Origin of the sequence: Candidatus Chlorobium masyuteum (assembly GCF_011601315.1) — a bacterium.
Taxonomy (GTDB): Bacteria; Bacteroidota; Chlorobiia; order Chlorobiales; family Chlorobiaceae; genus Chlorobium; species Chlorobium masyuteum.
The window spans coordinates 229856-287526 of the sequence record NZ_JAAORA010000001.1 but is presented as its reverse complement, the minus strand read 5'-3'; the positions used below and the strand labels follow the sequence as shown (position 1 = coordinate 287526).

Sequence of the window (57671 nt, the reverse complement as noted above, 5' to 3'; positions counted from 1 at the left end):
TGCCTGATGCACGGCTATACATAGTAAATCGTGGTGGTCATGCTTTTATTCACGAGCGCCTTCAGGCAATGGGCATTGCTCCTGATTTAGTAAGAATTGAAGCTGCAGATCCCGGAGGGGTAGCCCTTGCAATGCAGGAGATGGATGCGGGTATATTTATTATCAAACCGGTTTATTCTAAAATTGCATCTGCCCCGACGAAACTTGGAGAGTTTCTTGGCTGTGGTGTTCCATGTCTTGGCAACACCGGAGTGGGGGATATGGCAGCAATTCTTGAAAATGAACAGGTCGGGGTGGCATTAAATTCTTTTGATGATGCGTCAATGTCTCAGGCCATTACCCGCCTGCTGGAATTAACAAAAAAAGAGGATATCAAAACACGCTGCCGGAGTGTCGCTTTGCGTTACTATTCGCTTGATGAAGGGGTTCGCCGATATGCATCTATCTATAAAAGATTAGAGTGAGGGTTTTAGCTTTATCCCGCTATACCCGTATGGGTGCAAGTAGCCGGTTGCGTTTGATGCAGTATCATCCCTGGCTGGAGTCAGCAGGAATTGAAGTTGTGGTATCGCCGCTGTTTTCAGATGAGTATGTTTCAGGTCTGCAGCACAATCGGCGCCATATAGGAGATGTTGCCATGGCATATGTCACGAGGCTGAAAACATTACTTCACGGCGGGAAATTTGATCTGATCTGGATAGAGAAAGAGGTTTTGCCCTGGCTGCCGGCCTGGATAGAGCTTATGTTGCTGTCGAAGGGTGTTCCCTATGTTCTTGATTATGACGATGCTTTTTTTCACTTCTATGATCTGCATTCTCAACCTGTTGTAAGATGGCTGCTTTCCGGAAAGCATCCGACCTTGATGCGTAAATCGGCGCTTGTTATTGCAGGCAATAACTATCTTGCCGATTTTGCCCGGAATGCAGGTGCAGAGAGAGTGGAGATAATTCCTACAGTAGTTGATCTCGACCGCTATGACATGCGCAGGCTTGCAAGGTCGGATCATTCGTCCGGGATGCCCTGTATCGGATGGATAGGCCAGCGTGCATCTGCATTGAATCTTATGAAGTACAAAGAGATTTTTTATCGTTTGTCTGATGATGGACGGGCTTGTTTTTCTGCAATAGGCATTGATGCTCAATCATTAGGCCTGCCCATGAAATCCGTTGCATGGACTGAGGAGACCGAGGTTGCGAACATAGCTGATTTAGATATCGGTATCATGCCTCTTGTTGATGCTCCGTTTGAACGGGGAAAGTGCGGTTACAAGCTTATTCAGTATATGGCATGCGGATTACCGGTTGTAGCTTCCCCTGTTGGAGTGAATAGTGACATTGTTGAGCATGGAGTAAACGGGTTTCTTGCTGACACAGCCGAAGAGTGGGTGCGTTCGCTCAGTTTGCTGCTGGAAGATAAAGAGTTGCGACGCAGGATGGGGCATGCCGGACGGCTGAAGGTAGAGAAGGAATTTTGCATTCAAGTTACAGGACCTCGACTGGCAGGATTATGCAAGGAAATTGCTACGATCAACAATATTGAAAAATAATTGATGTGTGGATTTGCAGGTTTTTTAAATGATTATGATGACAGTGCGGGAAATTGGATGGAAGATATTGTTTCCCGTATGGCGATGGCCATTCAACATCGTGGTCCGGACGATGCAGGTGTCTGGGCTGACCGGCAATCTGGTATTGCGTTAGGACACAGGCGTCTTTCGGTAATAGATCTCTCTTCAGCCGGGCATCAGCCGATGCACTCGTCTTCCGGACGTTTTGTAATAGCTTTTAATGGTGAGATATACAATCATAATACGCTCCGCACCGAGCTGGCAAAGATCGGATCGGCTCCGGAATGGCGTGGCCATTCGGATACAGAAACACTGTTGGCCGGATTTGAAGCATGGGGTATAAAAGCTACACTGCAGCGTGCTGTGGGCATGTTTGCTTTTGCCCTCTGGGACAAGGTAGACGGGACCCTTAAGTTAGCTCGTGATCGCTTCGGGGAAAAGCCGCTCTATTACGGCTGGACAGGGAAAGGAGCTCGGCGAGCTTTTGTTTTTGGTTCAGAGCTGAAAGCTCTTCGTGCATATCCCGGTTTCGATAACCCGGTAAACAGGAGTGCTCTTCAGCTATATTTTCAGTTTTGTACGGTACCGGCTCCATACTCGATTTACGAGGATATCCACAAATTAATGCCGGGCGCCCTACTTACCTTACGATCAGAAAAAGATTGCGTCACAAGGAAAGCTGAAACCGAAACCTACTGGAGCCTGACTGATGCTGTTCGTATCGGGCTTTCCAATAAAATACTTGATGAGAAAGAGGCGCTTTCCCTGCTTGAATCAACGCTACGCGAGGCAGTCGCATCGCAGACAATTGCTGATGTACCGCTGGGCGCATTTCTTTCCGGGGGTGTTGATTCTTCTGCTATTGTTGCCCTGATGCAAACACAGTCAAGTCGTCCGGTTCAGACCTTTACGATAGGCTTTGATGAGGCTGGCTTTGATGAGTCGCCTTATGCCTCGGCAGTTGCAAGGCATCTCGGTACCGAGCATCATGAAATTCGTGTTTCGTCGGACGATACCCGATCAGTCATTCCTCTCTTGCCAAAATTATATGATGAGCCCTTTGCCGACAGTTCCCAGATTCCCAGCTATCTTGTCTGCAAGGCAGCGCGAAGCAGCGTTACGGTAGCACTTTCAGGGGATGCCGGTGATGAACTGTTTGGCGGCTATAACCGCTACTTGTGGGGCAGGCAGATATGGAATCGTATTTCGTTTCTCCCCCCCTCCTTACGCCAGTTATTGGGTGCCGGAATTCAGGCGTTTCCAGTCGATACCTGGGATTGGTTGGGGCAGAAGCTGCCGGATGCTTTTGGCACTTCACGGTTAGGTGACAAGGCATATAAATTGGCGAACCGTATGAAAACTGTGAAGAGTATTGATGATCTCTATCGTAGTCTTGTTACTGAGTGGCCTCAGGATATAAATCCAGTCAAATGTTCATCTCTGTTGCCTTCTCAACTGGATAATTCTTCACTTATTGCAGGCTTGTCTGATACTGAGCATCAGATGATGCTATTGGATAGCATAACCTATCTGCCTGATGATATTTTAACAAAAGTTGACCGGGCAGCTATGGGCGTGAGTCTGGAAACGCGAGTTCCATTTCTTGATCATCGTGTGGCGGAGCTTGCCTGGCGGTTGCCGCTGAACATGAAGATAAGGGCCGGAGTCGGCAAGTGGGCTTTACGGCAGGTACTCTATAACTATGTGCCTCGAGAGCTGATTGAACGACCGAAAGCCGGATTTGCAATACCCGTTGGTCAGTGGTTGCGTGGCCCTCTTCGTAACTGGGCTGAATCATTGCTTGAAAAAGAGCGTCTGGAAAAAGAGGGTTACCTGAATCCGTTTCCAATTCTTAAGATATGGCGAGAGCACTTGACCGGTCGTTATGATTGGACAAATCGACTGTGGGTAGTATTGATGTTTCAGGCATGGCTGGAGGAAAACCAATGACAACATACTGGCTTATGTTTCTTGTTCCGATGCTTGCAGGGTTAAGTCCCTGGAAAGCAAAAGGAGCTCTGCCAAATGTTCAGTGGTTTTTATATGGTTTTCTCCTGATTTTCATATTAGGACTGCGACATGAAGTGGGAGGAGACTGGAGCAACTATATAGATAATTTTACCTGGCTTAAAGAGTATAAATTTTTAGAAGTTATTTCCTTTTCGAATTTATCTCTTGATCTTGGATATTTAATTGTTTATTGGTTTTCGCTGCATTATCTCAATGGCATCTATGCTACAAATATAATTTGTGCGGCTATTTTTGTTTCAGGTTTGTTAAGAGTGTGCCGTGAAATGCCTATTCAGTGGCTCGCATTGTGTGTCGCCATACCGTATTTAGTGATTGTCGTAGCAATGGGATACACTCGTCAGGCTGCTGCGATTGGTTTTATTATGTGGGGGTTGATCGATCTGATAAAGGGCCGGCAGATTCGGTTCTATATCATGGTCTTACTGGGATCGCTCTTTCATAAAACGGCTTTTTTAATGCTGCCTGTCGGCTTTTTATATACGAATTCACTTCGAAACCTGAAAGATTTAATCATATTTATCATCCTGTTTGGTATAGCATTTCTTGCTTTTCTTGCCGATCGCATTGCTAATCTTGTGCATTTCTATATAACCGATACCGGAGGAATGGAATCATCAGGTGCCTTTATACGGGTCATGATGAATGTTATTTCAGCATCAGTCTTTATCTATTTCAGAAAAGCCTGGGCTGAACGGTATGATGATGGCAAATTATGGCTTATTTTCAGCGTAGTAAGTATAGTTATGCTTCCGCTTACCATTGTTATTTCTACAACCATTGATCGAATGGCTCTTTACTTTCTTCCCATGCAACTTGTTATCTTATCAAGAACACCCTCATTGATAAAAAGCACCTATGTAAGAACACTGTTTATATTGAGTGTCTTGTTTCTCTATATCGGGGCGTTGTTCGTCTGGCTTAATTTCGGTACACATTCAAGTAACTGGCTACCCTATCAAAATCTCTTTTTTTTGTGAGCGTAGTCAGTTGATTGCTGTTCATTACCGGGCTATTCAATCCCATTTCCTTTATTGACTTTTATTTGAACTTCAGGCAAAAGCTTTCTGCCTCGTCACGAATCATTTACATGTTATCAAACCGCTTGCCATCATAGGCATCGCTTCAGCCCCTTTTCGGACAGCACTCACAATTCGGGAGTACACTCGTTTCCGCCAGATGAGTGCATAATTATTGATCTTCTCATGCTTGTAATACCTCTTATGTAAGTGTCAGTGAAACAGGCACATCGATGAATGAATGTATGATTATCTCCTATGAATAGCGATACAATAAAAAGAATCCTTGTAACAGGTGCAGATGGCTTTATTGGCTCACATCTCACTGAGGCTCTTGTCCGTCAAGGCTACAATGTTCGAGCATTTGTTTACTACAACTCTTTTAATTCATGGGGCTGGCTGGATCATTGTGCACCTGAAGTTAATGGACAATTTGAGATATTTGCCGGAGATATTAGAGATCCGCACGGCATCAGAAAAGCGATGACCGGATGTGATGTAGTATTGCATCTCGCTGCTCTTATCGCGATCCCATTCTCGTACCACTCTCCGGACACCTATGTGGATACAAACATCAAGGGTTCGCTCAATGTCCTTCAGGCAGCAAGGGAGCTTGGGGTCCAGAGAATAGTGCATACCTCGACCAGTGAAGTCTACGGTACTGCGCGCTTTGTGCCTATTTCCGAAGAGCATCCTCTTCAGGGGCAGTCGCCATATTCAGCTACCAAGATAGCTGCGGACCAGATGGCGTACTCATTTTACAGCTCATTCGGTCTTCCGGTAGTTATAGTTCGTCCCTTCAATACCTATGGTCCCCGTCAGTCTGCCCGTGCTGTAATTCCAACCATCATTACCCAGATAGCCAATGGAAAGAGGCAGATAAAGCTGGGAGCAGTATCGCCAACTCGAGATTTCAGTTTTGTACAAGACACGGTTTCCGGATTTATTGCGGTCATGAATTCAGAGAACGGTCTGGGAGAAGCTGTCAATTTCGGCAGTAACTTTGAAATTTCCATAGGAAATACTGCAGAGCTGATAGCAGAAGTTATGAACACAGAGATTGAAATCATTACAGAAGAGAGTCGTCTTCGTCCCAAAAACTCCGAGGTAGAACGTCTTTGGGCTGATAACTCAAAAGCTGACCGCCTTTTCGGCTGGAAGCCCGATTATGGAGGCCTCGATGGTTTCAGAAGAGGCATTGCTGAAACTGCTGAATGGTTCATGAATCCGGCCAATCTGGCCAGTTACAAATCAGAGATCTTCAATCTGTGAATGCATTGTATCCACCATCCTCCTTTATTGATAAAGTCATAGCAGCGATTCGAACCGTTATCGGTTCTGCTCCTGCGGTTCTCCATGAACCTGCCTTTGCTGGTAACGAATGGCTATACCTCAAAGAGTGTCTTGACTCAACATTTGTTTCATCGGTCGGCAAATTCGTCGATCGTTTTGAAGCTGACTTGGCAGCATTTACCGGAGCCAGACATGCGATTGCTGTTGTTAACGGTACAGCGGCGCTGCATATTGCACTCATGCTTGCAGGTGTTAAAAGAGGTGATGAAGTGCTGATTCCTGCACTCACCTTTGTTGCAACAGCAAATGCCGTAAGCTATTGTGGAGCAACACCTCATTTTGTTGACAGCGAAGAGCGCACTTTTGGTGTTGATGCGCAGAAACTGCGAGACTATCTTGATAGATGCACTGAGCAGCGGGCCGGCTTTTGTATTAACCGCTCAACAGGAAGGGTTATCCGCGCACTGGTGCCGATGCATACATTCGGTCATCCTGCCGCTATTGATGGTATAATGGCTGTGGCCCGTGATTTCAATATAGCGCTGCTCGAAGATGCGGCGGAGTCTCTCGGAAGCTACTACCATGGCAGGCACACAGGAACCTTTGGCTTGATGGGCACCATAAGTTTTAATGGCAACAAGACTATTACAACCGGAGGCGGGGGTGCAATATTGACTGATGATGCCGAACTTGCGCGTCATGCCAGGCATCTGACGACAACGGCAAAACTGCCGCATGCATGGGAGTACCGGCACGATGAAATCGGGTACAACTACCGTATGCCGAATATTAATGCTGCATTGGGTTGTGCACAGTTGGAGCAATTGCCGGCAATTCTTGCGGCAAAACAGGTGTTGTATGAAAGATACCAGACTGCATTTGCCTCTGTTTCTGGCGTCAGATTGATGAAAGCGCCGGAACACTGCCAAAGCAACTACTGGCTGCAAACTCTTCTGCTTGACACAAAATATGTTGATCAACGTGATATTCTGCTTCAGTCAACCAATGGTGCCGGCATTATGACTCGTCCTGCATGGGTTTTGATGCACGAGTTGATGCCATTCAGGGAGTGCCCGCGTATGGATTTGGCCGGTGCAGAGTTGCTTGTGCCACGTCTGATAAATATTCCGAGTAGCTCAGGATTGATATGATAAAACTAAAGATTGGCTATTTTGCAGATGGCCTTTGGTCTCACAAAGCTTTGACCATGTTACTGTTAGACGAAACGATACAATTACGTTTTATTTGTGCCCGTTTTGATCTCCCTGATCCAGTATTACGCGCTATGGCCCTGGAAAATGGAATCGATTTTTTAACGAATCCGAAAATTAATTCAGCAGAGTTTATTGAACGTATGGTTGGATACAACTGTGACTTGTTTGTGTCAATGTCATTTAATCAAATATTTCGCAAAGAGTTAATGAACATCCCACCACTAAAGACTATTAATTGTCATGCAGGCAAGCTTCCGTTTTACCGTGGTCGTAATATTTTGAACTGGGTGCTTATCAATGATGAAAAAGAGTTTGGAATAACGGTTCATTATGTAGATGAAGGTATAGATACCGGAAATATTATTCAACAATCCTGTTACCCGATAACAGATGCTGATGATTATGCGACATTGCTGGAACGAGCTTATGATGGATGTGCAGTAAATCTTTATGATGCTATAAAATCCATACAGGCAAACAGAGCACGGTCAATAGTCCAAAAAGATATTCATCCTTTTGGATTTTACTGTACAACCAGAAAAGCAGGAGATGAGCATTTGGTTTGGAATCAAAGATCCCGCGAAGTTTTTAATTTTGTAAGAGCTCTTTGCAGACCTGGGCCGGAAGCAAGAACGTTTTGTAATGATCAGGAGATAAAAATCAACAAAGTTATCTTTTTGCCAGATGCCCCTGATTATAAGGGAATTCCTGGTGCGGTTGTGGCAGTTGAATCCAATGCTTTTTTTGTCAAGACCGCCGATAGTTACATAAAGGTTATCGACTGGTCGGGATCTGTTCGGCCGCGAATGGGGGATCGTCTGACATGAAAACTATGGTCATTGCCGAAGCCGGTGTCAATCATAACGGCGATATTGAGCTGGCCAAACGTCTGATTGATGTAGCTGCCGAAGCGAAAGCTGACCTGGTTAAATTTCAGACGTTTAGTTCCGATCGACTTGTTACAAAAACCGCAAAAAAGGCTTTCTATCAGCTTCAGACAACTGATGTTATGGAATCTCAACACGGGATGCTTCGCCGATTAGAGCTTAGTGTTGATATGCATAAAGAGCTTATTGCGCACTGTAACAAGCGCAATATTGGTTTTTTTTCTACGGGCTTTGATATAGAGAGTGTCGATCTGCTGGTGAGTCTCGGTCAAAATCAGTTTAAAATTCCATCCGGAGAAATTACCAATCTTCCTTACTTGCGCCATATTGGCCGACGGGGTCAGCCTGTAATACTTTCCACTGGCATGGCAACGTTGGGCGAAATAGAAGCAGCAATAGAGGCGCTTGAGCAAGCAGGGACACCTCGTGCCAATTTGACCGTACTGCATTGCACCACAGAATACCCGACACCCATGGTAGAGGTGAATCTTCGATCCATGCTGAGCATACATAATGCGTTTGGTGTAGATGTAGGTTATTCCGACCACACACAGGGTACCGAAGTTGCCATTGCTGCTGTTGCCCTGGGTGCAACGGTAATTGAAAAACACTTTACCCTTGATCGCAATTTACCGGGCCCTGATCACAAGGCAAGTCTTGAACCTGCGGAACTCCAAGCTATGGTGTCAGCTATTCGGAATATTGAAGTTGCACTTGGTGACGGTATCAAGCGCCTCACCCTGAGCGAAGCACGCAACAAGTCTGTTGTACGTAAATCACTGGTTGCAAGTCATCCGATTAAAGCTGGTGAATTATTCAGTATACAGAACGTCACCACAAAACGTCCCGGGACTGGAATTTCACCGATGGGCTGGGATGCAGTCATTGGCCGCAAGGCGGTCCGTGATTTTACTGTTGATGAATTGATTGAACTATGAGTCGCAGGATTTGTGTCATAACCGGAACTCGTGCCGAATATGGTTTGCTTCGGTGGGTGATGCAAGGCATCAGGGATGCTTCTGATCTTACCCTGCAGGTTGTGGCAACCGGAATGCATTTGTCACCTGAATTCGGGATGACCTATCAAGAGATCGAACGGGACGGATTCACTATTGACCGTAAGGTTGAAATGCTGATGAGTTCTGATTCGGCTGTAGGTATTGCCAAATCAATGGGTCTCGGTCTGATTGGTTTTGCTGATGCACTGAGTGAATTGAAGCCTGATCTCATTCTGGTGTTGGGCGACCGGTTTGAGATCTTTTCAGCGGTATCTGCCGCTTTGGTTGCTCGTATACCGGTAGCACACCTGCATGGAGGTGAGGCAACGGAAGGTCTCATAGATGAGGCTTTTCGTCATTCGATTACCAAGATGTCACATCTCCATTTTGTTGCCGCCGAAGAGTACCGGCAGCGTGTTATTCAACTTGGAGAACAGCCTCATCAGGTTTTTCTTGTGGGCGGGTTGGGGCTTGACAGTATCAATCGTATGAAACTTCTCGATCGGAATGAATTAGAAACAGCCTTGAACTTTCAGTTTGGGCCCAAAAATCTACTCATAACCTTTCATCCGGTTACTCTTGAGATTGCAACTGCTGCGGAGCAGATGAATGAACTGCTTGCCTCTTTGGCTGAATTACAGGATACACATTTAATCTTCACCATGCCGAATGCCGACACTGATGGTAGGGTGCTGATTGATATGGTGGAAAAGTTTGCCGCGCATCACTCTCATGCTTGTGCTTTCACATCTCTTGGACAGTTGCGATATCTTTCGGCGATCGCACAGGTGGATGGTGTGGTAGGGAATTCATCAAGCGGTCTTGCAGAGGTGCCAAGTTTTAAAAAAGGGACTATCAATATAGGTGATCGTCAGCGGGGAAGGCTTTTGGCAAAGAGTATCATTTCCTGTAAACCTGAACGCTCAGAGATCAGGGCGGCTATAAAGCGGCTCTATACGCAGGAATTTCAGGAACTTCTTCTTTCAGTTGTTAATCCCTACGGAGAAGGTGGGGCAAGTAAAAAAATCATCGAGGTTATCCGTTCTGTTGATCTTGGCGGGCTTCTGAAAAAAGCATTTTATGATATTTCTGTGTAATGCGAATTGTTTTTATCGGTACAGTTGAGTTTTCACGGCAGGCGCTTGAAAAGTTGTTCTCAATCGGCGCTGAAATTGTTGGTGTTTGTACATTGTCCGAATCCGGATTTAATTCGGATCATGTTGACCTTGCTCCTTTATGTAAAAAAAAAGGCATTCCATGTTATAATGCTCTGGATATCAACTCATTGGAGGTTTTAAACTGGATCAGTTCGAAAACTCCTGATATTTTGTTTTGTTTTGGCTGGTCAAGGCTGCTTAAAACTGCATTGTTGCAGTTAGCTCCCCTGGGTGTAATTGGTTTTCACCCTGCAGCATTGCCTAAGAACCGGGGGCGTCACCCGCTGATTTGGGCTCTCGTATTAGGCCTTGATAAGACAGCCTCAACTTTTTTCTTTATGGATGAGGGTGCAGATACAGGGGATATTCTTTCACAACGGGAAGTTTGCATTGATCCTTTTGATGATGCAGCCAGTTTGTATGCGAAAGTGACCAAAACAGCTTTGGTGCAAATTGAGGAATTTCTGCCTCAACTTTCCGCAGGCAGCTTTGTTCGTTCAAAACAGACAGGCGGTCAGGCCAACACATGGCGTAAGCGTAGCTATGCTGATGGCAGGATTGACTGGCGTATGACAGCACTCTCTATATACAACCTCGTACGCGGATTAACCCGTCCGTATCCGGGAGCGCACCTTGTTGTTGACGGGCAAGAGATAAAAGTATGGAAAACTGCTGTTGTCAAGGATGACGGGCAAAATATAGAGCCAGGTAAAATAATTGCATACAGCGGTGTGAGTCCGGTAGTAAAATGCGGGCAGGATGCGATTTGCCTGCTGAGTACAGAGCCATCATTTCAACCAATAGTCGGGAGCTATCTTTGAAAACTATAGTTGTGGCGCCTCATCCTGACGACGAAGTACTTGGCGTTGGCGGGACGATACTGCGTCGGAAAGAGGAAGGCGTAAAAGTTGCCTGGCTCATAGTTACGAATGTTTCCGTAGAAACGGGCTGGAGCAAGGAAAAAGTCAGAGAAAGGTCTGAAGAAATAAACCGGATTACAAAGCTTTTTGGTTTTGATGAGGTGTTTATGCTTAACTTTCCCGCGACTCAGCTTGACCGTGTGCCGATGAGCGACCTGGTTTCTGCAATTTCTGAAGTATTCAGTTCATTTCAACCGACGGAAGTCTTTGTCCCTCACCAATCAGATGTTCATACTGATCACGGAATGGTTTTTAAAGCAGTTGCAAGTTGCACAAAATGGTTTCGCTATCCTTTTATCAAGCGTGTTCTTGCTTACGAAACCCTTTCAGAAACAGATTTTAATTTGGATCCAAAACAATGCTTTTATCCAAATGTGTTCATAAATATCAGTCCATTTATAACCGAGAAATTGCGGGCAATGGGTATTTACTCTTCAGAAATTGGAGAATTTCCATTTCCTCGCAGCTATGAAGCTGTTCGTGCTTTAGCCGCGTTACGCGGTGCAGCATCCGGTTGTGATGCTGCTGAAGCATTCATGCTTTTAAGGGAGATCGAATGATCTATGCAGCAAATCGTAGCGTTGAAGTTATGCTATATACTCTTAATGCCACAGGATAGAAATCGTGAACGTTATTGAAAAGATATATTGTCAGGCTATTCTGCCTCTCGATTCCACGATTCAGGATGTAATAAGTAACCTTGACAAGGTTGCTATCAAAATAGTGTTGATAGTTAATGAATCAGGTGTGCTTGAGGGAACAATATCGGACGGAGATATCCGGCGAGGTTTACTTAGAGGTTTAGGACTCAAAAGCCATATTGATAGCATAATTCATCGTAATCCCATTGTTGTGCCTCCTGAAATGGCTCGTGAGACGGTTATGAAGCTTATGGTTGCTAATAAAATTCAGCAGATACCTGTTGTTAATGAACAGAATCATGTTGTTGGCCTGCATCTTTGGGATGAGATTACCATACCGGCAGTTCGTCACAATCTCATGGTCATTATGGCTGGAGGGATGGGTACCAGGCTTCGCCCTCATACCGAAAACTGTCCTAAACCCATGCTCCCGGTAGCCGGTAAGCCTATGCTGGAGCATATCATCGAACGAGCTAAATCTGAAGGGTTTAGCTCGTTCGTATTGGCTATTCATTACCTTGGTCAGATGATTGAAGATTACTTTGGAAACGGTGAACAAATGGGTGTGCGGATTGATTACCTTCGGGAGCAATTCCCTCTGGGCACTGCCGGAGCTCTTGGACTGCTCAACTTAAGACCAAAGACTCCTTTTTTAGTAACGAACGGGGATGTATTGACCGACATCCGGTATGGTGAGTTGCTTGATTTTCATATACGCAATAGCGCTGCAGCCACAATGGCTGTAAGAGCACATGAATGGCAGCATCCCTTTGGAGTTGTGCAAACCAAGGGGATTGACATAGTCGGTTTTCAGGAAAAACCGGTGCACCGCAGCCATATCAATGCCGGGGTTTATGCTCTTAATCCGGAGGCTTTGAGTTTACTGGAGTCAAATGAACATTGCGACATGCCGGCCTTGTTTGAACGATTGCAGGCGCAAACCAAACGTATAGCAGCGTATCCGATACACGAACCATGGCTTGATGTGGGTCGACCTGATGACTTAAAGCAAGCTTCAACTGCAGTAGAGAATAATTGAAACATTGGGAAGTACTCATGAAAAGAGATTTAGTTAAACTATATAACCTGCCTGTTAAGGTCGAATTCTGCAAAAAATGCACTATATCCAATCAACGTCCGCGAATTACCTTTGATGAGCACGGTATTTGTTCAGCATGTAATTTTGCTGAATACAAAAGAACCAAGATTGACTGGAAGGAGCGTGAAGCCGAACTTGTCGCACTCTGTAACAAACATCGAAAGGATAATGGAGAATACGATGTTATTGTGCCGTGTAGTGGTGGTAAGGATGGAGGATTTGTTGCACATCAATTGAAATACAAATATGGAATGAATCCTCTTGCGGCGACATGGGCGCCGTTAAAAGCTTCAGCTATTGGTCGCCGGAATCTTGATGCATTCATTGCTTCAGGTTTTAATCATGTACTGGGTACACCAAATCCACAGGTCACAAAAAAGCTTACATATTTGTCCTTCAAGCATCTTGGTGATCCATTTCAGCCGTTCATCTATGGTCAAGCAAACTTTCCGCTACACATGGCAGTCAAGTATAACGTGCAACTGATTATGTATGGTGAAAATGGCGAGGTCGAATACGGTGGTGATATGAAGAATGCATTTCGACCAACACGTGATATAGAGGATCATGACAAACATTATTTTTCAGGACTACCGCCCGAGTTTTGGGTTGAACATGGTGTTTCTTTAGCAGACCTCCATCCATTTATGGCGCCGAAATATGAAGATATAAAGCGAAATAATACCGAAATCCATTTTATGGGCTATTATAAGTTTTGGGACCCACAGGAGAATTACTACTATTGCCATGAGCATACTGGTTTTACAGCGAATACTGAAAGAACTGAAGGCACGTATTCCAAGTATGCAAGTTTGGATGATGAAATTGATGGATTTCACTTTTATCTCTCTTTTATAAAGTTTGGTATTGGACGAACGACATCAGACGCGGCGCATGAGATCCGTGATGGTAAAATTACACGTGAAGAGGGGTTAGCGCTGGTCAAGCGTTATGACCATGAGTTCCCGATAAAATATTACAAGGAGTTTCTGGATTTTTGCTCCATGACTGATGAGGAAGCTCATGCTGTGATTGATAGTTGGCGTTCCGAGCACATTTGGCTTAAAGAAGATAATGAGTGGAAGTTACGTCATGCTGTTTGGCATGAGCAACAGGAGAGGCGTTGACCGGGGTGAGTAATATTCGTCTTATCGCACGACTTGACATTAAAGGGTGCAATCTTATCAAAGGTATTCATTTAGAGGGATTACGCATTATCGGTAATCCTAACGAATATGCCATGCGTTATTATCAGCAGGGAGCTGATGAACTGATTTACATGGATTGTGTTGCGAGTCTTTATGGTCGTAACCATTTGGGAGATATCATCCGTTCAGCAGCAAAAGATATATTTATCCCTTTGACAGTTGGCGGTGGTATTCGGTCAGTTGAAGATGCCACGCAGATATTGCGATCCGGTGCCGATAAAGTAGCCGTGAACACTGCAGCAGTTGCGAGACCAGAGCTTATCAGTGAAATATCATATCGTTTCGGCCGCCAGTGTATGGTGCTTTCTGTTGAAGCGAAAGAAATAGGTTCGGGATGCTGGGAAGTCTATACAGATAATGGTCGAGAGCGTACTGGACTGAATGTCATTGATTGGGTGAAAACGGGTGTGTCTATGGGTGCAGGAGAGGTATTACTGACATCTGTTGACAGGGAGGGGACGCGGAAAGGTTTTGATGTCGCATTGATCAAAGCGGTAACATCAGAGGTTTCTGTTCCCGTTATTGCTTCAGGAGGTATGGGTAAACAACAAGATATGGTAGATGCTGTGACTTTTGGCGGTGCGGATGCGGTTGCTATGGCAGATATTCTTCACTATAATCGAGCTGGTATCGGTGACATCAGAGCGGCAGCTAAAGCAGCAGGCATCGGAGTGAGGCTCTATGAGAGTGTCTGAAGTTACTATTATTGATTACGGGGTTGGTAATTTGCTTAGTGTTCAACGCGGTTTTGAACATTGTGGAGCCACGGTTATTGTAACACGCAATCCGGAAAAAATACTCGCTTCAAACCGGGTTGTGCTACCAGGAGTGGGGGCATATGGTAATGCCATGCAATCACTTGAACAGCTTGGATTGATTTCTGTGATTGCAGAGATTGCTCGGAGACAAACCCCATTACTTGGTATTTGTCTGGGTATGCAACTGCTATTTGATGAAAGTGAAGAGTTTGGCTTGACTCCCGGATTAGGTCTGATTCCAGGGAGGGTAATTCCAGTACCTTCAAAGACATCTATTGGTACATTTCTGAAGATTCCGCATATCGGCTGGTCTGGCTTGGTTCCTTCTTTTAATTCTAAATGTTGGAGCGGAACCATAATGGAAAATAATAATCCGGGTGATGCAGCATATTTTGTCCACTCATTTATGGCGGTTCCAGTGAATTCAATCCATCGAATTGCCGATTGCATTTATGGTGGTCATCAATTACCGGCAGTAGTATGCCGGGATTCGATAATGGGCTGTCAGTTTCATCCAGAGAAAAGTGGTGCGGTTGGTCTGAAAATTCTTCGAAGGTTCCTCCTCCAATGAGAATTCTTGTTCTGATTACTGCTCGTGGCGGTTCTAAACGACTGCCGGGTAAAAATCTGCGAATGCTCGGAGGAAAACCTCTGATAGTGTGGTCTATTGATGCAGTTAAAGATATTCCTGAAATCTGTGATATCCTTTTATCTACAGATGACGTTGCGATTGCAGAAGTCTGTAAAGAAGCCGGAGCATATGTTCCCTGGTTACGACCGGCTGAGCTGGCTTCAGATACGTCAAGTTCAGTCGATGTGGCACTGCATGCACTTGATTGGTACGAGGCAGAACATGGCAACGTTGATGGCATCCTATTGATACAGCCAACATCACCATTCAGAACCAAAGAGACCGTTCGTAAAGGGATTGATCTTTTTTCCAAAAAAGGTGGTGGGTCTGTTCTTGGGGTTTCTCCAACCCATGCACATCCAATGTGGGCCTTGAAAATGGATGGAGATTTTATTGTACCGTTTATAGCGCAGCATGGTTTTGGATCTCGTTCGCAGGACCTTGAACCTGCTTATATAGTAAATGGAAGTTTTTACTTGATCTCACCATTGGAACTGCGAGACAACCACTCGTTTATGGGGAAAAACATAATTCCCCTGGTGATGGAATCACCTCAGGAAGCATTGGATATTGATACGGAATGGGATTTCAGTATAGCTGAATATCTGATTTCTAAATAAGAAAACCGGTATGAGTGCAAGCGTTCTCTTGATTGTTTACGACAATGATTCATATATACACTGGTTTCCACAGGGTGTTGGTTACCTGGCAGCGGTACTGAAAAATGCAGGTTTTAATGTTACGATATATAATCAGGATTATCATCATTATCCCGATTCACATCTTACTGATTACTTGAATAAAAACACCTTTGATTTTATCGGGTTCAGTTTCATTGCCGGCTACTACCAGTATAGAAAAACGATTGCGATATCAAATGCTATCAATGCATCAGACAGGAGGCCTTATTATGTAATTGGCGGTCATGGTCCGAGTCCGGAACCTGAATATTTCCTGAAAATAACAGGTGCTGATGCGGTCGTGATCGGTGAAGGCGAAGAAACTATAGTCGATTTATTAACTTCGGTAATCGAAAAAAAAGGACTTGAAACGGTTGACGGAATTGCCTATCTGAATGCAAAAGGTCAATATGTGATTAATAAAAAAAGGCTCTTGATAGCAGATATTGATACAATTCCATTTCCTGCCTATGAATTATTCCCTGTCCATTATTACAGGCTGCTTAGAATGCCTCATTGCTCAAATAGCGATTTTGTAATGCCATTGCTTTCTGGTCGAGGATGTACTTTTACCTGTAACTTTTGCTATAGACTTGATAAAGGTTTTCGTCCAAGGTCAAGCCAGGGAATTATTGAGGAAATCAAGTTCCTGAAAAGAAATTATGATATAACCTATATAGCTTTTTCTGATGAGTTGTTGATGTCATCGTTGAGCAGAATTGAGGAGTTGTGCAGCGCATTTATTCGATCTGAAATCAATATTAAATGGGATTGTAATGGACGTCTGAATTATGCAAAACCGGACATATTGAGACTAATGAAAAGTGCTGGATGTGTATTTATTAATTATGGTATTGAGGCGATGGATGATCAAGTGCTGCAGAAAATGGGCAAAGGATTATCTGTTCGTCAGATAGAGAAAGGTATTAAAGCTACGCTTGACGTCGGGATCAGCCCCGGTTTTAATATAATTTTCGGGCATATCGGGGATAACGAGAAAATTCTTCAAAAAGGTGTTGATTTTCTTCTGAAATATGATGATGGTGCCCAGCTTCGAACAATCAGGCCGGTGACCCCATATCCCGGTTCACCGCTATATTATTATGCAATTGAATCGGGTTTGTTGCAAGGGTGTGAGGATTTCTATGAAAATAAACATCTCAATTCAGATTTGATGTCCGTAAATTTCACTGAGTTATCTGATGAAGAGTATTATAAGGTTTTGGCTGAGGCGAACTCAAAATTGCTAAAAAATTATTTCGAGAAAAAAACCGCTTTGTCCTTAAGCCAGGTCAACCGATTGTATACTAAAAAAGATTCCTTATTTAGAGGATTCAGGCAGTCATAAATATATTCTATTGTTTGTTTTTTTAAAAAAGATATATTCGCGATTCGGTTTGTTAATGAGATCGAATATTCATTGGTTCTCATTGCCGAACAAGTGCGATGTGCTTATTTTTAATTTAGCCGGTTATGCTAAATTAAAGCCTTATCTTGATGGTTATAAGTGCACTGTCTTTTCCTCAGAAAGGGAAGAAATCTATTTATTATGTCTTATCAGATCACTTTTCTTGTCAATATTTTGGCGCGGTGATTTCATGGGGGCTTATTATAGTGCATTTGTAAAGTCATCATTGCCGAAAATAGTTATTACTTTTATTGATAATAATCCTGATTATTACAGAATATCCGCACTAAATAAAGATATCAAAACTGTTTTTGTGCAAAATGGATGGAGAGATAAGTTTTTAGAGATTGTTCCACTCCCGCCATCACCGTTTGTTGACCACATGTGTGTATACAATGACTTGATTGGGCAATATTATACAAAACATATAGGGGGTCAGTATCATGTTATAGGATCTGTCCCAAATAATCATGTTATCACCTCCAAAAAACTTCCGGATAATTCAGTGCTCTTTATATCTCAGTACAGAGACCGCCCCAAAACCGGTAGCGACTATTTTTATACTGATGCGTTTGGGCGTAAAGTGTTGTATTCAATATTTTATTACCCGGAAAGTGTTGTGTTGCCATTGTTATCCCGTTGGTGTCAAGACAATCAAAGGGAATTAGTTGTTGCGGGATCATCTATTACTTCCTTTGATGATGAAAAGGCGTTTTTCGACAGGTATATTAAGGGCGAATGGTCTTTCATGAAAAAAGAAAATGAATTAAGTTCTTATGAAATAATTGATTCTGCTGAAATTATTGTTACGGTCGATTCGAATTTAGGTTATGAGGCTTTTGTGAGAGGTAAAAAAACAGCTTTTGTTACATGCAGAAACAATGATTTGGATGTCGATGATATGGGTTTCTGCTGGCATGCCGGTTTTTCTGATAGCGGGTTATTCTGGACGAACAGTTGTGAAGAAAATAAGATTCTCATGATTCTGAATTACCTGGCAATGGTAAAAGATGAAGAGTGGAATCAATTAGTTAGGAAATATGCTGATGATGTCATGATCTATGACCCCGGTAATACCCGTTTTAAGTTGCTTCTTGATCAACTGCTTCAGAAATCCGATGACCTCTCCTGAACATACCTGTTGACGCCATGCTGTCAATAAAACCCATTGAAATATCTTGAAAGATCACCATTTATTGACTACCGGAATTCGAAATGCGCGCAATGTCTCGCGCTACCTTTTTGGAACGGGATCACTTAGCAATTTACCGGCTATATTAAACGTTCATCGAAGTTCTGCTTCTCATAGAGTTATTATTTTTATCGATCATTATTTTCAGACGCACACTCTTTCTGATGATTTCAATGTCATCACCCCGGCGGACCAGATTATTTATGTTGATACCACTCATGAGCCAACGACATCCTTGATGAACTCCATGCGTGACAGGGTTCTTACTGAATCTGCAGAACTGCCCTGTGCAATTGTTGGCATAGGCGGAGGGATTACGATGGATGTTGCAAAGGCGGTATCAAACCTGCTTTCAAACGGAGGCGATGCTGAGGATTATCAGGGCTGGGATCTTGTTCGAGTACCCGGAATTTTCAAGGTGGCGCTACCGACGATATCCGGTACCGGAGCTGAATCAACACGTACATGCGTGATGACCAATACCGCCAGTGGATTGAAGCTCGGAATGAATAGTGATTTTACCGTTTTTGACCAGATCATCCTTGATCCGGATTTGACCCGTACTGTTCCGCGCGATCAGTATTTTTTTACAGGCATGGATGCATTCATTCACTGTATGGAGTCACTCAACGGATCATATCGGAATGCCATAGGCGATGCCTATTCCTCCCAGACCATGCAACTTTGCAGGGATGTTTTTTTTGGGGACGATATGATGTCCGATGAGAATCGTGCAAAACTGATGGTGGCCTCCTACCTTGGCGGGTGTGCCATAGCGACAAGTTATGTCGGAGTTCTTCACCCGTTTTCAGCCGCACTGAGTGTTGTGCTTGGGCTTCACCATGGCGTTGCCAACTGTATTACCATGCGGGCAATGGAAGAGTTTTATCCTGAAGGTTACAGCGAGTTTTACCGGATGGCGGAACGACAGGGGGTGAGCATTCCTGAAGGTGTATGCCGGAATTTGACGGATGATCAATACGAACGCCTCTATAGCGCAACCATTATACACGAAAAACCGCTTACCAACGCACTTGGAGAGGATTTTAAAGATATTCTGACACCATGGAAGGTCAGGGAACTCTTTCTTCGCATTTGAACGGTACTGATTTGATGATTTGTTCTTATACGCAGGCTCTTCATTCTCTGTAAAATTTCTTTTTAAATGAATGGATTACTTATTGTTATTCCTGCTTCAAAGAAAAGTGTTGCCTTTCCGGATGATCTTGTAAAGAAGCTTGCTGGAGTTACCCTGATCCAGAGAGCTATAACCCTTGCAAAATCAATAGTGCCTGACAATCAGATAATGGTGATGACCGATTCGGAGGAAATCAATCTGATATGCATGCGTCAGGGTGTCGCATCATATTTTGACAAAGAGCTCTGCTGGCTTGCTCAAACGGTTTCTGCCCTTGAAATTGTTCCTTATCTCAATTCATGCAGCATTTGGTGGCACGATTTGATGCTGCTCTCTCCGTATGCACCGCTGTTGCGTGCAGCGACGCTCCGTGCAGCATTCGAACGTTACTGTGATGCGGGAGCAAAACTGCTTTTGCCTGTTATCTGCTCACCTACCAACCCGTACCGGCAATCACCGTTGTCTCTGAAAGAGAGGTTAAAAAAAAGAGATGAGTTGCTGACCGTAGAATCTTCGAGCTTCTCTATTACAAGCCGTAGCATTTTGGAAACTGAAAGTGAAAACAAAGTCCGGCCACTGGCATTCGAGCTGGATGAAGCGCCGATTGAAATCCGGAGTTATCATGACTGGTGGATATGCGAAAAACTGCTTAACCGCCGGCGCATTGTTTTTCGGGTTATAGGTCATTCTGCAGTTGGTATGGGGCATATTTCGCGCTGTCTGGCGCTCGCCCATGAGATTTCTGATCATGAGGTGTATTTTGTTTGCGATACAGAAAGTTTTATTGCGACAACCAAGCTGGCAGGTTATGACTATTGGCTTGGTGTATACAAACCTGAAGCAATTGAGCAGGCAATTATCGATCTTCAGCCTGATATTGTAGTCAACGATATGCTGAATACAGATGCCGACTATGTTGTTCGATTGCGAAATGCCGGAATTATTGTTGTCAATCTTGAAGATCTCGGAAGTGGCGCAAGTGTTGCCGATCTGACCATTAATGATCTCTATGATGATCCTCTTCTTTCCGGAGAGAGAATTTTATGGGGTCACAGCTGGTTTTTTCTGCGAGATGAATTTCAGGATGCACTGCCTAATACGTTTCAAAAACGGGTGAATAGACTGCTGATTACATTTGGCGGCACCGATCCAAGTGATTTTACAAGAAATGTGCTCCCTCTTGTTGCGCCTTACTGTGCAGAACAGGGGATTGCCATTGATGTTGTTTCGGGTGATGGATACAGCTACAAGGAAGAACTCCAGAGTTTAATTGCCGGACTTGATGCCGAGGTGACCTATACGCATGTTACCGGCGTTATCTCCCGAATCATGGAAAATGCTCAACTGGCTATATCTTCCAACGGGCGTACCGTCTATGAACTGGCTCACATGAACATTCCTGCCGTGGTGCTCTCTCATCATGATCGTGAACGGACGCACCTGTTTGCATGCGAAAAGAATGGCTTTTTGCCGATCGATATCGCAAACAGGCCCGAACACGACAGCCAAATTCTCCTTGAGTTGAAGCGGCTTGTTGAGGATGTTGATTTTCGGCATACCTTGTTCAACAACATGTACCATCATGATTTTTTACAGAACAAGCACAAAGTGGTCGGGCAAATACAAAATCTGCTGCACCGGGTATCATGAAAAGACCGGTTATCGCTCTTATACAAGCCCGCATGGGTTCATCCCGACTGCCCGATAAAATGATGCTTCCGCTTCGTGGCATTCCTGTGGTTGAGTGGGTTTGGCGGAGAGTCTGTATGGCTGATGAGATTAATGGTGTGGTTGTTGCAGTTCCCGATACTCCGTCCGATCAGCTCCTTTATGATCACCTTTTGCGTATTGGTGCCAGAGTATTCAGGGGGAGCGAAACAGATGTTCTTGGTCGTATGACTGAAGCCGCCCGTTCGGAAGGTGCTGAAACGGTCATTCGTATCTGTGCCGATAATCCGCTTGTCTGCGGTTCGGAGATCGACCGTCTTGTTGACTTTTACGCAAGTGGAAGCTATGATTATGCATACAATCACATTCCGCGCGGCAATAGTTATCCTGATGGACTTGGTGCGGAGATAGTCTCCATGGAGTTGTTGGAAAAGCTGAATGAATACGTGACACTGGCTGCACAACGGGAACATATATTTAACTCTATATGGGCAAATCCTGATCAGTTTCGTATCGGTACCTGTGATCCTCTTGACACTACGCTTGCCCATCCGGAACTGAAGCTTGATCTGGATACCATTGATGATTACACTGCATTGCTCAAACTGGATATCAATCCTGAAATGAGTGCATTCGAGGTGGTCAGAACAGTCCTGCAATCTTTACCGCATGCCACATGAACCTTCGTCATTTCATTGAAAATTACTGTTCCGGAAAGCCCGATTCCTGGTTGAATCGGCGTCCGTATCTGATTGCCGAAGCGGGGGTCAATCATGAGGGAGATATGGATCTTGCCAAACGGCTGATTGACGAGGCACTTGAAGGAGGGGCTGACGCTATCAAATTTCAGAGCTACAAGGCGGAGACCATTGCTTCAAAGGATTCTCCATCCTATTGGGATTTAAGCAAGGAGCCGACAGAGAGTCAATACCGTCTGTTTAAAAAGTACGACAGGTTCTGGAAATCGGAATATGAGGTGCTTGCCCGGTATTGTCAGGACCGTGGCATCGAGTTTCTGAGCACACCCTTTGATGTCGAGTCCGCAAGGTTTCTCAATGACCTGATGGATGTTTATAAAATCTCCTCATCAGACATGAACAACAAGCCCTTCATTGATATTCTTTGCAGGTATGGAAAGCCTGTTATCCTTTCTACCGGAGCAGCATGGATGTGGGAGGTCGAGCAGTCAGCCGGATGGATTCAGGCACACGGAAACCCGCTTGCCCTGCTCCACTGCGTCCTCAACTACCCGACAGCGGATGTAAACGCCAACCTTGCCATGATTCCGGAACTGTCGCGCAAGTTTCCTGACCTGTTGATAGGATATTCCGATCATACCCTGCCCGGAGAGATGAAAACACTTGAAGTTGCGGCCCTGCTCGGTGCCCGAATTCTCGAAAAGCACTTTACGTTTGACAAGTCGCTTCCCGGCAACGATCACTATCACGCCATGGACAAGGAGGACATCAAGTGTTTTCGTAAACGCATGGCGGTGCTTGATCTGCTTTTGGGAGAGCGTGTCAAGCAGCCGCTTGAGAGCGAAGCTCCGGCGCGGGCCAATGCGAGGCGGAGCCTCGTTTCAGCAAGAGCTATTCCAGCAGGCAAACTGGTGGATTCAGCAGATATAACATGGAAACGACCGGGACGCGGTATTGATCCCCGTGATTTTGATAATCTGATCGGCAGCAGGGCAACAGAGGATATCGCTGAAGATACCGTATTGCAGTGGAGGATGTTCGGTGCCTGATTTGGCGAAGGAAATAGATGGTTTTCTGCGGCGGCTGTTTCCGATTTGCCGCAGTATCACCGGTAATGGAAACCGGGAGACCCTTCGTATTCTGCAGGAGATTATCCCTTTGACTGTTCATGAAGTTCCATCAGGCACCAGGGTTTATGACTGGGTGGTTCCTGATGAATGGAATATCCGCGACGCCAGCATATCCACAATGGACAATCGTCGTATTGTGGATTTCAATGTCAGCAACCTCCATCTTGTCAGCTACAGCGAACCGGTGCAGGGTACATATACCTGGAGCCAGCTACAGTCCCGACTGCATCTTCATCCCGAAATTCCGGATGCTATTCCCTATCGTACCAGCTATTACAAGCGGGACTGGGGGTTTTGTCTTACTGCCGCCCAATACCGTGACCTTGAACAGAAGAAAGAGCCCTACAAGGTCGTCATCGACTCTTCGCTTGAACCGGGTTCACTCACTTATGGCGAATTGCTGATACCGGGGCAATCCAGAAGGGAGATTCTGATCTCCTGCTATATCTGCCATCCGGCAATGGCCAATGACAGTCTGAGCGGTGTTCTGCTGACGGCTTTTCTTGCACGCGAGCTGTTGGCAAAGAGCGATCGATATTACTCCTATCGCATTGTTTTTGTGCCGGAAACCATTGGAGCTGTTGCCTACTCTGCACTGAACGAATCACCCATGAAGCGGATTGATACCGGTCTGGTTATTACCACCGTTGGCGGACCGGGAAAATTCGGTTACAAGAGGAGCTTTGAGGAGGGTCATGTTATCAACCGGCTTATTGAAGAGGTTTTGAATGAAACCGGCGAAGAGTACCTGACCTACCCCTTCGATATTCACGGAAGTGATGAGCGCCAGTACTCCTCGCAGGGGTTCCGTATCAACACGGCAACAATATGCCGTGACCGATACTATGAATATCCCGAGTACCACACCTCTCTGGACAACCTCGATTTTGTGTCGGGACAGCAGATCAGTGAAACGCTTGGGCTCTACAGCAGATTGATTGACAAGCTGGAAGCCCTGCGCTACTACCGGAACACTCTGCCTGACTGTGAAGTAATGCTGTCACGCCACAGCCTCTATCCCGAAACCGGAGGGGCTCAGCAGCCCGAGCCGAATGGCTGTTCAGAACTTGACATAATTCTCTGGCTGCTTTTTTTGTGTGACGGAAAGCTTGATTCGGAGAGTATAGCTGAACGTCTCGCAGTGGATACAAAAACCCTTCAGTTACTCATAAATCGTCTTACAGAGAAAGGAGTATTGGCGCTTGTCTGATAAAGCCAAATTTACCGTTACGGCTCCTTCCTGTATGGAGGAATGGGATCAGATTATTGCTGCATCTCCTCAGGGCACGTTGTTTTCTGAATCACAATATCTTAACGCATGCGGTCGTGATTTCGGCTTGTTTGTCATTCATCAGGGTCGTCAGGTAAAGGGGGCACTGTGTCTTGTTTATGGTGATAACCGGACAACTTGTGAACTCGATGATCTTGTTATTCACAATGGCCTTATGTTTGTACCTGATGATACAAAAAAGCAGGTTCGCAGCCGTTTTGAACGGTTTGCAATAACTGAAGCTGTTATTGAGTTTTTGGATCACAACTTTAGCCGGATTGAATTGGCACTGGCTCCTGATTTCGAGGATTTAAGGCCTTTCATGTGGCATAACTACCATGAAACTGTGTCCGAAAATAAATTTCAGCTCGACTTGCGCTATACATCTTGTGTTGATGTCAGTACACTTAAGGGTATGATGGATAATTTCGAAGATAGTGACTGTTTTCGAGCTATGGAGACCTTGCGTCAACGTCATATACGTGAAGCGCAAAAAAAGGGAGCAAAGATGGTCATGATGCACGATACATCTGTTTTCATTGCCTACTATCGTGACCTTATGGAAAGGCAGGGTGAACCTGTACCGGAAGAAAAACTTTACAGGATGGCAACTTTGGTGAACGCTTTACAATACCAGAATAAAGCCGCGATTTATTCAGTACAAAATCATCTGAATGAAGTTGTCTACATTGTGGTTTATGGATGGGACCGGAAACGGGCATATTACCTGTTTGGTGCCGGTCATCCTGAAATCAGCGAAGCCTATCAGGGAAGCTATGCACATTGGTGTGCGTTTGTTGATCTGGCGAACCGCATTGGAGTTGCTCAAGTTGATATGGAAGGGGTAAACAGTCCAAAACGCGGATGGTTCAAACTTGGTTTTGGGGGTGATTTAAGGTCCTATTATCAGATATACAAGCATGAGTAACCGGGATTACCGTGAAGTTAAGCTATCGTTGTAAGAATTATGTCGAATGCGTCGGGGTGTAATAATGTTATTATATGTTAATTCTGAGTGCATGAACGACACATCAATCAAGAGCAAGGGAGCTTCTGAAATTTCCGACTCATTGCCTGAGGAGAGCGCATACGAAGAACGATATATTCCAATCAACAAGGGACATTTCGATCTTGATACACCTGACCGCACTCGTGCCTTCAGCGAAAAACTTGCTCAGGGATGGGAAAAAGAGTATGAAGAGTATCGGCGATTATGGGTCGATTTAGCTAAAACCCGTCAGATCCGTGATTATCCACTACTGGTTGATCTGGAACTCTCTTCCAGATGCAATCTGAACTGCCCTATGTGCTACACCACAACTGAAGCATTTCTCAGTAAAGTCGATCGCAAGTATATGGAGATCGACCTGTTCAAAAAAATTATCGATGAAATTGCAGGCAAGGTTTTTGCCGTTCGCCTGAGTTTGCGTGGCGAAGCAACTTTGAACAGGCATTTTATAGAGGCCGTTGCCTATGCCAAACAAAACGGCATCAAGGAAGTTTCAACTCTCACCCATGGCAAGAAGTTCACAGGCGATTATCTTCGCAAAGCGGTTGAGGCCGGTATTGACTGGATTACCATCTCCGTGGACGGGATCGGTGAAACCTATAACAGTATTCGCAAACCCCTCAAATGGGAAGAGACACTGGGCCGGTTAAAGGAGATAAAAGCACTGAAAACCGAAATAGGGGTTATGAAGCCGGTTATCAAGGTGCAAGGGATATGGCCTGCAATTCGAGAAAATCCTACAGCATACTTCGAGGCATTGGAACCATATACTGATTTGATTGCCTACAATCCGCTCATTGACTATTTACACAATGATTTACAAATTGTGTATGAGGAGAATTTTGCCTGTCCGCAACTCTACCAGCGTTTGGTTGTTGGCAGTGACGGCAAGGTGATGATGTGCAGTAACGACGAAGACGCGCTCCATCCGGTAGGCGATGCCTATCAGCAAACGATACATGAAATATGGCATGGAGATGCTATGAATAACGTCAGGCAACAGCACAGTCACCCTGATGGCTTCAAGGAGCTTGAGGTCTGTCGTCATTGCTACTACCCGCGTAAAGCCGTTCCGGATGAAACTGCCTATGTTGGTGGACGGAAAATTACCATAGAAAACTATGTCAATCGTGCTCAGCAGGTGGGAAAATGACGCCAGGAAAAACACTTTCCCCTGTCGACCGTGTTGGGCATTATCAGTGCATGTAAAGTTCTTTATGCACAATCATTGAAATCAGGCCTAAAATGTTAGAGACAACAGCTCCTGAATGCCGAAAGGTTCTGATATATCTTGCAGATTTAACTCACACCGGCGTCATGGTGGCTACCGAAAGCATTCCACTGAACATCGGTTTGATAGCAGCGTATGCGAATAAATATCTGGGAGATGCGATTTCTGTACGTTTGTTCAAGTACCCTGAAAAACTGATCGCAGCCTTGAAGGAGCGTGTTCCGGATATCCTCGGATGCAGCAACTATGTATGGAACAGTAACCTTTCGGAATGGATGCTGGGTTATGCCAAACGTCTTGATCCGGCGGTGGTAACCATCCAGGGTGGTACCAATTATCCGTTCAGCCAATCCGGACAGCTTGAATATCATCGAACGCACCCGAACACAGACTTTCATGTCTATTACGAGGGTGAGGTGGCTTTTCTACAGTTTCTTCGTCGTTATTTGGCGGTACGCAATCTTTCTGGCATGAAAGAGGCTCCAATAGATGGCTGCCAGTTTTTGTCGCCAGGTGATGGTTCTCTTGTGTCGGGACCACCGCAGGATCGAATCAAGGCACTGGACGATATCCCTTCGCCCTATGTAACGGGGCTGCTCGATGAGTTTTTTGACGGAAAGCTGACTCCGATGGTCGAGACCACTCGTGGCTGTCCATTTACCTGCAATTTTTGCAATGCGGGAGATCGCTATTTCAACAAAATAAATATGTTCTCACTTGAGTACATAAAGGCTGAGCTTGAATACATTGCTCCCCGCGTTTCTGCAGTTGGCGTGTCGCATCTGACCCTGGCTGACAATAATTTCGGAATGTACCCTCGCGACGCTGAAATTTGCAGCACGATCAAATATATGCAGGACAAGTATGGTTGGCCCATGGGCCTTATAGCAACGACGGGTAAGAACAACCACGAGCGGATCATCAAGGCGACCGAGATTCTTGGTTCGGCGCTTCTGGTGAGCATGTCTGTCCAATCCCTTGACCCGGTAGTACTTGAGAACATCAAGCGAGACAACATCGAGCTTGACCACTACAAAAAGGTCAACTTCGCCCTTATTCAGGAGGGTCGTACGGGGCAGGCAGAAGTGATTGTGCCGCTGCCGGGCGAAACTTATGAAACCTTTCTGAGCGGTGTCGAGACGTTGATAGAGGCCGGTGCATCCAAGGTGACATCACATACGATCCAATTGCTTTACGGAACAGATTACAAGGAGGCTGAATACCGAAGAAGTTGGGGGTATGTCAGCAAGTGGCGTCTGATTCCCTACGATTTTGGCGAGTACGAAGGTGAGCTGATTTTTGACGTGGAAGAGGTAGCTATAAGTCATAACAGCATTACTTTCGAAGACTATCTGAATATCCGTGGTTTTGCGCTTGCGACTGAGGTTGCATTCAACAATTATATTTTTCGTGAGATTCTTGATTACGTTGAGGACTATGGGATCTCTGCATTTACATGGCTAAGAGCAGTCTGGGAGAGACGCGAGGAATTCCCGCCAGACATTCGCCTGGTTTTTGACGGTTTTATTGCTGATACGAAAGCTGAGCTTTTCAACTCAGAAGAGGAGCTCCGATGCTTCTATGGCAGACCAGAAAATTATGAGCAACTGGTCCGAGGCGAGATTGGTGGCAATGTTATTTACAAGCACAAGACACTGATATTGAGTCATCATATCGTCTCGTGGCTTGACTATATAACGAGGATTGCAGAGGATCTGGTAAGGGATAGCGTTGCCGATGCCAGGGAGCTGGAGAGTGCTGTCGATGAAATCGCAGAAATACGTCGCTACCTTCAATGCAAACTGACCGGCATATTTGATAGCAACATCACCACCGAGCTGTCACAGGTGAGTTTCCGCTACGATATTTTGTCATGGCTTTTGGCGGGTACCGGACGACTGCGTGATTTTTATCGGGCTGACAGAGTGGTGTTCTCTTTTTATTTCACCGATGAACAGCTCCTTGAGCGGCGAGATGCATTTCAGCGCTACGGCACGCATCTCTTGGGATTGACCAAGATTTTGCAGCGGATACCTTCTCATGACAGGCTCTTCCGCTCGGTAGCACATGTGCTGGTTTGAGCAAGCAACGCTGAAGCTTGTGTTGATAACACCAGGAACGGGCTGTTAAACAATGATATCGTCTTGTTGGCACAATTCGGATATTGCGAACATTTCGAAATAATGTTGGAACGTGTCAATCCAGCCCGGAAAGCCGGGAAGTAATAACTTTATTGAGTGGCTTAAATTAAATCAATATAACCAAATAGATGCCTAAAGATTTCAAGGTGATGTTCGTTTTCTTTAATGATAGAATGCGAACAGGGATACCGCTTAATATTTCATATCTATCAGGTGCACTTAAAAATAATGGATACAAGGTCGTTGTATTTGATACGTCGTTTTACGAAGAACATGAACGACTTTTTGAAGAAAAGAAAAAGGAGGAAGCCGGTATTTTCAAGATGATTGACTATTCTTCTATAGGGGTTAAAATTAAAAAATCCTCTATGAAAGATGATCTCGATTTATTCATCAAAAAAGAACGGCCTGATTTAATTGCATTCAGTGTTTTTTCACAGGCGAAAAATGAAAACATTGCCCTTGCAAATCATATAAAATTGAAATATCAAGATATACCAATAATATTTGGAGGAATACATGTAAATATAGAGCCTGATAAAATATTACGTAATAATTGTGTAGACTATATTTGTGTTGGTGAAGGAGAAGATGCAATAGTTGATTTAGTCGATGATTTATTGAAAGGAGGAAAAGGTTATGATGTTGAAAATATTGGATATAAAAAAAACGGGCAAATTATATTAAATAATGTCAGGGCGCCGAAATCAATGGACTCGATGCCGATGCCGGACTGGAGCCCTTTTGAATTATTTCATATATATGGCCCATATAGAGGTCGGCTTTTGAAGATGGCTCTTGCTGAGTATTCTCGAACATGTCCTTATCGCTGCACCTATTGTGGGAATGAGATAATAAAAAAACAATACAGTAAAAATGGAAATAAACTACGATACAGGCATAAATCTCCTGAAAAATTTATTAAGGAGCTGAAGTATTATAAGGATCATTACGGCATAGAGTTTGTTTATATTGTGGATGGAACATTTGTTGCTCAAAGAGAAGAGGTGCTTGAGGAATTATCAAGCCTTTATGTACGTGAAATTAATTTGCCTTTTTTTTGTGATGCTACTGTTCATTGTGTAACACCCGGAAAAGTTGCGGCACTTAAAAGAATGGGATGTGTTTGCGTAAATATGGGGATCGAGTGTGCTAATGAGCAGTATAGATCGAGGTATTTGGATAAAAATATGACTAATCAGAAAATTATCCAGTCATTTTTAATGGTAAAAGAGGGAGGTATCGATACACGGTCATACAATATTATCGGACTTCCTTTTCAGAAGAGAAGCGACATCATGGAAACAATTGAGCTTAATAAATCCTGTGAGGTCGGATCGGTTTCGCTTTCTATATTTATGCCTTATGAAGGGACGGTATTACGAGAACTATGTATAAAGGAAAAGCTTATTTCTGAGAATCAGGATATAACGGGTGATGGGACCCTGCCGATAATTAAAAATCCATATTTGTCTGATCCGGAGTTGATTGGTTTATACAATACATTTTCATTATATATCAAGCTTGATAAAAGTTATTGGCCATTAATAAAAAAAGCCGAAAAAGATAACAGATTAAGAAATGAATTACTTGAAAAAGTGAATGTGCTTGACTCTGAAAAAAGGAAATCTATTGCATAGATATAATAGTCTAAAATTGAAAATAATAGATAGACATAGTGGTGGAATATGTTTTTAGCTACTACCTCTACAAGAGAATTCTGGAATCCTTCCGGAAAGCTGATATATTTAGGAGAATGGTGCCTGCTTTATTCTGAAAAAAAACAAAAAAAGTCTTTTGATTCTGATATAATCCCTTTTTACTGGGATTCCGGATCCAAAACAGAAGTGGCAATACGTTATTGCCAGCTTATTCTTGAAAAATTATACACAGAATTAACCAGAGTTTTAAATTCCTACCATGGTGTTGATTATGAGATCAAATACTACAAGCTGTTGCTCGGTACATGGCCATTTCATTTTATACATCAATTGTACGACAAGTATATCCATTTAAAAACCGCAATAGCCCTATATCCCGATCTGCATACCTGGAGCCTCGATAAAGATCAACACTATATTCCTGTCGATCCGATTGATTATTTCAAGGTTCTTTTAACCGGTAATGATGATAGATACCAACTGCAAATATACTCTGATCTTTTGATTTTAATGGAAATTCAGTATTCCAATAAAAAGCTGCTAAATCCTTTATTGCAGAAGAGCAGATATCAAAGAACAATTAAAAAATATTCTAAAAGCAATATATACAGGATAATATCCGGGCGTATTTCAAAGTTACATACGTTTTGCTTAAGTGATGTGCCGCTTACTTTTTTTCAGATGATATCTCTTTTTATCCGAATGAGGGGTAATATTTTAGTTGATAATTTCAACTATGATATTGATATCAGTTGCAAGCCGGACCTTCAGTATCGAAAAGAGATTAAGCTGGAAATGAATGGAGATCACTTCGAGTCGTTATTGTCATCAATAATATTAAAGCATTTGCCGATTATATATTTAGAGGGATATAAGGAACTTCATGCTCAGGTATTTCAAAAAGAAGATAGAAATCCGTCTTCATTTTTAACATCACAAATTGCCGGCAATGTATGCCGGAGCATATATGTTGCTGAAAAGTACAAGATAATGAACATCTATTCATTGCAGCATGGTGGTGGTTATGGTGTAGATAAGCTGAATCCCTCGGAAATGTATGAACGCGATGTCTCGGATCTGTTTTTTACATCTGGCTGGGTTGATGATGAAAAGACAAAACCGCTTTCAATACCGATATTCAAAAACAAGAGTTATAATATTAAACAAAGAAAAGATATATTGTTCTGTATAAACGACCTTCCAAGGTATGTTTTTCGTTTCCATTATGTTCCTATGGGTGCCGCTGCTATGAATAATTATCTTGCGGATTCGATAAGGTTTCTCTCCGCCCTAAATAATAAAAGTCGTATCATTATTCGTATATATCCTGATGATAATAGATTCGGAAATTGCACAAAAGAAAGAGTTGATTATGAGCATCCTGGTTTAAGGTATGATTCTTCGAGGCGCTCTTTTTTGACTGCATTAAAGTATTCAAGGTTATTTGTTTCAAATTATTTTAATACAGCTTCGTTAGAAGCACTTGCTAATAACATTCCTACTGTTGTTTTTTTGGATAAAGAAATATTTGCCTTTTCGGATCATGCTATGCCTTTTATATCCATGCTGTATTCTGTTGGAATACTGCATGAGACGCCTGCATCAGCTGCGGCATTTATAGATAAAAATTATGCCGATATTATGTCCTGGTGGGAATCTGCGTCAGTACAAAAAGCCAGGATCTCATTTGTTAATAAATATGCTTCCTGTGTTGATAATTGGCAACAGGAATGGCATGGTGTTATTGAGAGAAATATAGTCGCAAAAAAAATATGAATACTTGTTGATGAAAAAAATTAATCATTGATTATTTATTATAGTATTTATCTTCAAGATAAAGTCATTCTATACAATTGAAAAAAGTATCTAAAGTTCTTATTACAACCGTTCCGTTCGCTGAAAGGAATCGTCTTCCGCTGGAGATTATTGAGGATGCCGGCATAGAGTATTGTATCAATCCGTTATGTCGCAAGTTAACGGAAGACGAAATGGAAGAGATGATTTCCGATTTTGATGTCGTTATTGCAGGCACTGAACTTATAACCGAGAAGGTTATGAACCGTGCCAGTCGTCTGAAGCTGATATCACGTGTCGGTATCGGACTTGACAGCATTGATTTGCTTGCGGCAGAACGGAGAGGTATCAAGGTGAGTTATACTCCGGATGCGCCAGCTCCTGCAGTAGCAGAACTGACGATCGGGCTTATGCTTTCACTGCTGCGCTCTGTACATCTTGCCAATGTAGAGATGCATCGCGGTGAATGGCATCGTTACTTCGGGAGGCGAATTTCTGAAGTTACGATCGGTATTATTGGTGCCGGTCGCATCGGAGGACGAGTGTTGCGGCACCTCTCTGATTTTGGTTCCCCACGAATACTTGTCAATGATATACATCCGGATCACCATTTGTCCGATGAGTTGACGCTGGAGTGGGTGGGTAAGGAAGAGATTTATCGGGAGGCTGATGTGATTACACTTCATCTTCCCATGACCGTTCATACGAAAAACCTGATCCGAAGAGAACATTTGATGCAAATGAAATCTGATGCACTGCTCATCAATACATCCCGGGGAGGAATTATCAATGAGCATGATCTGGCTGAGGTGCTCAAATCTGGGTATCTTGGAGGGGCGGCTATTGATGTATTTGAGCATGAACCATACTGTGGTGAACTGACCGGGATTGATACGTGTTTGTTGACCTCGCATATGGGCTCCATGTCGATAGATTGCCGGACAAGAATGGAGATTGAAGCGACTGAAGAGGTCGTGCGTTTTCTTGCCGGACAAGCTTTGACGGGAGTTGTGCCCGCAGAAGAGTATGAACTACAAAGGCAAAGACTATGAGATGGATATGAAAAAAGTATGTGTAGTTGGCGGTTCGGGTTTTCTTGGATCGCATGTCTGTGATCAACTTTCCGAGGCTGGTTATGCTGTTGTTATTTATGATCAGGTAGCCTCTCCCTGGCAAAGATCAGACCAGACCATGACCGTTGCGGATATTCTTGATGAGCGTGCTTTGGACAGAGCTGTTCAGGGTTGCGAAGCTGTGTATAACTTTGCCGCCATTGCGGATCTTGATGAGGCTGTCGATAAGCCAATCGAAGCGGTCAGGGTAAATGTGCTGGGCAATACGATGCTGCTTGAGGCCTGCCACCGGCATGGTGTGAAGCGCTTTGTATATGCAAGTACGGTTTATGTGCACAGTCGAGAAGGGGGTTTCTACCGGTGCAGCAAGCATGCTGCGGAACAGTTTGTTGAAGAGTATCAGCATCGCTATGGGCTGGACTTCACCGTGCTTCGTTATGGCTCCCTCTACGGTCCGCGATCCGACCATCATAATGGTTTGTGGCGCATTGTTAATAAAGCAGTTGAAACCGGACGTGTTCTCTATGAGGGTAGTCCGGAGGCTATGCGTGAATATATCCATGTTGAAGATGCTGCCCGCGCAAGTGTGGCGGCTCTCGGAGATGAGTTTCTAAATCAGCATGTAGTATTGACAGGGCAGAATCCGATGCGTGTGATCGATTTAATGAAGATGCTTGCTGAAATACTTGGACTCTCCCAGGATGTTGATTTTGTTGAATCGGAACACGCAGGCCATTACATTCGTACTCCCTATGCCTATCAAACTCGTTTAGGAAGAAAATACACTCCGCCTTTACATGTCGATTTAGGACAGGGGTTGCTGGAGTTGATTGGTATCATTCAGAAGGAACAATATTCCTCGAAAGGAAGAGCTGAATGAATGCGCAGGCTAAACGAATAATAAACACTATAGTTCGTTTACTGGTTAATACGTGTAGCCGAAACAGGATTGGACAGTATCTCCTGAGTCAGATACTTCATGCCTCGATGGAGACATTGGCCGAGGTCTCTTATCACAATCTGAAATTACAATTTGGCATACCGAATCAAATATGTGACTTCAGGATAAAAACATTTACGAGCAAGGAACCTGAAACTTTGGAGTGGATTGATCGTATTCCTGAGGGTTCTGTTTTATGGGATATCGGTGCAAACATCGGACTGTATAGCTGTTATGCTGCAAAAGCAAGAAAATGCAGGGTTTTTGCTTTTGAACCTTCGGTTTTCAATCTTGAACTTCTTGCTCGAAATATATTTGCCAATCACCTTGTTGATAGCGTAATGGTTGTTCCTTTGCCGTTAAGTGATTTTTTGCAAACGAGTACACTTAATATGACTTCGACTGAATGGGGTGGTGCGCTTTCATCCTTTGGCGAGGTTTTTGGCGATAATGGTCTTCCTATGCAGAAGGTTTTTGAATTCAGAACAATCGGACTTACCATGGAAGATGCCATTCACCGGCTTCTTATTCCGCAACCTGACTACATAAAAATGGATGTGGACGGGATTGAACACTTGATAGTCAAGGGGGGGGTGGGCGTTCTCAGTAAGGTCAAAGGAATGCTGGTTGAGGTTAATGAAGACTTTAACAAACAGGCGGATGATGTTGCTCATTATCTGAAGGCTTCCGGGATGGAGCTTAAAGAAAAACGGCATGCTGAAATGTTTGAAGGTTCTGAGAGGTTTGGACACAGTTATAACCAGATATGGCATCGTCCAGAGTAAATAATGAGCATAACACCCGCCTCACTGTTTGTAGTCTGCAGATATTGTATCTCTTGGATGCTTGATGGAGCAATGAAGGAGTCAATGGATATAAGACCGGTTATTCGATGATTATACTGATCCGTATTTAATAGATTTTACTGTGCTATGAATCGTCCTGAAAAAATTTTCGGTATACGCAAATTACTTGCAGCAAACCTGCCCTCTGTCGGCAGCTGGATGCAGATTCCTCATGCTTCTATTGCCGAAATAATGGGGCAGGCGGGTTATGACTGGGTGGCAGTAGATATGGAGCATGGTGCATTTGCGGTGAATCAGTTACCGGATCTGTTTCGTGCTCTGGAGTTGGGTGGTACGTTATCTCTTGCGCGTCTGGCAGAAGGAAGTTTCAAGGATTGCAAGCAGGCGCTTGATGCCGGTGCCGGTGGTGTGATTGTTCCCATGATTGAAAGTGCATCCCAGTTGATCCAGGTTCGTGATGCATGCCGCTGGCCGCCAGCCGGCAAGCGCGGTGTCGGGTTTTCTCGTGCGAATCTTTTCGGCAAGCATTTTGACGCTTATTGTATAGAGGCTCAGGCTCCGCTGCTGGTTGCTATGATTGAGCATATTTGTGCTGTTGAAAACCTTGATGAAATATTGTGTGTCGAGGGATTGGATGCGATTATGATTGGGCCGTATGATCTGTCCGCCTCCATGGGGCAGACTGCAAAGTTTGAATCGAGTGAGTTTATTTCAGCAATGGACCATATCCTTAAACTGTGCAGAAAGCACCACATTTCCTGCGGTTTGCATGTAGTCATGCCGGATGTCGCTATACTTCAGCAACGGATAAAAGAGGGTTATCTGTTTATTGCCTATTCCATAGACTCGGTTTTTCTGCATCAAAGTGTTGAAAAACCACAATACCCCCTTCCTTGAGAAAGTATTTGCTATCACTGAAAGAGATAGGGATGTTCAAGCAAAAATGATTTGAAAAGTTCTATGAAAATTCTTGCGCTTATACCTGCACGCATGGGTAGTGGACGTTTTCCGGGTAAACCTATGGCCCCGATTCTCGGAAAGCCGATGATCGGCCATGTGTATGATCGTGTTCTTCGTTCTCCCCTGTTAGATCTGGTGGCAGTAGCGACCTGCGATCAAGTAATCTATGACTATATAGAATCGACAGGCGGCATTGCTGTTATGACTGGAGATAAGCATGAGCGTGCGTCAGACCGTTGTGCTGAAGCTTTACTGCTGTTGGAGAAAGCTCATAAAACAAGGTATGACATAGTAGTAATGGTTCAGGGTGATGAACCGATGACCCATCCTGACATGATTGCTGAAGCGGTGCAGCCGATGCTGGATGATTCAGATATTCAGGTCACTAATCTGTTGGGTCAAATTAAGGACACAGCTGAATTTGAGGATCGGAACTGTATCAAGGTTGTATGTGATCTGAAGATGAATGCGCTCTATTTTTCAAGGGAGCCTATTCCAACGCGGAGCAAGGCTGCTGAAGTCCCCATGGGTAAGCAGGTATGTATTATTCCTTTCCGGCGTGACTTTTTAATTGAATATACTGAATTGGCGCCAACGCCTCTTGAAGTTGCAGAGTCAGTTGATATGATGCGAATTCTTGAGCATGGCCTGAAAGTGCGTATGGCCAGAACCATTCACAATACACAGGCTGTTGATACTCCGGACGATCTTAAAAAAGTGGAAGAGTTGATGGCAAAATTAAATAGTTGAGTTCGTTTGAAGAACAGTGAAGCTACCGGTGAACAACTATTTATCTGGGATTCAGAGCAGATTCCGCCGGTTATGGCCGATTGGACTTCGATGCTCTGGCGCAGATTTGGAGATGGTGTTTCGCCAAGAGAAGTTTCAATTCCGAAGCTGATTGAAGAGAATGCAGCTGCTTTGAAAGCAAGCTATCTGTCGTGGATTTATAATCTTGGAGAGTTGCGTATCAATGGTCAGCGTGTTGTTGACCGATTGGAAATACGATCCGGGTTCAGTTATTGGTGGATGACACATTTGGCGGAGAAATGCAACTACAGCAAATCTCCTCAGATTACCGTTGCTTTCAGACTATTAGCCTTTGCGCTTTGGGCAACTGGCCGGACCTTTGACAGAGTGATACTTGCCAGCGATGACGGCCGACTGGCAAAATGCATTCGGTTATGGTGCTCTGACTCAGGATTGAAGTTTGAATGGCAGCGTCTGAAAGTGAGCCGGGCAAAGCCGAAAACTTTTTTAAAACGCTGCTATCATCGCTTTCCTTATTCCTTTCAGGCGCTTTTCTCATTGGGATATTATCTTTTTCATCGTTGGCCTTTAAGGGATTCAGGGCGTAAGGCCTGGAGAGAAACAACCGGTCAGCTAACGTTCATCTCATATTTTTTTAATCTGGATCCTGACGCGGCTAAAGAGGGTTGTTTCAAGAGCCGTTACTGGGCGCATCTGCCGGATAATCTGCAGCGGGAAGGTGTTCAAACCAATTGGCTTCATTTATATGTAAAGGATGGATTGCATCCATCAGCCAAAAAAGCTGCTATTACCCTGAAGCAATTCAACATAACAGGCAAAGGAAGTCAGACACATGTTACTCTTGATTCTTTTTTGAGTGCCAAAGTTGTTTTGATGGTTTTGTTCGATGCTTTCAGACTGTCAATGGTGAGCAGAGGTTTACGAAAAACGATCGCCTCTTCAAGAGCTGCTTCCGTGAATCTCTGGCCATTATTCGATGAAGAATGGCTGAATGCATTAAAAGGCCCGGCAGCCTTGATGAACCTCCTTTTTTTTCGTTTATTCGAATCTGCGATTAATGAATTGCCAAAACAACGAGCCGGTGTTTACTTGCAGGAGAATCAGGCATGGGAGTTTGCATGTATTCATGCATGGAAACATGCTGATCATGGCCTGTTAATAGGTACTCCGCACTCTACGGTTCGATATTGGGATCTTCGTTATTTTTTTGATTCCCGAAGTTACAGGCGAACAGGTGTGAATGATTTGCCCCTTCCGGACAAGGTCGCACTTAATGGGGTAGCTGCACTGGATGAATATCTGAAAGGAGGGTATCCTGAAGCAGATTGCGTTGAAGTTGAAGCTCTTCGCTACATCTATTTATCGGACTTTACAGCGAAGCGTAACCGGGTGCTGATGCCATCGAATGTTGTTGTGCATCTTCTTGTTCTCGGGGATTATTTACAGAGCAATACCCGGAAGCAAATGCGCCTGCTTGAACAGGCAGTACCTTTAATGCAGGTAGATTTGACTATTATCGTCAAACCCCATCCAAATTGCCCGATAGTACCGGAAGATTATCCGCATTTGCGGATGAATGTAACAATGGCTCCAATATGGACACTTGTTGCAGCCTGTGACGTTGCCTATACAAGTAATGCTACTTCAGCAGCAGTAGATGCCTATTGTATGTCGGTGCCGGTAGTTTCCGTTCTTGACTCTGATGACCTCAATCAAAATCCTCTTCGCGGGAGGGGAGGTGTTTTTTTTGCCGGTTCGCCAAAAGAGCTGGCTGATGCGTTGATTTCGGCTTCTACCTCCTCAATTTCCACAGAGGGCAGGAGTGTATTCTTTACGCTTGATCCGGAGTTGCCTCGCTGGCGAACATTGCTGCTGAATTTCCCGTCTTTGTGATAACATATCGGCATAACGGGTTGCGGCCAAAGATTAAAGAATTGAAAAAGTTGGTATCTGCTATTAACAGTTATAGAGCAATACCTCTAACATAAATGTCATCAAAAGATAAAATGAAGAGTTCCTACATAAGGACGTTGGTAACTGGGGGTGCAGGCTTTTTGGGGTCTCATTTATGCGATAAATTAGTTGCAGCAGGTCATGATGTGCTCTGTCTTGATAATTTTTTCACAGGGAGTAAGGGGAATATTGCCCATCTTCTGAAAAAATCAAATTTTGAACTTATCAGGCATGATGTGACATTTCCGCTCTATGTCGAAGTAGATGAAATCTATAATCTGGCTTGCCCTGCTTCTCCTGTGCATTATCAATTTGATCCGGTTCAGACCACCAAGACTTCTGTTCATGGTGCAATCAATATGTTAGGGTTGGCAAAGCGGTTAAAAGCGCGAATTTTCCAGGCATCAACATCAGAAGTATATGGCGATCCTGAAATCCATCCTCAGACTGAAGAGTACTGGGGGAATGTTAACCCGATAGGAATCCGTTCCTGCTATGACGAAGGGAAAAGATGTGCGGAAACACTATTTTTTGATTATCGGCGTCAGTATGATCTTTCTATAAAAGTCGGGCGTATTTTTAATACCTATGGCCCTCGAATGCATCCTGATGATGGCCGGGTAGTCTCAAATTTTATCGTACAGGCATTACAAAACAGACCGATAACTATTTTTGGTGAAGGTAACCAAACCCGATCATTCTGCTATGTTGACGACCTTATCGATGTCATTATTTTGTTTATGCAGACCCCTGATTCACTGACAGGGCCATTAAACCTGGGCAATTCGAGTGAATTTACCATTCGTGAACTTGCAGAGCTGGTTATCGATTTAACGGGATCTCAATCTAAACTTCATTTTGAGCTTTTGCCGGAGGATGACCCAAAGCAGAGACAGCCTGATTTGACGAAAACAACTTCAGCTCTCGGGTGGGCTCCAAAAACAACACTGCACGAAGGCCTTGTTAAAACGATTCATTATTTTGATCAACTGTTACAGAAAGGAGTAGAGATTAATAATTGCTCAACGGATAAAGGATATTCATAGTATGAAGCCATTCTTTTCTGTAATTATTCCAACGTATAACAGAGCTGAAATATTAAAAAAAGCAATTGATTCTGTATTGGCACAGACTTTCAATGACTATGAAATACTCGTAATGGATGATGGCTCTACTGATAATACAAGAGAGACCGTTGAGTCATTTCATGATTTTAGAATTTATTATCATTGGGCTGAAAATTCCGGGGGACCAGCAACCCCAAGAAATCGGGGTATTGAAGCTGCACAAGCGGATTGGATATGTTTTCTTGATGCTGATGATCTATGGTATCCGGATAAGCTGAAAATATTATCAGAAACTATCAACAGTTTTCCTGATATAGATCTTTTTTGTCATAATGAAATGTTATTTCACATTAAGACAGGCAGGAGGACGCTCCTGAAGCATGGCCCGGACAGCGCGGATATTTACAGGATCATGTTGATGGAGGGTAATCGGGTATCAACCTCCGCGACAACGGTTCGGCGGAGTTTTCTTAATAAATATGCATTGCGGTTCAATCAATCTTCAGATTATGTGATAGTAGAGGATTATGATATGTGGCTGCGAATAGCTTGTTTTGGCGGACAATACCACTTTATTTCTGATATTTGTGGTGAATATATAATTGATACGGATAATATCTCTTCAGATTATAAAAAAATGCGACATAATCATGAGGTATTACTAAAAGATCATGTATACTATTTGCAGACATTTGAGCAAGACAAGAATCGTTTATGGGGTAAAATAAACGCACGTTTATTGCTTGGTGACTCGCTTTATTTGTTTAGAAGCAAGAAGATTCTATCAGGCATTTCTTTGCTTCTTCAATCGATTCAAAGTTCTCCAATCGGCTTTATTGCGTACATTAATTCGAATCTTGCGGCAAGACTATGTAATTACATTGATTAACTCATGAATTCGCAATTATATGCATTTATAAATAAATATACAGTTGATACTGATGGAATATATTGCCGAGTCTTATCGGATATCTCTTCATCCCAATCGGTCGAAAAATCACTCCGTGAACGTATAGCGGCGGATAGTTATGACAATTATCTGCGGGTTATCAGTAACAGTCATTCGATACCGGTGATGGATCATGAAGTTGATCGATTTCTTCTGAACATGCCTCAAAAAGCATTGATTCTGGATATAGGCGGTTGCTGGGGCTGGCATTGGCGCCGTCTTGCCCGGAACCGTCCGGATGTTGGCGTTGTGATTATTGATTTTGTGCGATCGAATCTGACTCATGCCAAAAATGTTCTGGGTGATCTTGTCGGGCGACAGGTGGCACTTGTTCATGCAGATGCGACAGCGCTTCCTTTTTTGATTAATGAAGAGTTTTCCGGTTTTGACGGGGTATGGACCGTTCAGACATTTCAGCATATTCCGGATTTTAAAAAGGCTTTGCTGGAAGCGTTCCGGGTACTTAAACCGCATTCCGGTCTGTTTGTAAACTATTCACTGAATGTTCAACCGCCTTTACGCTGGCTCTATCAACTGTTCAGGAAGAGTTACATTATAAAAGGAGATGTACCGGGGGCTTTTTGGTTGGCAAGAGCATCGGAGGAACAGAAAATGTTCATTGAAGAGGTTTTTGGCAGTAAGGTTTCCGAACGATGGAGTGAAATTCTTTTCACTCCTGAACTGCACATTCTATTTCCAGGCAGAGCAGGAAGCCGGCTCGGTCAATTCGACTCTTTTTTATCAAATAATTTCGGATTATTAAGATATTTCGCCCGTCAGCACTCATTTCATTGCAGAAAACAGTGATTATTTTCATGATCCCAGCCAACGGTGATCTGTCCTGATGTGTTACAGGGTGAAGAAATTTTCAGCGCTCAGCCCTGCATGTGCGCATTCCACTTTAGAGCATAACGGTTGAAATGGCGCCATTAAATCTCGATGCGGCATCTGATTTTCCGTTTGATATGGAGAGATATGCGTCAAAAGTCCGGTATTACCGTCTTGCTCGTCATGCACTTGCGGAGGCAATGAACTGCATGCAGATGGTGCCGGGTGATCGGGTACTGATGCCGGCATTTATATGCAGAGATCTGCTGGCTCCCATTCATGCTGCAGGTGCAGTTCCTGTATTTTATGAAGTAGGAAGAGACATGAAACCCCTTGAGCTGCCTGTTGTGGACCGCGTGCGGGCAGTGCTGGTTGTTAATTATTTCGGATTCCCGCAGGATCTTTTTGAGTTTCGCCGTTACTGTGCAGCTTATGGTGCTGTGCTGATTGAAGATAATGCACACGGTTTTTTCAGCCGCGATGCCGCAGGGCGGCTATTGGGGGAAAGAGGGGATTTCGGCCTCTTTTCAATTCGTAAAACATTTCTATTGCCGGATGGCGCCATGCTTATGGCAAACACACCGGAGTGGCAGTCCCGCATGAGTGAACAACTCCCTTTTCGTCAGGAATCTTTGTCTCCGTCATTTTGGATGAACTCTTGCCTGGCATCTATAGAGCGGAAGACCGGGATAGCTTTCCATACGCTCTCTCAGGAGCTGATTCGAAAATTCCGGTTCTTTCGGACAGGCCACGCCATAGCACCTCCACTAAGCGCGGATGAATTTGTGATGCCTTCGCTGCCTGCACCGCATCGTGTTTCTATGTCAATGTTTGCAAAACAGAATTTTTCCAAAGAGATTGAACGGCGCCGCAGGCTCTATGGTGTGTTTCATGAGCTGCTTTCATTACTGCATATTAAACCGCTCTTTAATGACCTTCCAGAAGGAACGGTTCCATACGGTTATCCATTTTATGCCGAAGAGGCAGCAGCAGAGCAGGTCAAACGAGTTGCCCGTTTGCAAGGTTTTGATTGTATTCATTGGCCGGCTCTTCCGGTGGCAGTTGAGCAAAATGCCCCTTCGCATTACAAACAATTATGGTTGATAAATTTTCTATGTTGACCTGGCAAGTATGGAGTGGAACAGAGGTCGCATGGGATGCATTACTTTGCGGTTTTCATGACTATTCTGTTTATCAAAGTTATCGATGGGGTGAGCATAAAGCCCGTTTTGGCTGGCGACCGATAAGGCTTGTAGGGCTAAATGGGCATACTATCACTGCTATGGTGCAGGTGCTGGTAAAGTTCTATCCCTTGAGTATTGGAGTTGCCTGGATTCCAGGTGGACCAGTTGGCGATGTTGCACATTGGGATGCTGGTTTGCAGGGTCAGATTAGCGATATCGTTGGCGCGCGATTATTGTATTGCAGATTCAATTCCATGAAGCCATTATTATCTGAAGATGCGTTAACATTATCAGCATCGGGTTGGCGGCGGCCCTCTTATCCACTGCTGAGCGGGTTGAGTTTGGTGTACCAGCCAGCTTTAAGGGAAGCTGAATCTTTAAAGCAATGCAGTGCAAATTGGCGGCATAATTTGCGTCGGTCAGAAAAACGAAATCTAAGGGTATACCTGTGGAAAAATCCTGATATAGATAAGATGATCCGGGTTTATGATTTGATGCAGCATTATAAAAAACTGCCTCCGCAGACTACGCGAGAAGAAATTGAGTCAATGGTTGACATATTTCATGACAAGTGTGTATTGGTTCGTTGTGATGATGAGGATGGAAATATGCTTGCATTTCGCGGCGCGTTGATTAATGGAGAGAAAGCCTGGGATATTTTTGCTGCAACTACTCCATCCGGTCGTAATGTATATGCATCACATGCTTCATTCTGGGAGTTGATGAGGCAATGCAGGGATCGTAACGTGCAATGGTATGATATGGGCGGGGTTGACCCCGTAAATAATGCCGGCGTGTATGATTTTAAACGAGGAACCGGTGCGAAAGATCTTGAATATCTCGGTGAGTGGGAGTATTCCAGGCCTTCTGTTTTCCATGTTATAGCAAATCGAATCATCGCTTGGCGCGGATATTCATGAGTTGGAAAGGTTTTGTGATGCAATCTATTGCTAACGGTGCGGCAATAGTCCGAAGAGATGAACGTGTCCGTTCAGGTTTACGGATATTGATGTACCATTCAGTTGGCTCTCTTGTCTTTGGCGATAAGCTTGGTCTGCACACCATATCTGAAAAGCGTTTTCGAGAGCATTTGGATAGTCTTGCCGGAATGGTAACAGTTCCGCTCCAGCCATTACTGATTCCGAAGAGTGATATGCACATTGCAGTCACCTTTGATGATGGTTATGCAGACAATCTGAATACTGCAGCTCCTCTGCTTGTTGAAAGAAGCATTCCTTTTACTGTTTTTGTCACAAGTAGTTTTATTCGTAATCATGAACCCGGCTTTTTGTCACCTGGAGAGTTGAAGCAATTAGCCCAACTGCCGGGTGTGATTATTGGTTCACATGGCTGTACACACTGTCACCTGAATCATTGTTCCGATAATCAACTGCGTGCTGAGCTGGGGGAAAGCAGGCGCTATCTTGAGGATCTGATCGGCCGCTCTGTTACAGCTCTGGCCTATCCTTATGGCTCTTCCGACCGGAGGGTGAGGGATGCAGCGTTGTCTGCAGGCTATCAACTCGCCACCTGTAGCCGATTTGATATTAACCAGGGTTCACGCGAACCGTTAATGTTGAATCGCTGTGTTATTTTAAGCGAAGACAATGAGAAAATTTTTCGACAAAAAATTGCCGGAGACTGGGATTGGTATCGCTGGCGTAGTAAGGATCCGCTGAATATTAAACAGGTTGACTGATGTTTTCCGCATCACATTGCTGAGCCTTTTGTTCGGGTTGATAAACTATTTTCTTTATGAAAAACAATAATGTCGTCATTATTTCTTCCATAGATTGGTCGACGCATTGGCAGATGCATCATCAGTTAGCTACATCTATGATAGGTGAGGGCAACAGGGTGCTATTTGTTGAGAATACCGGTGCTCGCGGTCCAAGGCTTGCTGATATTGGACGTGTGCGTGAGCGTATTATCAACTGGGTGAAAAGTGTTCGTGGATTTCGTGAAGTACAGCCCGGGTTGACGGTTTTTTCACCTTTGTTTCTTCCATTCCCTTATTCCCGTGTTGCGAGAGGCCTCAATAGATTTGTTTTGTCGAGATCAGTAAAGCAATGGATGCGGTCCGCGCATTTTCATAATCCGGTTATTGTTACTTTTTTACCCACACCGCTGGCTCAGGCTCTTATTAAAGATATAGATGCGGCACTGGTTATTTATTACTGCGTTGATAATATGGCAGGCTCGTCGCCTGAAGTGCAGCAGTTGAAGCCATGGGAGGAGATGCTGTTCCGTCAGGCAGATTTGGTATTTGTAACCTCTGCAGCTATCCGTGAGCGGGCAGAGGAGTATGCGAAACATGTATTTGCATTTCCTTGCGGGGTTGATTTTTCAAAGTTTGCACATGCTCTGGAGCGGGCCGATATTCCTGATGATCTTGCTGCATTTCCCTCGCCTGTTATTGGATATGTCGGGGCATTGAGCGGTGTGCTGGATCAGACTCTGCTTTTAGAAATGGCGCGGCAACTGCCATTTGCAACATTTGTTTTAGTCGGGCCATTCTTTACGGATGTTGCCCGGCTTAAAACCTGTGAGAACATAAAATTACTCGGCCCCCGCCCGCATGACGAGATTCCTGCCTATATAAAAGGATTTGATGTTGCTTTGATTCCATATCTTCGCACAGCTTTTACTGATAGTGTATACTCATGCAAGCTTAATGAATATCTTGCAATGGGCAAGGCTGTTGTTTCAACCAATATCCGTGAGGTACGCTCCTTTGCCGAGCGATCACCCGATACGCTCTTGATCGGTCAGGATAACATGGATTTTATCTCTAAGGTTACGCGTGCTTTGGATGACGCTCATATAAGATCAAAGGTGGTTACAGATAATCGTATTGCAGTGGCAAGGGAAAATACCTGGGAAAAGCGGTTTTCCGGGATTGTTGAGGTTATAGACCGGCATCTTCTGCTGAAGTCACAGCAGCCGGTATCGTGGAAAGAGAGTCTGGCTAAATATTACAAAGACGCCCGTACTCGCTGGGCAGAGCGCATAGTCATTATTGTGTCACTTTATTTGATTATTTTCACTACGCCTCTGGTTTGGTTTGTCGGAGATCAACTGGTTGTAAGGCATGAGCCTCGTAAAACGGATGCTATTGTGGTTTTCAGTGGCAATGGCGAAACCTCTTATCGAAACAACAGTTACCAGCGCAGAGCGCTTGATGCGGTTCGTTTTTACAAAAAAGGCTATGCTCCCCACATTTATCTTTCATCCGGCAGAAATCAGGATCTTTCGGAAGTAGAGGTAATCAAGCTTTACCTATTGGAAAAAGGAGTATCTCCATCAGCAATTCATATTCTTGATCAATATCCCGGCAGCACTTTTGAGAATGTTCAGATGGTCACCCGGCAGTTACGGCAACAAGGTGCTCACTCCATTATCTTGTTGACAGCACCGTATCACGGTCGCCGGGCCCTGTGGACCTGGAGAAAAGAGACTCCTGATCTTCTTGTTTACACTCCTGCAGTTGTCGATACTCCTGCAGCCACACCACAGTGGAGTGCAAATGTTGATCAGATTCGTATCATTTCCTATGAATATGCGGCTATTGCATACAATTGGCTGCAAGGCCGGTTATGAGATAACTGTTTGAAATTATGACCCATAAGCATCTCGTCTCTCTGGTTATTCCTGTTTATGCCGGCAAAAAAACGCTTCCATTGCTTATGGAGGAAATTTTGCCGTTGACGTTTGAACAGAGGTCGCCAAACGGTAATCAGTATATCATTTGCGAAGTGCTGCTTGTTCATGACTGCGGACCGGATGCATCAGATCGAATCATAGAAGAACTCAGTGCTGAATACCAATTTGTCAGGCCGGTGTGGCTGACCCGGAACTTTGGCCAGCATGCAGCAACTTTAGCAGGAATGGCAAGTGCCACCGGTGATTGGATTGCTACCATAGACGAAGATGGCCAGCAAGCACCTGGTGATATAGGTCTTCTTCTTGATAGAGCATTAGCTGAATCTCAGCAGGTAGTCTATGCTCAACCGATAATGCCGCCCCCTCATGGGTGGCTCCGAAATTTGTTAAGCAGAACGGCGAAAGGAATTGCTCATAAGTTACTTGATAGTCCTAATTCTGGTCAATTTAACAGTTTTCGGCTGATTGATGGTGAAATAGGACGGATTTTAGCGGCTTATTGCGGGAATGGAATATATCTGGATGTTGCTTTATCATGGATTGCCGGGCGAATCGGGTATTGTCCTGTTATGTTGCGACATGAAATGGCAAGGCCATCCGGATATTCCTATATGAAACTACTGGCTCATTTTTGGCACATGATCATTGCTTTAGGGACACGGCCCTTACGATTTATTACGATCATGGGTTTGTTTTCTGTTGCAATTGCTGCTTCTCTTGCTGGATATGTAATTTTTTTGAAGATGTTTGGCGATATGCCTATTCAAGGCTGGACCTCACTTATTATAACAATAGCTTTCTTTTCCGGCTGTATTTTGACTGCCCTTGGTGTTATAGCAGAGTATCTCGCTTTAAGCCTTACTATTGCGATGGGGAAACCATTATATATGGTCAGTACGAAGCCAACAAGGTCTGGGACTATCAGATGAGTCGCATATGGGTAATCGGAAGTCATGGTCTTTTAGGTCAGGCATTATGCTGGAATCATACCCGTAATGGTAACGTGTTATTTGTTCCGAATGAGCGTTTTAATTGGGGCGATGAGAAAATACTGTTATGTCAAATTACTTCAGCAGTAAAAGCATTTTCTGTGTTTGTTAGTGAGTCGGATAAATGGGAAATTTATTGGGCGGCCGGAATAGGTTCTATGAACAGTTTAGCTTGTGATCTCAACACTGAAACCAGAGCGCTTGAGAGATTACTTCATCAAATAGAGTTGGATGAACGTTTGATCCGCAAAACCGGTGCTATTGCATTTAGCAGTTCTGCAGGTTCAATTTATGCGGCATCTCAGGACTTCATTATCAATGAAAATAGTGCTGTAACTCCCACAACAGACTATGCACAAGTAAAAATTGCTCAGGAGCAAATAATTTCAGAATTCACAAATAGAAATCAGTGTATTACATCATTATTAGCGCGTCTATCAACTCTATATGGTGCTCATCAATCATTTGGAAAACGTCAGGGGCTTTTAACGCATATCGCGAGATGTATTCTGAAAAAGCAGCCTATAAAGATTTATGTCCCTTTAGATACTATTCGGGATTACATCGCAGTTGACGATGCGGCGTTAATAATGATACATTCATTAAGAGCAATAAAGGATCCAATCTCGAGTATTAAAATTATTGCTTCTGAACAACCTACTACAATTGCGAATATAATTTCAAGCTTCAAAAGCATTACCCGGCATGCTCCTCAAATTGTTAATAGTGTTTCAGAGTTAAGCTTTGTATATTCACGACGTATGACTTTTAGATCAATCGTTTACCCTGATTTTAATAGATTTATAACCACAAATCTATTCGTTGGTATTTCACGAATATTTGCTTCTGAGTTGGCTGCGATCAAAAAATGTAATAATTAAATTATTATCTTATATTCCAAAATGATAAAGATTGAAAATATTTTTGAATAATATGAATCAGTTTGATCGATACACTGACGATTATAACGCTCTACTCAATGAATCATTGTCTCTGGTTGGCGGATTTAATGATTACTATTTGAGCAGAAAAGTTGAAGTTGTAAAAAAATATATAGGGGTAAAAAAGATAAAATTTGTATTAGATTTTGGCTGTGGACTTGGCGATACCTCATTGATGCTTCGCAATGCCTACCCTGATGCGCAAATTATCGGTGTAGACATTTCTGAACTATCTATAGAAAGAGCTCGTGAGAAATACCAGAAAATTGATTTTTTTTGTATTTCTGATGAAGAATTCATTGCGACCTACACAGCGTGTTTCGATGTGATATATGTTGCTAATGTTTTCCATCATGTCCCGATTAATGAAAGAGTGCAAGTGATTGGGATATTAAAAACCATGCTTGCCTGTAAAGGGCAAATCTTCTTTTTTGAACACAATCCATATAATCCACTAACAAAATGGGTGGTTTCTCGTTGTGAATTCGATCAAGATGCGATACTCCTTTTATCTCGGGAGACCCGCATGCTTTTTAAATCTTCAGGTTTTCACATAGAGAGAACGGTGTATTTTCTCTTTTTTCCATATATGTTTAGAAATCTGTCAAAAATTGAAGATTTATTTAGCTGGTTGCCATTCGGAGCTCAATACTGTGTTGTAGCGTCCCTTATATGATTTATTTCTTTAAAACCAAGACGGCAGTTGAATAAGTAAGCTTAATAAAATGCACTACACTCTAAATGCTGAAGATGCAAAGATAAAATGTCCTGTTTGCAATTGCGGTTCTTACTTTTGGGTTAGGCTGAATAATGTATTGTTAAATAAATGCGATGAATGTAATCATGTATTTACCGATATAGTTTCCATCGCTAAAGAAGAGACTTATGGTAGTGAATACTATTTAAATACCCATCGTAATTGGTTTAAAAATCCCAACTATAAATTGTTTTCAATTATAGCTGAAAATATAAAAAGTTGTAATGCAAAATCTCTTTTGGATGTGGGTTGTGGTGACGGGGCACTGTTAAATTATTTAGGAAGAATATTGGGTGACATAGAGTTAAATGGAATTGATCTCTCTGCAGTTGTACCGCGAGAAGCAGGATTCACTTTTTTGCAGGGAGATTTCATGACTTTCGATTTCAAAAGAAAATTTGATGTTATCGTTTCGCTGGCTGTAATCGAGCATATAAATGATGTCTCTTCGTATGTTCAGAGAGTACATGGGCTTTTAAACAGTGATGGTACTGCATATTTGATGACAGTGAACAGTAGTGGTATTCTGTATAGACTGTCATATTTATTAAGACGATTAGGGGTCGATTCTGTGTTCAATCGATTATATGATCCACATCATCTGAATCATTTTAGCAAACAGAGCCTATCCCGCTTATTAACAAAAGAAGGTTTATTCCGGGTAGAAAAAATAATTAATCATAATGCGCCTTTAGCTGCAATTGATTGCCCTGCAAGTAATAATTTAATTGAACGGATGATGAGGTTAGGTGTTGGTATTGTTTTTTTTATCGGGAAAATCACTCAAAAAACTTATCTTCAAACGATTATTGTTTCCAAGATAAGTTGACATATTGTGATTTAAGATTGTAGAATCTAAACTAATTTATACTTCGTAAACTGATCTCCGGTTGGATATATGAATGTAAAATGGAACCCTGATAGAAAATATGTTGTAATATTTGTTTTTTTTATCCTGTATTATCTGTTATTTAACACAGGCTTGCATGGAGATGACTATAGTGAAATAGCCGGGTGGAGATTTCAGGGACTGCCATCATTTTTAATGCCGGGAGGAGTGGCATTAACTATTTTAGGCTCACATTATTGTTTTTGGTGGGCATATCCTTTTCTTGGTTATGATCATCAATGGGTATATGACTTGGTAAAGGTTGCGGCACATATTCTCAGTTTGCTATGTGTCTACAGGTTTGCCATTGATTACCTTCCCCGCGACAGGGCTATAATGATGTCTTCATTATTTGTTCTGTATCCGCTTCATGATACGACCATGTACTGGTATATGACGGTTCCGTATGTGTTCTTTCCTGCGGTTATGATGTACGCTCATTCATTGTTCAGGCATGAGCATCTATTTCCGGGGTTTATACTTGCCTTGTTCGGTGCTTTTGGCGGCTATTTCTCGCCACCTTACGTGTTCGGATTGACAGCAATTTTCATTTATGAGCGAAAATTCCGGGAGGCAGTGCTTTTTGCTTTTCCTGGCATAATTTATATTGTCTATTACTTCTTTATAAAGTATGCTTTTTCAGGTATAGAGAAGCGTATCAATTCAAGTTTAACGATAGCTGATTATATCAGACAGCTTCTCTTACAGCCCCTCAGTTTTATTGATGCCGCTTTCGGACCTTCTTATTGGTTAAAAGTTTATTATTCAATTGGATCGATTACCCTTTTATCAGGTTTGATCGTCCTGGTTATTGTTGTGCTTCTACTGATCAGGATCCCTTTGTTTTCTAAACGACCGGATGTACCTAAATCCCTTTTTATCGGCCTTTTTATTACCCTTGTTCTTTCATTTGCAATGTTTGCCCTTACAGGACTATATCACCATTCAGCTTTCAATTTAGGCAACAGAACCACAGTATACGGCTCACTGCTTATCGCTCTTTTAATTGCAATACTTCCATTCAACAGGAAAACAGTAGTTGTATTGGCATTGATTTTCATTATTCCCTTGTTTGGTTTGTCGGACCACTGGAAGAGATGGAATGCTCATCAAAAAAACATAATTGAGAACATTCATACAAACTCGTCCCTCAAGGCTTTGGAGCCTGAGAGTACACTTTTAGTCACGGGTAATGTTTACAGCAGGTTGGGGCCATTTTCGCACATTGAACTCTTCAGCATGCCCTGGGTAGTTAAAGCTATCTTCAAGGATAGTGTGAAATGCAGAAATATAATAGCGATAACATCATACCTCCATCTTGAAAAGCAAACTCTTGTCGATCCAAAATTCGGCGGGCAATATTATCTCGAAAGTCCTATATATTTATACGACAGTGACAAAGATGCTCTTCGTCTTATCAAGCTTTCTGAAGTTCCGGTATTGTTAAGTGCGCATCCACGTGAAATAAGGCACTGGGTACAGTTAACAAAAGGCAGCTGGATAGAATCGAGTATTGTCGGATTGAGTCCAAGGCTTGCTTATCTCTTTGCCAAACAGTAATAATAAGGATGCATTGTATTTAATCCCTATAGGTGAATTCCCCAAGGCCTTGCTTCGTGAATGAATTGAGCATCTTTGAATTAATACCTCGTAGTTGGGCTGCGAGGATCCTTTATTATTAGAACCATGAATTTGCTTTAAATATGAGATTTTTATTTATATATCCTCCATTAAGAGATGTGGGAGATTTATTTTTGCCTTCAGGAATATTGGCTTTATCTTCAATATTAAAAAATAATGGATGGACGGTTGATGTTTTGAATGTTGACGTAGAAAGAATAACGGATGAAGAAGTTATTGCTTATATAAAAAAATATAATCCAGATGCAATCGGGTGGAGCGCTGTCGCCTCGACGGCATATGGTTATATAAAAAGGATGACACAAAAAATTAAAAATCTATGTGTTGGAGTTCCAATATTTCTTGGTGGAAATCTATGCTCTATTAGTGAACTTTTGTTAAAATGTGGTATTGATATAGTTTTTATCGGCGAAGCTGAGATCAGTTTAGTAAAGGTTCTTGAGCGATATGGGGGTGAATTTATCGGCAAAAAAATCCCTGACATATCAGATATCAAAGGTGTTGTTTATTATGAAAATAATGAAATTATATGCACAGGTATATCTGAAAAAATGACTATATCTGATTCAATTCCATCGCTTGAATCTACATTTGATGAAATTGATATAAACTATTATATAACTGATATTATTATACCAAGTCATTATGGCTTGGATCAAAATAATTATCTTGATTATATGAAATCAGGTAAAAAAATGATTATATTGATGATTCAAAAGGGGTGTCAAAATGCATGTACATTTTGCCATAGGAATTCAAGATATACTGTTTACGCTGTTGATGTGGTTATAAAACATATTGAGTATTTAAAGAAAAAGTACAATATATATTATTTTCGAATTTGTAGCGAGTCATTTATCGGGAAAAAGAAATGGATTTTGGATTTCGCTGCAAAAGTAAAAGATTTAGATATTATTTTTGATATCTTGGGCGCAAGAGTTGATAAGGTTGATTATGAGATATTAAGTAATTTGAAAAATTCGGGAATGATAGCTATTATGTTTGGTTATGAATCCGGAAATCAAGCCATACTAAATCAAATGGGGAAAAATGTTCTTTTAGAGGATAATTATAAGGCGGCAGAATTATGTGACGAATTGCATATTGCATCAACACCACAATTTATTATTGGTTATCCTGGCGAAACGGTGACTACTCTTTTGGATACAAAAAAATTCGTAAAAAAATTAAAAAAAACGAATATATCATGTAATATGCTTCAGGTATTGCCTGGTACCCCTATATACCATTACGCATATGTTCATGGGTATATTAAGGATGAAGATTCTTATTTGATGTCAGTATCGGATAAAGATGCTGCTGAATTTGATTCTTTTATTAATATGACGTGTATGCATTCATCTTACATTAAGGTTATGCGCTATATTATTCTTAAGGTTGCCCGGTATTCGGTATTGCCCCGCCCATTATATTTTATTGTCATGTTGTTTTATAATCTTTTGGCGTCTGCATATCTTGTTTTAAAATTAGGAATATCAATTTCAACATTTAAGTATATAGCATCTGTTCTATTCGGTATCGATTTATTTGGTGTATATGCAGAGAGTATAAATATTCGCGAGATGATGAGGCCATATGCTGTCGACTTAAAATGTTATGAAAGAATCAAGTATGGTTATTTTATGTGATAATAACTATATGAGATTTATTTTTATGCCGTATATGATATTTTATTCCACATCCTTCCGGTAATTTATATGGCAAATGGGAGGTCATGCTAAATGAAAAATATACCAATTTAAAGTGTATACTATTTCGTCAAGCAGTTATCTATATAATGTGTCAAAAAAAAATAGAAAAATATTAATAAGTGCCAATACTACATGGAATCTTGTTAATTTCCGTGGAGGGTTAATTACGAAGCTTGTTGCTAACGGTTATGAGGTTATTGCCCTTGCTCCTGAGGATGAATATCGTGAACGGTTGACGGCACTTGGATGCCGCTATGTTCCTTTGCAAATGGATAATAAGGGAACTCATCCAGTTCGCGATTTCCAACTGATGCTTGGCTTTTTAAAAGTATTATTTCATGAAAAGCCTGATGCGATTCTTGCGTATACAGTCAAGCCTAATATCTATGCATCACTTGCTGCAAAAGTAACAGGTACTCCGGTAATCAATAATATTTCCGGTCTGGGTACTGCTTTTATCCGTGGAGGATGGATGGCTGCTCTGGTCAGTCTGCTTTATCGTACAGGATTGAGCCGGTCAAAAAGGGTATATTTTCAAAATGAAGATGACCGTACTCTTTTTCTCGAAAAAGGGCTTGTTAAAAGAGCAAAGACTGACCTTCTTCCCGGATCGGGGATTGATCTGCAGCATTATAATCCGGTTAAGCATGGTATTGGGGACACTCCGGGTGATGGCCCTGTATTTCTTATGGTTGCCAGGCTTCTTTGGGATAAAGGTGTAAGGGAGTATGTTGATGCAGCCAGAATTGTCAAAAAGCGGAATCCTGAAACGCGCTTCCATTTGCTTGGCTTTCTTGATGTGAAGAATCAGACGGCTGTTCCCCGCGAAGATGTAGAGGCCTGGGTACAAGAGGGTGTCATTGAGTATCTCGGTACGTCGGATGATGTCAGACCGTTTCTTGCTGCTGCGGACTGTGTTGTTCTCCCCTCCTACAGGGAAGGAACACCCCGCTCCCTCCTTGAAGCTGCGGCTATGGGTAAACCTTTAATTGCGACCGATGTTCCCGGCTGCCGTGAAGTTGTGTGTGACGGAGTTAATGGGTATTTATGTAAAGCCAGAGAGAGTAATGATTTAGCTGAAAAAATCTTTACGTTTATTGCACTGCCAAAAGCATTGCAATTACAGTTCGGTAGTCATTCGCGAAATATTGCCGAAACACGCTTTGACGAGCAGATTGTGATCCGGAAGTATTTACAAGTTGTCGATGATGTTACCGGGAGTAAAGGTGGTAAGGGGAGATGACCGGTAGTTGGAACTCCCGTTATATCTGGTGGTGTATCATTTGAAAAATATGGTTGTTTAATGCAGGATTATAGAGATAGTATCATTGCTGTGGTGCAGTGTCCATCGTGTGCCTGCGCGTTGCACGAAAAGGATGGAGAGTTTCTCTGTTCGGGGTGTCAGAAAAGATATCCGCTCTCTGCTTTTATTGCGGATTTTGTTGAACTGCAGCAGAGAGATGCGATAGCAAAAAAGGCATTGGTTACCTGGGGAGAGAACCTTCATCATGTATCATCTGATGAAGAGGTGCATTCCGGACATTTTTCGCAATTTGAAGATGTATTCGGCTCCGGTTTTTTCTTTGCTGAAGGTTCAAGGCTACTTGAGATTGGTTGCGGTGCCGGTGAAGATGCCGTTAAGCTCGCAAAATCAAGGAGTGACCTTGACATTCTGGCGATGGATATTGGTGAGAATGTCAAAACGCTGGCAGAACGGTTCAGGACTGTCGTCAATCTGCATTTTATCCGGGGTGATGCCAGGTTACTGCCACTAAAGGCCTCACTTTTTGATTATGTCGTTTCTTTCGGTGTGTTTCACCATACGGATGATCCTGAAAAGTGCGTCAAAGAGGCTTTCCGGGTGCTTAAAACGGGCGGGACGGCCTTTGTTTATCTCTACAAGAACCATGAGGATGACCTTTTCAAACGGTCGGGCATTATTGCGGAAACCTTGTTGATGCAACTCATCAGATATATGCCTCACCGGATGGCGCAGTTCTTTTGTCATCTTCTCGCCTGGCCCTGCCTTCTGTTTTTTTCCTGGCCTGCATGGATTATGAAGCGCATTCCCCACCTTTCAAAGCTTGGAAATGCAATGCCTTTGCATTGGGGGACATCACCGCATTCAATTTATGGAGATCTTGAAGACCGTTTGCTTGCACCCGTTAACCATCGGTATTCTTATAAGAAGTTTTTGGAGTTGTTCAGGGATGCAGGTTTTACGGAAATAAAGGTTGTGACCGGTTCAGGAGGCCATTATGCCCGTGCTACCAAACTCGGATGATTTTCATAAGAAAGATTTTTTTGCGGTTGCACTGTCAGTCGGTATTGCGCTATTGTTCCAGGAACAGGAACAGATATTCTGATTCTTTTTTATTATAGGTATATAGACACGATCTGACTGAATTGTTGTGTATTAATTTTTGAAATAAAATCATTTCCCCCATTAATTAATGACGCCTATCAGAATTGCCGTTATCGGCCTCGGTTATGTAGGGTTGCCTCTTGCTGTGGAATTTGCCAAAAAGTATCCTGTTATCGGGTTTGACATCAAACAGGATCGGGTTGAAGATCTGCAATCCGGTCATGATGCCACGCTTGAGATAACGGGCGATCACCTTAAAAGTGTCCTTAGCTGTAATAACAATAGCGGTGCAAACGGACTTTTTATTACTGCAAACGCGAGTGAGCTTGCTGCTGCAAATTACTACATCGTTACGGTTCCGACTCCAACGGATAAAAACAATCGTCCGGTTCTGACTCCGCTTGTTAAAGCCAGTGAGACGATCGGAAGAGTGCTCAAGCAGGGTGATATCGTTATCTATGAATCAACGGTTTATCCAGGAGCTACCGAAGAGGATTGTGTTCCAGTTCTTGAAAGGGTTTCCGGCCTCATCTTTAACCGGGACTTTTTTGCCGGTTACTCTCCGGAGCGCATCAATCCCGGCGACAAGGAGCATACCGTTACCAAAATAAAGAAGGTAACCTCAGGGTCGACTCCTGAAACCGCCAAAAAAGTTGATGAACTCTATCGCTCTATCATCACGGCCGGAACGCATTGTGCTTCCTCCATCAAGGTTGCCGAAGCAGCAAAAGTAATTGAAAACTCCCAGAGGGACATCAACATTGCTTTTGTCAATGAGCTCTCCATGATATTCAATCGTATGGGCATTGATACACTGGAGGTGCTTGCCGCAGCGGGTACGAAATGGAACTTTCTTCCCTTCCGGCCAGGTCTAGTTGGCGGTCATTGCATTGGTGTTGATCCCTACTACCTTGCTCAAAAGGCTCAGGAGTATGGTTATCATTCCGAAATCATTCTCGCCGGCAGACGGCTCAATGACAATATGGGCAAATATGTTGCCTCTGAAGTCATCAAGCTGATGATTGCCCGGGATCACAAAATAAAGGGAGCTAACGTACTCATACTCGGTATTACCTTCAAGGAGAACTGTCCCGATATCCGCAACACCAAGGTGGTCGATATCGTTCATGAACTCAAGCAGTACGGCACACAAGTAGATATTTATGATCCCTGGGCAAACCCGGAAGAGGTTATGCATGAGTACCGGCTTGAGTCGCTTTCCAACTTGAACGCCAACCATTATGAGGCAGTTATTCTCGCTGTAGCTCACGATCAATTCAAAACACTGGACATTGCTGCGCTCGCTTCCACTGAAAATTTTGTGGTTTATGATATTAAGGGGGTATTACCTCAGGATTCAGTCGATGGCAGGTTATAAACGGTTTTCATATGCTTCTAAGTACCGTTAAACAAGTATGGAATAAAACGTGCAGCAGGAGCTTGCAATTTGGTACACGTTATCTGGATCGCCTGAGCCTTGAAGCAGATAAATCTTCCAGAAAACGGCAGCACAGGAACATTCACTCAAGCTATCAGGATCCTTGCCAAAGGTTATTCAATGCAATAGCCGTCGACAGCTATATTCTTCCTCACAGGCATGCTCTTGATCCTAAAACAGAGACATTGATTGCTGTTCGAGGGCTGTTTGCCCTGATTTTGTTTGATGAGACTGGGGTTATTGTTGATACGATAAAATTCGGCTCTGAAAAGTATGCTTCAACTGAAGATCTGGCATCCGGTGTT

General features: G+C 43.2%; 51 protein-coding genes (2 of these 51 running past the window's edge). All 51 read left to right on the top strand.

Annotated features, from left to right (window positions below; all coding sequences use genetic code 11):
* On the top strand, positions 1-464 hold the 3' portion of the coding sequence (locus G9409_RS01235) for a glycosyltransferase family 4 protein (RefSeq protein ID WP_166807068.1). The gene continues 733 nt to the left of window position 1, outside the view; 464 of the gene's 1197 nt are visible here — the last part of the coding sequence; its start codon lies off the left edge, out of view; the stop codon is at positions 462-464.
* Positions 465-493: 29 nt separating this feature from the next.
* Positions 494-1546, top strand: a complete 1053-nt coding sequence (locus G9409_RS01230; RefSeq protein ID WP_208019636.1) for a glycosyltransferase family 4 protein — start codon at positions 494-496, stop codon at positions 1544-1546.
* Between the two features lie 3 nt (positions 1547-1549).
* The gene (gene asnB, locus G9409_RS01225) at positions 1550-3517 is read left to right on the top strand and encodes an asparagine synthase (glutamine-hydrolyzing) (protein ID WP_166807066.1); all 1968 of its coding nucleotides are present in this window, start codon (positions 1550-1552) and stop codon (positions 3515-3517) included.
* Positions 3496-4575: an EpsG family protein gene (locus G9409_RS01220; RefSeq protein ID WP_166807065.1), complete on the top strand. Its 1080-nt coding sequence runs from the start codon at positions 3496-3498 to the stop codon at positions 4573-4575. Before asnB ends, G9409_RS01220 begins: the two co-directional genes overlap by 22 nt.
* Before the next feature lie 312 nt (positions 4576-4887).
* Positions 4888-5886 (top strand): NAD-dependent 4,6-dehydratase LegB, encoded by a 999-nt coding sequence (locus G9409_RS01215; RefSeq protein WP_166807438.1) that lies wholly within the window; start codon positions 4888-4890, stop codon positions 5884-5886.
* Positions 5883-7058, top strand: coding sequence for a LegC family aminotransferase (locus G9409_RS01210; protein ID WP_328700109.1), 1176 nt, complete (start codon positions 5883-5885; stop codon positions 7056-7058). The genes G9409_RS01215 and G9409_RS01210 overlap by 4 nt, the downstream gene beginning before the upstream one ends.
* Positions 7055-7948, top strand: a complete 894-nt coding sequence (locus G9409_RS01205) for a methionyl-tRNA formyltransferase (RefSeq protein ID WP_166807063.1) — start codon at positions 7055-7057, stop codon at positions 7946-7948. The genes G9409_RS01210 and G9409_RS01205 overlap by 4 nt, the downstream gene beginning before the upstream one ends.
* Positions 7945-8946, top strand: a complete 1002-nt coding sequence (neuB, locus tag G9409_RS01200; RefSeq protein ID WP_166807062.1) for an N-acetylneuraminate synthase — start codon at positions 7945-7947, stop codon at positions 8944-8946. Before G9409_RS01205 ends, neuB begins: the two co-directional genes overlap by 4 nt.
* Entirely contained in the window at positions 8943-10103 is a 1161-nt protein-coding gene (gene neuC, locus G9409_RS01195) for a UDP-N-acetylglucosamine 2-epimerase (RefSeq protein ID WP_166807061.1), read from the top strand. The genes neuB and neuC overlap by 4 nt, the downstream gene beginning before the upstream one ends.
* Positions 10103-10984, top strand: coding sequence for a formyltransferase family protein (locus tag G9409_RS01190; RefSeq protein WP_166807060.1), 882 nt, complete (start codon positions 10103-10105; stop codon positions 10982-10984). The genes neuC and G9409_RS01190 overlap by 1 nt, the downstream gene beginning before the upstream one ends.
* Entirely contained in the window at positions 10981-11643 is a 663-nt protein-coding gene (locus G9409_RS01185) for a PIG-L deacetylase family protein (protein ID WP_208019634.1), read from the top strand. Before G9409_RS01190 ends, G9409_RS01185 begins: the two co-directional genes overlap by 4 nt.
* Before the next feature lie 73 nt (positions 11644-11716).
* The gene (locus tag G9409_RS01180) at positions 11717-12763 is read left to right on the top strand and encodes a nucleotidyltransferase family protein (RefSeq protein ID WP_166807437.1); all 1047 of its coding nucleotides are present in this window, start codon (positions 11717-11719) and stop codon (positions 12761-12763) included.
* A 17-nt stretch (positions 12764-12780) separates the two neighbouring features.
* The gene (locus tag G9409_RS01175) at positions 12781-13950 is read left to right on the top strand and encodes an N-acetyl sugar amidotransferase (protein ID WP_166807058.1); all 1170 of its coding nucleotides are present in this window, start codon (positions 12781-12783) and stop codon (positions 13948-13950) included.
* Positions 13951-13955: 5 nt separating this feature from the next.
* On the top strand, positions 13956-14726 hold the full coding sequence (gene hisF / locus G9409_RS01170; protein ID WP_166807057.1) for an imidazole glycerol phosphate synthase subunit HisF: 771 nt from the start codon (positions 13956-13958) through the stop codon (positions 14724-14726).
* A complete protein-coding gene (gene hisH / locus G9409_RS01165) occupies positions 14713-15360 on the top strand; it encodes an imidazole glycerol phosphate synthase subunit HisH (RefSeq protein WP_166807056.1) in 648 nt (215 codons plus the stop codon). The genes hisF and hisH overlap by 14 nt, the downstream gene beginning before the upstream one ends.
* Complete coding sequence (locus G9409_RS01160) at positions 15357-16040, top strand: acylneuraminate cytidylyltransferase family protein (protein ID WP_166807055.1); 684 nt, start codon at positions 15357-15359, stop codon at positions 16038-16040. The genes hisH and G9409_RS01160 overlap by 4 nt, the downstream gene beginning before the upstream one ends.
* 10 nt (positions 16041-16050) lie before the next feature.
* On the top strand, positions 16051-17448 hold the full coding sequence (locus G9409_RS01155) for a B12-binding domain-containing radical SAM protein (protein WP_166807054.1): 1398 nt from the start codon (positions 16051-16053) through the stop codon (positions 17446-17448).
* Between the two features lie 55 nt (positions 17449-17503).
* A complete protein-coding gene (locus G9409_RS01150; protein ID WP_235923205.1) occupies positions 17504-18640 on the top strand; it encodes an LA_1612 family putative O-antigen biosynthesis protein in 1137 nt (378 codons plus the stop codon).
* A gap of 64 nt (positions 18641-18704) precedes the next feature.
* On the top strand, positions 18705-19799 hold the full coding sequence (locus G9409_RS01145; protein ID WP_166807436.1) for an iron-containing alcohol dehydrogenase family protein: 1095 nt from the start codon (positions 18705-18707) through the stop codon (positions 19797-19799).
* Positions 19800-19865: 66 nt separating this feature from the next.
* Positions 19866-21488 carry a cytidine 5'-phosphate N-acetylneuraminic acid synthetase gene (locus tag G9409_RS01140; protein WP_166807052.1) on the top strand — a complete coding sequence of 541 codons (1623 nt, stop codon included), beginning with the start codon at positions 19866-19868 and terminating at the stop codon, positions 21486-21488.
* The gene (locus G9409_RS01135) at positions 21485-22186 is read left to right on the top strand and encodes a cytidylyltransferase domain-containing protein (RefSeq protein ID WP_166807051.1); all 702 of its coding nucleotides are present in this window, start codon (positions 21485-21487) and stop codon (positions 22184-22186) included. The genes G9409_RS01140 and G9409_RS01135 overlap by 4 nt, the downstream gene beginning before the upstream one ends.
* Positions 22183-23253 carry an N-acetylneuraminate synthase family protein gene (locus G9409_RS01130; protein WP_166807050.1) on the top strand — a complete coding sequence of 357 codons (1071 nt, stop codon included), beginning with the start codon at positions 22183-22185 and terminating at the stop codon, positions 23251-23253. Before G9409_RS01135 ends, G9409_RS01130 begins: the two co-directional genes overlap by 4 nt.
* A complete protein-coding gene (locus G9409_RS01125; RefSeq protein ID WP_166807049.1) occupies positions 23246-24544 on the top strand; it encodes a DUF4910 domain-containing protein in 1299 nt (432 codons plus the stop codon). The genes G9409_RS01130 and G9409_RS01125 overlap by 8 nt, the downstream gene beginning before the upstream one ends.
* Entirely contained in the window at positions 24537-25532 is a 996-nt protein-coding gene (locus G9409_RS01120; RefSeq protein ID WP_166807048.1) for a hypothetical protein, read from the top strand. Before G9409_RS01125 ends, G9409_RS01120 begins: the two co-directional genes overlap by 8 nt.
* Positions 25533-25623: 91 nt before the next feature.
* Positions 25624-26766: a radical SAM/SPASM domain-containing protein gene (locus tag G9409_RS01115; RefSeq protein WP_166807047.1), complete on the top strand. Its 1143-nt coding sequence runs from the start codon at positions 25624-25626 to the stop codon at positions 26764-26766.
* Positions 26767-26858: 92 nt separating this feature from the next.
* Positions 26859-28925: a B12-binding domain-containing radical SAM protein gene (locus G9409_RS01110; RefSeq protein ID WP_166807046.1), complete on the top strand. Its 2067-nt coding sequence runs from the start codon at positions 26859-26861 to the stop codon at positions 28923-28925.
* Between the two features lie 188 nt (positions 28926-29113).
* Entirely contained in the window at positions 29114-30625 is a 1512-nt protein-coding gene (locus G9409_RS01105) for a B12-binding domain-containing radical SAM protein (RefSeq protein ID WP_166807045.1), read from the top strand.
* Between the two features lie 48 nt (positions 30626-30673).
* Positions 30674-32422: an LIC12162 family transferase gene (locus G9409_RS01100; protein ID WP_166807044.1), complete on the top strand. Its 1749-nt coding sequence runs from the start codon at positions 30674-30676 to the stop codon at positions 32420-32422.
* A gap of 77 nt (positions 32423-32499) precedes the next feature.
* Complete coding sequence (locus G9409_RS01095; RefSeq protein WP_166807043.1) at positions 32500-33492, top strand: phosphoglycerate dehydrogenase; 993 nt, start codon at positions 32500-32502, stop codon at positions 33490-33492.
* Positions 33467-34393 (top strand): NAD-dependent epimerase/dehydratase family protein, encoded by a 927-nt coding sequence (locus tag G9409_RS01090; protein WP_208019630.1) that lies wholly within the window; start codon positions 33467-33469, stop codon positions 34391-34393. The genes G9409_RS01095 and G9409_RS01090 overlap by 26 nt, the downstream gene beginning before the upstream one ends.
* Positions 34390-35238 (top strand): FkbM family methyltransferase, encoded by an 849-nt coding sequence (locus tag G9409_RS01085; RefSeq protein ID WP_407926788.1) that lies wholly within the window; start codon positions 34390-34392, stop codon positions 35236-35238. The genes G9409_RS01090 and G9409_RS01085 overlap by 4 nt, the downstream gene beginning before the upstream one ends.
* A gap of 147 nt (positions 35239-35385) precedes the next feature.
* Positions 35386-36156 carry an HpcH/HpaI aldolase family protein gene (locus G9409_RS01080; RefSeq protein ID WP_166807041.1) on the top strand — a complete coding sequence of 257 codons (771 nt, stop codon included), beginning with the start codon at positions 35386-35388 and terminating at the stop codon, positions 36154-36156.
* A 63-nt stretch (positions 36157-36219) separates the two neighbouring features.
* Positions 36220-36969 carry a 3-deoxy-manno-octulosonate cytidylyltransferase gene (locus G9409_RS01075; protein ID WP_166807040.1) on the top strand — a complete coding sequence of 250 codons (750 nt, stop codon included), beginning with the start codon at positions 36220-36222 and terminating at the stop codon, positions 36967-36969.
* 6 nt (positions 36970-36975) lie between these two features.
* Positions 36976-38883, top strand: a complete 1908-nt coding sequence (locus tag G9409_RS01070) for a TIGR04326 family surface carbohydrate biosynthesis protein (protein WP_166807039.1) — start codon at positions 36976-36978, stop codon at positions 38881-38883.
* Between the two features lie 95 nt (positions 38884-38978).
* Positions 38979-39989 carry a UDP-glucuronic acid decarboxylase family protein gene (locus G9409_RS01065; RefSeq protein WP_166807038.1) on the top strand — a complete coding sequence of 337 codons (1011 nt, stop codon included), beginning with the start codon at positions 38979-38981 and terminating at the stop codon, positions 39987-39989.
* A 1-nt stretch (position 39990) separates the two neighbouring features.
* Positions 39991-40899, top strand: a complete 909-nt coding sequence (locus G9409_RS01060; protein ID WP_166807037.1) for a glycosyltransferase family 2 protein — start codon at positions 39991-39993, stop codon at positions 40897-40899.
* Between the two features lie 186 nt (positions 40900-41085).
* A complete protein-coding gene (locus tag G9409_RS01055) occupies positions 41086-41766 on the top strand; it encodes a class I SAM-dependent methyltransferase (protein ID WP_235923204.1) in 681 nt (226 codons plus the stop codon).
* 113 nt (positions 41767-41879) lie between these two features.
* Entirely contained in the window at positions 41880-42908 is a 1029-nt protein-coding gene (locus G9409_RS01050) for a DegT/DnrJ/EryC1/StrS family aminotransferase (protein ID WP_166807035.1), read from the top strand.
* Positions 42884-43891, top strand: a complete 1008-nt coding sequence (locus tag G9409_RS01045) for a lipid II:glycine glycyltransferase FemX (protein ID WP_166807034.1) — start codon at positions 42884-42886, stop codon at positions 43889-43891. The genes G9409_RS01050 and G9409_RS01045 overlap by 25 nt, the downstream gene beginning before the upstream one ends.
* Positions 43888-44670 (top strand): polysaccharide deacetylase family protein, encoded by a 783-nt coding sequence (locus tag G9409_RS01040; protein ID WP_166807033.1) that lies wholly within the window; start codon positions 43888-43890, stop codon positions 44668-44670. The genes G9409_RS01045 and G9409_RS01040 overlap by 4 nt, the downstream gene beginning before the upstream one ends.
* Before the next feature lie 56 nt (positions 44671-44726).
* Positions 44727-46571 (top strand): ElyC/SanA/YdcF family protein, encoded by a 1845-nt coding sequence (locus G9409_RS01035; RefSeq protein WP_166807032.1) that lies wholly within the window; start codon positions 44727-44729, stop codon positions 46569-46571.
* Positions 46572-46588: 17 nt separating this feature from the next.
* Complete coding sequence (locus G9409_RS01030; RefSeq protein WP_166807031.1) at positions 46589-47563, top strand: glycosyltransferase; 975 nt, start codon at positions 46589-46591, stop codon at positions 47561-47563.
* A complete protein-coding gene (locus tag G9409_RS01025) occupies positions 47560-48504 on the top strand; it encodes an NAD-dependent epimerase/dehydratase family protein (protein ID WP_166807030.1) in 945 nt (314 codons plus the stop codon). The genes G9409_RS01030 and G9409_RS01025 overlap by 4 nt, the downstream gene beginning before the upstream one ends.
* A gap of 52 nt (positions 48505-48556) precedes the next feature.
* The gene (locus G9409_RS01020; RefSeq protein WP_166807029.1) at positions 48557-49240 is read left to right on the top strand and encodes a class I SAM-dependent methyltransferase; all 684 of its coding nucleotides are present in this window, start codon (positions 48557-48559) and stop codon (positions 49238-49240) included.
* Between the two features lie 49 nt (positions 49241-49289).
* Positions 49290-50150: a class I SAM-dependent methyltransferase gene (locus tag G9409_RS01015; RefSeq protein WP_166807028.1), complete on the top strand. Its 861-nt coding sequence runs from the start codon at positions 49290-49292 to the stop codon at positions 50148-50150.
* A gap of 69 nt (positions 50151-50219) precedes the next feature.
* On the top strand, positions 50220-51770 hold the full coding sequence (locus G9409_RS01010) for a hypothetical protein (RefSeq protein ID WP_166807027.1): 1551 nt from the start codon (positions 50220-50222) through the stop codon (positions 51768-51770).
* Positions 51771-51913: 143 nt separating this feature from the next.
* A complete protein-coding gene (locus G9409_RS01005; RefSeq protein WP_166807026.1) occupies positions 51914-53500 on the top strand; it encodes a B12-binding domain-containing radical SAM protein in 1587 nt (528 codons plus the stop codon).
* Positions 53501-53615: 115 nt separating this feature from the next.
* Positions 53616-54806: a glycosyltransferase family 4 protein gene (locus tag G9409_RS12140; protein WP_328700107.1), complete on the top strand. Its 1191-nt coding sequence runs from the start codon at positions 53616-53618 to the stop codon at positions 54804-54806.
* A gap of 60 nt (positions 54807-54866) precedes the next feature.
* Positions 54867-55847, top strand: coding sequence for a class I SAM-dependent methyltransferase (locus tag G9409_RS00995; RefSeq protein WP_166807025.1), 981 nt, complete (start codon positions 54867-54869; stop codon positions 55845-55847).
* 169 nt (positions 55848-56016) lie between these two features.
* A complete protein-coding gene (locus G9409_RS00990; RefSeq protein ID WP_166807024.1) occupies positions 56017-57306 on the top strand; it encodes a nucleotide sugar dehydrogenase in 1290 nt (429 codons plus the stop codon).
* Between the two features lie 11 nt (positions 57307-57317).
* A protein-coding gene (locus tag G9409_RS00985; protein WP_166807023.1) for a WbuC family cupin fold metalloprotein crosses the window boundary here: on the top strand, positions 57318-57671 show its 5' portion. Its footprint extends 192 nt past the window's final position; the window shows 354 of its 546 coding nt (coding positions 1-354); it begins with the start codon at positions 57318-57320; its stop codon lies off the right edge, out of view.

What these genes read in the sequence shown, in the direction of transcription:
- G9409_RS01230 (WP_208019636.1), top strand. Translation starts at nt 494, where the DNA reads ATGGGTGCAAGTAGCCGGTTGCGTTTGATGCAGTATCATCCCTGGCTG.
- asnB (WP_166807066.1), top strand. Translation starts at nt 1,550, where the DNA reads ATGTGTGGATTTGCAGGTTTTTTAAATGATTATGATGACAGTGCGGGA.
- G9409_RS01220 (WP_166807065.1), top strand. Translation starts at nt 3,496, where the DNA reads ATGGCTGGAGGAAAACCAATGACAACATACTGGCTTATGTTTCTTGTT.
- G9409_RS01205 (WP_166807063.1), top strand. Translation starts at nt 7,055, where the DNA reads ATGATAAAACTAAAGATTGGCTATTTTGCAGATGGCCTTTGGTCTCAC.
- neuB (WP_166807062.1), top strand. Translation starts at nt 7,945, where the DNA reads ATGAAAACTATGGTCATTGCCGAAGCCGGTGTCAATCATAACGGCGAT.
- neuC (WP_166807061.1), top strand. Translation starts at nt 8,943, where the DNA reads ATGAGTCGCAGGATTTGTGTCATAACCGGAACTCGTGCCGAATATGGT.
- G9409_RS01190 (WP_166807060.1), top strand. Translation starts at nt 10,103, where the DNA reads ATGCGAATTGTTTTTATCGGTACAGTTGAGTTTTCACGGCAGGCGCTT.
- G9409_RS01175 (WP_166807058.1), top strand. Translation starts at nt 12,781, where the DNA reads ATGAAAAGAGATTTAGTTAAACTATATAACCTGCCTGTTAAGGTCGAA.
- hisH (WP_166807056.1), top strand. Translation starts at nt 14,713, where the DNA reads ATGAGAGTGTCTGAAGTTACTATTATTGATTACGGGGTTGGTAATTTG.
- G9409_RS01160 (WP_166807055.1), top strand. Translation starts at nt 15,357, where the DNA reads ATGAGAATTCTTGTTCTGATTACTGCTCGTGGCGGTTCTAAACGACTG.
- G9409_RS01155 (WP_166807054.1), top strand. Translation starts at nt 16,051, where the DNA reads ATGAGTGCAAGCGTTCTCTTGATTGTTTACGACAATGATTCATATATA.
- G9409_RS01150 (WP_235923205.1), top strand. Translation starts at nt 17,504, where the DNA reads ATGAGATCGAATATTCATTGGTTCTCATTGCCGAACAAGTGCGATGTG.
- G9409_RS01140 (WP_166807052.1), top strand. Translation starts at nt 19,866, where the DNA reads ATGAATGGATTACTTATTGTTATTCCTGCTTCAAAGAAAAGTGTTGCC.
- G9409_RS01135 (WP_166807051.1), top strand. Translation starts at nt 21,485, where the DNA reads ATGAAAAGACCGGTTATCGCTCTTATACAAGCCCGCATGGGTTCATCC.
- G9409_RS01130 (WP_166807050.1), top strand. Translation starts at nt 22,183, where the DNA reads ATGAACCTTCGTCATTTCATTGAAAATTACTGTTCCGGAAAGCCCGAT.
- G9409_RS01115 (WP_166807047.1), top strand. Translation starts at nt 25,624, where the DNA reads ATGAACGACACATCAATCAAGAGCAAGGGAGCTTCTGAAATTTCCGAC.
- G9409_RS01110 (WP_166807046.1), top strand. Translation starts at nt 26,859, where the DNA reads ATGTTAGAGACAACAGCTCCTGAATGCCGAAAGGTTCTGATATATCTT.
- G9409_RS01105 (WP_166807045.1), top strand. Translation starts at nt 29,114, where the DNA reads ATGCCTAAAGATTTCAAGGTGATGTTCGTTTTCTTTAATGATAGAATG.
- G9409_RS01100 (WP_166807044.1), top strand. Translation starts at nt 30,674, where the DNA reads ATGTTTTTAGCTACTACCTCTACAAGAGAATTCTGGAATCCTTCCGGA.
- G9409_RS01090 (WP_208019630.1), top strand. Translation starts at nt 33,467, where the DNA reads ATGAACTACAAAGGCAAAGACTATGAGATGGATATGAAAAAAGTATGT.
- G9409_RS01085 (WP_407926788.1), top strand. Translation starts at nt 34,390, where the DNA reads ATGAATGCGCAGGCTAAACGAATAATAAACACTATAGTTCGTTTACTG.
- G9409_RS01080 (WP_166807041.1), top strand. Translation starts at nt 35,386, where the DNA reads ATGAATCGTCCTGAAAAAATTTTCGGTATACGCAAATTACTTGCAGCA.
- G9409_RS01075 (WP_166807040.1), top strand. Translation starts at nt 36,220, where the DNA reads ATGAAAATTCTTGCGCTTATACCTGCACGCATGGGTAGTGGACGTTTT.
- G9409_RS01065 (WP_166807038.1), top strand. Translation starts at nt 38,979, where the DNA reads ATGTCATCAAAAGATAAAATGAAGAGTTCCTACATAAGGACGTTGGTA.
- G9409_RS01060 (WP_166807037.1), top strand. Translation starts at nt 39,991, where the DNA reads ATGAAGCCATTCTTTTCTGTAATTATTCCAACGTATAACAGAGCTGAA.
- G9409_RS01055 (WP_235923204.1), top strand. Translation starts at nt 41,086, where the DNA reads ATGGATCATGAAGTTGATCGATTTCTTCTGAACATGCCTCAAAAAGCA.
- G9409_RS01050 (WP_166807035.1), top strand. Translation starts at nt 41,880, where the DNA reads ATGGCGCCATTAAATCTCGATGCGGCATCTGATTTTCCGTTTGATATG.
- G9409_RS01045 (WP_166807034.1), top strand. Translation starts at nt 42,884, where the DNA reads ATGGTTGATAAATTTTCTATGTTGACCTGGCAAGTATGGAGTGGAACA.
- G9409_RS01040 (WP_166807033.1), top strand. Translation starts at nt 43,888, where the DNA reads ATGAGTTGGAAAGGTTTTGTGATGCAATCTATTGCTAACGGTGCGGCA.
- G9409_RS01035 (WP_166807032.1), top strand. Translation starts at nt 44,727, where the DNA reads ATGAAAAACAATAATGTCGTCATTATTTCTTCCATAGATTGGTCGACG.
- G9409_RS01030 (WP_166807031.1), top strand. Translation starts at nt 46,589, where the DNA reads ATGACCCATAAGCATCTCGTCTCTCTGGTTATTCCTGTTTATGCCGGC.
- G9409_RS01025 (WP_166807030.1), top strand. Translation starts at nt 47,560, where the DNA reads ATGAGTCGCATATGGGTAATCGGAAGTCATGGTCTTTTAGGTCAGGCA.
- G9409_RS01020 (WP_166807029.1), top strand. Translation starts at nt 48,557, where the DNA reads ATGAATCAGTTTGATCGATACACTGACGATTATAACGCTCTACTCAAT.
- G9409_RS01015 (WP_166807028.1), top strand. Translation starts at nt 49,290, where the DNA reads ATGCACTACACTCTAAATGCTGAAGATGCAAAGATAAAATGTCCTGTT.
- G9409_RS01010 (WP_166807027.1), top strand. Translation starts at nt 50,220, where the DNA reads ATGAATGTAAAATGGAACCCTGATAGAAAATATGTTGTAATATTTGTT.
- G9409_RS01005 (WP_166807026.1), top strand. Translation starts at nt 51,914, where the DNA reads ATGAGATTTTTATTTATATATCCTCCATTAAGAGATGTGGGAGATTTA.
- G9409_RS00995 (WP_166807025.1), top strand. Translation starts at nt 54,867, where the DNA reads ATGCAGGATTATAGAGATAGTATCATTGCTGTGGTGCAGTGTCCATCG.
- G9409_RS00990 (WP_166807024.1), top strand. Translation starts at nt 56,017, where the DNA reads ATGACGCCTATCAGAATTGCCGTTATCGGCCTCGGTTATGTAGGGTTG.